Below are 57671 nucleotides of genomic sequence, written 5' to 3' on the forward strand. Positions count from 1 at the left end.
CTGGTCACAGAGTGACCGAGCCGAGCAGGCCCGTGACGTCGCTCACGCCATCGGCGCCTTCGGCGCCGCTACGGTGAAGGAAGCGGAGGTCGGCAGCGTCGCCCAGCTCTCGGCGATCGCACCCAACGTCAATCTGGATGCCGGCACGCCCTTCTCGGGCTCGCCCGCGGTGCTCTCCGCCTATATCCGCGGCATCGGCTCGGACGATTTCGCCTTCAACATCGATCCCGGCGTCGGCCTCTATCTCGACGGCGTCTATCTCGCTCGCACGGTGGGCGCGAACCAGGACCTGATGGACGTCGCTCGCGTCGAGGTGCTGAAGGGGCCCCAGGGCACGCTGTTCGGCCGCAACACGATCGGCGGCGCGATTTCGATCGTCACCCGCGACCCCGGCAAGGAATTCCGCGTCCAGGGCGACGTGACCACGGGCAGCTACAAGCGCCTGGCCGCGCGCGGTGCGGTCGATATTCCGATCACCAGCACGCTGGGCGCAATCCTCAGCTTCGGGGTGCAGTCGCGCGACGGCTATCTCGAGCGCATCCCCTATCCGGACCAGCGTACCAACAACACGCCTTCCTACACCGCCTTTTCGGCGGCCGGGTACGGCAACTCGACGCGCGAAGGCGGCAACGACAACTGGAACCTGCGCGGCAAGGCCAAATGGTCGAACGGCGGCCCGCTCAGCCTCACGCTGTCGGGCGATTACAGCCGCGACAAGGGCACCAGCGCCAACAAGCTGCTGGGCACGGCGGAAACGGTGCCCGGAAACTTCGCCGGGACCAGCAACCTGCCCGGCACCGGCTTCGATCCCACCGGCACCACCGGCTTCAACTTCGCCGGGCTCTACAATTTTTGCATCGGCGCGACCTCGGCGCAGATCGCCGCGCGGGGGGCACAGGCGCTGTGCGGCACCTCCGGCACCCAGTTCAACCCGCGCTTCCAGGTGCCGAGCTATGCCGGCGTCAATGTCGACGGCAACCCGGCGAATGACCGGCTGCCCTGGGACAGCCGCTATGTCCTCGCCGATCCGGACAAGAGCTATGCCACCGGCAACAGCTTTTCCGACCTCAAGAACTGGGGCTTCTCGGGCGTCATCGACTATGACCTGAGCGACACCATCGCGGTCAAGTCGATCACCGCCTATCGTCAGCTCGACTGGGCCGCCGGGCTCGACGCCGACGGCTCGCCGCTCAACTTCCTCCAGCTCAGCTTCACCATGCACCAGTGGCAGTTCAGCCAGGAAGTCCAGCTGCTCGGCAAGGCGCTCGACAACAAGCTGAACTACGTGCTCGGCGGCTATTATTTCAAGGAAGCGGGCAACCTCCACGATTACGTCACCTTCGCCGAGGGCCAGGTGCAGGTGGACGGCCCCAACCGACTGGAAACGGCCAATTATGCCGCGTTCGGCCAGATCGACTATCGCCCCACCGAATGGCTCGGCCTCACCATCGGCGGTCGCTACACCAACGAGAAGAAGCGCTTCGAGGGCGGCCAGCAGGAGCTGAACGGCTTCAACTACAAGCTGTTCGGCTGTTCGGACGCCAATGGCAACATCACGCCGAACGGGCCGTTCCCGCTCGCGCCGGTGACCTGCCAGACCGGTCTCGGCTATCCCGATCCCAGCAATCCGGTGCGCGTCTATGTGCCGGGGGTGAACCGCAAGAAGTTCAGCGACTTCTCGCCCAAGTTCGGCCTGCAGCTGCATCCGAACGACAACGTCATGGTCTATGGCAGCTGGTCGCGCGGCTACAAGACCGGCGGCTGGACCACGCGCCTCACCAACCCGCAGGGCAATGTCGCGCCCGACTTCAACGAGGAGACCGCGACCACGACCGAGATCGGCGTGAAGTCGACCTTGCTCGACCGCAAGCTCCAGCTCAACGCCGCCGCCTTCAACACCGAGTACAAGGGCATCCAGCTCAACATCCAGATCGGCACCTCGCCGACCATCGCCAATGCCGGCAATGCCCGGATCCGCGGTTTCGAGCTGGAGGCGATCGCGGCGCCGGTGCGCGGCCTCACCATCAATGCCTCGCTCGGCTATGTCGACGCCTATTACACCAGCGTCTCACCCGCCGCGGCGGCGGTGGGCGGCCCCAACCAGTTCCAGGCGGGCACCGTGGTCGGCGCATCGCTGCCCAAGACGCCGAACTGGAAGACCAACATCGCGCCGCGCTACGAGACGCGGATCGGCAATGGCGCATCGCTGATCTTCCTCGCCGACTGGAGCCATGCCAGCAGCGTGTGGAACGACACCCAGCGGACCTTCATCCTGCGGCGCGGCGCGATCGATCTGGTCAATGCCAGCATCGCCTATCAGGAGCCGCACGACCATTGGACGCTCACCGTCGGCGGCACCAACCTGACCGACAATCGCTATCTCAGCTCCGGCGGCTCGAACATCGCCGACGGCACCTTCTTCGGCACCTATAGCCGCCCGCGCGAATGGTATGCGCGCTTCGGCTTCAAATTCTAGAGGACGCAAGATCATGGACATCCAGGCAGCCGTCACCGAGGCGGCGGGCGGCACCTTCAGCATCGAGACGCTGCGGATCGATGCGCCGGGGCCCAGCCAGGTGCTGGTGCGGATCGTCGCCTGCGGCGTGTGCCACACCGACATGGTGATGCGCGACGGAGCGCTGCCGGTGCCGTTCCCCGCCGTGTTCGGACATGAGGGCGCCGGCGTGGTCGAGGCGGTGGGGCCGGGGGTGAGCGGCCTCGCCCCCGGCGACCATGTGCTGCTCAGCTTCGACAGCTGCGGCGCCTGCCGGGCCTGCCGCGATCACCAGCCCGGCTATTGCCCCGAATTCTTCCCGCGCAACTTCCTCGGCGCGCTGGGGCCGGACCAGGGCGGGCTGTGGCGCGGCGGGGATCGGATCGGCAGCAACATCTTCGGCCAGTCCGCCTTCGCCACCCATGCGCTCGCCCATCCGCGCAACATGGTCAAGGTGGATGCGGACCTGCCGCTGCATCTGCTCGCCCCGCTCGGCTGCGGGATCCAGACCGGGGCCGGCACGGTGCTCGAGACGCTGAAGGTGGCGGCGGGCCAGTCCATCGCCGTTTTCGGCGCCGGCGCGGTCGGGCTTGCCGCGGTGATGGCGGCGGCGATCGCGGGGGCGGGGCGGATCGCGCTGCTCGACCGCCACGTTCACCGCCTGGAACTCGGCCGCGAACTGGGCGCGACCGACGTCGCCACCAGCCTCGCTGCGCTGTCGGGGCCGTTCGACCATATCGTCGACACCACCGGCGTGCCGGCGTTGCTGGGTCCGGCGGTCGACCTGCTCGCTCCGCGCGGGACGCTGGCGCTGGTCGGCGCCTATCCTCCCGAGCCCAAGCTCGCCGTCGACGCGTCCGCGATCATGAGCGTCGGGCGCAGGATCATCGGCGTGGTGGAGGGCGGCATCGATCCGCAGCGCTTCATTCCCGAGCTGATCACCCATTATCGTGCCGGCTGGCTGCCGATGGAGAAGCTGGTGCGCACCTATCCTTTCGCCGCGATCGACCAAGCGGCGCACGATTCCGAATCCGGCGCCGTGATCAAGCCGGTATTGCTGATGGAGCAGGCCGCATGACCGACACCATGCCGCGGCCCGACGTCGCCGCCTTCCTCGCCTATATCGCGGAGCCTGCCGCCCCGCCAATTTCGGCGCTGCCGGTGGAGGCGGCGCGGCTGATGATGCGGGCTAATTGCGCGGTGGCCGATCTGCCGCCGCTCCCCATAGCCCGAGTACAGGACTGGACGGTGCCGGGACCTGCCGGACCGCTCGCCGCCCGCCTGTACGATCGCCGGCTCGATCGGATGTCCGGCCCGCTGGTGCTGTTCTTCCATGGCGGCGGCTTCGTGATCGGGGATCTCGGCACCCATCACAGCTTCTGCACCTGGCTGGCGGACACGCTGGACCTGCCGGTGCTGGCGATCGACTATCGCCTCGCCCCCGAACATCCCTTCCCGGCGGCGGTCGACGATGCCGAGGCGGCGGCGCGCTGGATCGCCGACGCGCCGGACGTGTTCGGCTTCCGGGTGGCCGGGCTGATTCCCTGCGGCGACAGCGCCGGGGGCAATCTGGCGATCGTCACCTCGCAGCAGCTGGCGCTACGTCCCGCCGCGGTTCCGGTCCAGGCCTGCTGGGCGCTCTACCCCTATGTCGGCGGCGGCAAGGACTGGCCGTCGCACCGCGCGTTCGGCACCGGTTATTTCCTCGCGGCGGACGACATGGCGTGGTTCGACGCCCAATATCGGGCGACTCCGGGCGATCCCCGCCATGACTGCCTCCATGGCCCGGTCCCACCGGTCCCGCTGCTCCTCCACACCGCCGGCCTGGATCCGCTGCGCGACGCGGCCCGCGCCTATGCCGATCGCGTCGAACGCGCCGGCGTGCCGGTCACCCGCTTGGAGGCGGCAGGCATGATCCACGGCTTCGTCCATTTCCGCCAGGCGCTGCCCTCGGCGCAGCAGGATTGCGCGGCCTTTGCCGAGGCGGCCCGAGCGATGCTGGCGCGCGCCGGCCTTGTCGGGCAAGGCGATGATGGAGGTTTCGCGCATTCGCCCGGTGCCCGACAAGATCGCACAAGTGGACGATTATCGTCCTGACAGTGCCCCGTCCCCAGTCACCGACTATGATCGCTGGCGGGGGGAATAACGGAGGATGTCGGACCTTTGTGCGGTGTGGCCGAGACCCCCGGCGCGCGCGCCGTCAGCAGCAGCGGCCTTTGCCGCGGCCATAGCGTTGGCGCTGGCAGGCGGCGAAGAAGGCAGCGCGCGATTGCGGCGGCTGGTCCGGATGGCAGGCCGCCATGTGTGCCAGATAGCGCTCATAGGAGGGCACGCCCGCAATCAGCCCGATCGCCTCGCGCATCCCCGTCCAGAAGCCCTTGTGCAGCAGGCGCATCGCTCAGCCCGCCGCTGCTAGCGGAAGTTCGTGCATCGTCGGCCGGTCCGCCCGCCTGGCGGCCAGGCATGCCCGCACCGCGAACACCAGGGTCGCCAGCACGACCGCCAGGAACAGTCCGCACAAAGCGGCGTCGACCAGGTCGTTGAACAGGATGCTGCGCATCTCCGCCACCGACTTGGCCGGCGCCAGCAAACCGCCGCGCGCCATCGCCTCGCGGACGCGGGCGGCATGGGCGAGGAAGCTCACCCGCGGATCGGCGGAGAACAGCTTGAGCCCCGCCGCCGAGACGGTGCAGGCGAGCAGCCAGGCGGTGGGGAGCAAGGTCACCCAGGCATAGCGGTCGCGCTTCATGCGGAAGAGGACCACCGTCGCCAGCAGCAGCGCGATCGCGGCGAGCATCTGGTTGGCGATGCCGAACAGCGGCCACAGCGTGTTCACCCCGCCCAGCGGATCGGTGACGCCCTGGTAGAGGAAATAGCCCCAGGCGCCGACGCAGAGCAAGGTGCCGACCAGGGCCGGCACCGCGCCGGTCGCGTTGCGGAAGCTGGGCACGGCAAGTCCGATCAGGTCCTGCAGCATGAATCGCCCGGCGCGCGTGCCGGCGTCGACCGCGGTGAGGATGAACAGCGCCTCGAACAGGATCGCGAAATGGTACCAGAAGGCCATCATCGCGCGGCCGCCGATCATCCGGCTGAAGATGTCCGCCATCGCCACCGCCAGGGTGGGGGCGCCGCCGGCGCGGCTGATGATCGTCGTCTCACCGACGTCGCGCGCGGTCGCGGCGATGGTCTCGGCGGCGATCGGGAAACCCATCGCGGTGACAGCGGCGGCGGCGGTCTCGGGCTGGGTGCCGACCACCGCGGCCGGGCTGTTCATCGCGAAATAGATGCCGGGATCGAGGATCGAGGCGGAGATCAGCGCCATGATCGCGACGAAGCTCTCCATCAGCATTGCGCCATAGCCGATGAAGCGCAGGTCGCCCTCGGAGGCGATCAGCTTGGGGGTGGTGCCGCTGGAAATCAGCGCGTGGAAGCCCGAGACAGCACCGCAGGCGATGGTGATGAACAGGAAGGGGAACAGCGTGCCCGACCAGACCGGCCCGCTGCCGTCGACGAACCGGGTGAGCGCCGGCATCCGGAGCGGAGGCGCGACGACGACGATGCCGATCGCGAGCGCCGCAATCGCGCCGATCTTGAGAAAGGTCGACAGATAGTCGCGCGGCGCGAGCAGCAGCCAGACCGGCAGCAGCGCCGCGATCGCGCCGTACACCACCAGGATCCCGCACAGCTGGACCGGCGTGTAGCTGAACCAGGCGGCAAGCGCGGGATTCGCCGCGACCTGCTGGCCGTAGACGATCGCCGCGAACAGCCCGACCAGCCCGATCAGCGAGGCCTCGCCGACGCGGCCCGGGCGCAGGAAGCGCATGTAGATGCCCATCACCACGGCGAGCGGTATGGTCGCGGCGACGGTGAAGGTCCCCCAGGGGCTGTGGGCCAGCGCGCGCACGACGATCAGCGCGAGCACGGCCAGGATGATCACCATGATCAGGAAGGTGCCGACCATCGCGATCGTGCCGGCCCAGGCGCCGAGCTCCATCCGCACCATCTCGCCCAGCGAGCGACCGTCGCGGCGCACCGACAGGAACAGGACGAGGAAGTCCTGTACCGCGCCGGCCAGCACCACGCCCGCGAGAATCCAGAGCATGCCGGGCAGATAGCCCATCTGCGCGGCGAGCACCGGGCCGACCAGCGGTCCGGCACCGGCAATCGCAGCGAAATGGTGGCCGAACAGCACGTTGCGGTTGGTCGGCACGAAATCGGTGCCGTCGGGGCGGCGCACCGCCGGGGTCGGCCGGCCGGGATCGATCTGCGCCACGCGGCTGGCGAGGAAGCGGGCATAGAAGCGATAGGCGATCAGATAGACCGAGATGGCGGCGACCAGCACCCACAGCGCGTTGATCGGCTCGCCCCGCGCGCTGGCGATCACCGCCAGCGCCGCGGTGCCCGCCAGCGTGACGAGGATCCAGAGCAGCGTTTGGAGAAGCTTGGGCATTTCCGTTTTCCTGACCAGCACCGATGGAGGCCGACTGCCCTACCAGCCTCCGAGCGGCCGCGTCACCCTTCGCGGACGATCTTGCCGGCGGAGACCGCGTCGATCAGTGCAGCCCGCGGTTGCGCAGCAGCGCGTCTGCGGTCGGCATCCGCCCGCGGAAGGCGGCATAGCTCTCGGCGGGATCGCGGCTGTTGCCGCGCGCCAGCACCTCGTGGCGGAGCCTTGCCGCCAGCGCGGGATCGTAGAGGTCGCCGGCCTCGCGGAACGCGTCGAACCCGTCCGCATCCATCACCTCGGCCCAGGTATAGGCGTAATAGCCGGCCGAATAGCCGCCGTCGAAGATGTGGCTGAACTGCGCGAGGCGATGGCGCATGCCGACGGCCTCGGGCACACCGAGCGCCTTCAGTTCCGCCGCTTCCCAGGCACGCGCGTCAAAATCCTCGGGCAGGCGGGGCAAGGCGTGCAGCCGCATGTCGAGAATCGCCGAGGCGAGCTGCTGGACGGTCTGATAGCCCTGGTTGAAGGTGCGGGCGTCGAGCAGCGCCTGCAGCATCGCCTCGGGCATCGGCGCGCCGGCGGCATTGCGGGCGTAGCGGCGCAGCGTCTCGGGCGCGATCGCCCAATGCTCATAGACCTGGCTGGGGAACTCGACGAAATCGCGCGGCACCGCGGTGCCGGACAGGCTGGGATAGCGCACCTGGCTGAGCAGCCCGTGCAGGCCGTGGCCGAATTCGTGGAACAGCGTCCGCGTCTCGTCGAGCGAGATCTGCACCGGCTGGCCGGGTGCCGGCGGCACGATATTCTGGTTGTTGACGACGATCGGCAGCTCGCCGAACAGGGTGTTCTGGTCGCGCAGGCTGTTCATCCAGGCGCCGGGCCGCTTGGTCGGGCGTGCGAACCAGTCGGCATAGAACAGGCCGATCGTGCGGCCGTCCGCCTCGCGCAATTCCCAGACGCGCACGCCCTCGGCATAGACGGGGATATCGGCGCGCACGTGCGCGGTGATACCGTACAGCCGGTGGGTGGTGTCGAAGAGCGCCGCCACCATGTTGTCGAGCAGCAGATACTGCTTCACCGCCACCTCATCGAGGTCGAAGCGGGCCTTGCGCACCTGCTCGGCATAATAGCGCCAGTCCCAGGGCTCGACCTTGGCGATGCCGTCCTTCGCGGCGAGGGCCGCGATGTCCGCCAGTTCTTCCTCGGCGCGGGCGAGCGCCGGGCGATAGACGCGCATCAGCAACTCGGTCGCGGCGGCGGGCGTCTTGGCCATCTGGTCCTGCAGCACGAAGTCGGCATGGCTTGTCGCGCCGAGCAGCGTGGCGCGCTCGATCCGCAGCGCGACCATCCGGGCGATGATGGCATTGGTATCGTTGGCGTTGCCCTGGTCGCCGCGCAGCACGAAGGCGCGCCAGATCTTCTCGCGCGCGGCGCGGTCCGGCGCGGCGGTGAGGAAGGGCTCGGCGGCGGAGCGGGTAGCGGCGAACAGGAAGCCGTCGGCATGGCCCGCACCCTGCGCCGCGGTGGCGGCGGCGCTGCGCTGGTCCTCGGGCAGTCCCTCGACCTCCGCGGCAGCCAGCAGCACGCTGCCCGCCTTCTGGTCGGCGAGCAGCTTCTGGCCGAACTGGACGCCCAGCGTCGCCAGTTCCTCGTTGATCGCGGCGACCCGGGCGCGCTGCGCGGGCGCGAGCGCAGCGCCGGCGCGCAGGAATCGTCGATGCGTCTCCGCCAGCAGCCGCGCCTGTTCGGGGGTCAGCGACAGGGTTGCGCGCGCTTGCCACAGCGCATCGACGCGGCCGAACAGCGCGGGATCGAGCAGCGTATCGTTCTGCAGCCGGATGAGCTTGGGCGTCACCGCTTCCTCGATGGCCTGGATCGCGTCGGTCGCGTCCGCCGAGGCGACGGTGAAGAAGGTGCTGGCGATCCGGCCGAGCAGCCGGCCGGCGCCCTCCATCGCCTCGATCGTGTTCGCGAAGCTGGGCGCGGCGGGATCGTCGGCGATGCGGCGATACTCGGCCTGCGCCTCGGCGAGCGCGGAGTCGAACGCCGGCGCATAGTCCTCGGCACGGATGCGATCATAGGGCGGCACGCCGTCGGGCGTGGTCCAGCGATCGAGGAGCGGATTGGCGGACGGAGCGAGGAGCGAGGATGCCAGCATGATGTGCTTTATCTAGGGGCAAGCGGCCGCGCTTTCATCCCTCGTTGACGCCCGATCTACTCGGACTATTGTCGCCGCGTCACAGGGAGAGGATGATGACCAAGGCTTTTTTGCGCACGATGCTGGCGGCCGCCTGCCTGGCGCCGCTCGGCATGCCCGCGTCGGCGCTGGCGCAGGCTGACGCGACGCCGGTGCCCGGCGCCAACCCGATCATCCGCGACAAGTTCACCGCCGATCCCGCGCCGCTGGTCGTCGGCGACCGGCTGTATCTCTATGTCGGGCATGACGAGGCACAGCGCGACGAGATGTTCAACATGCGAGAATGGCTGGTCTATTCGACCACCGACATGCGCCACTGGACCGATCACGGCGCGATCCTGAACGTCGCCGATTTCAAATGGGCGACGAAGGATGCCTGGGCCTCGCAGATGATCCGGAAGAACGGCAAGTTCTGGTTCTACGCCGCGGTCGAGCATGACGCGACCAACCCCGGCAAGGCGATCGCCGTCGCGGTCTCCGACAGCCCGACCGGGCCGTTCGTCGACGCCAAGGGATCGGCGCTGATTACCAACAGCATGACGCCCAAGGGCACCCACAGCTGGGAGGATATCGACCCTACCGTCTTCACCGACGACGACGGCACCACCTGGATCGCCTGGGGCAACCGGCAATGCTATATCGCCAAGCTCAAGCCCAACATGATCGAGATCGACGGCCCGATCACCGAGATCACCCCGCCGCATTTCGAGGAAGGGCCGTGGCTGCACAAGCGCGGCGCGCTCTATTACCTCACCTATGCGTCGCTCGACCGCTCGAAGCACCGCGACGAGAAGGTCTCTTATGCGACCGCGCCGTCGATCCAGGGTCCCTGGACCTATCGCGGCGAGCTGACCGGCTCGGGCAAGTACAGCTTCACCATCCATCCCGGCATCGTCCAGTTCAAGGGCGACTGGTACCTGTTCCTGCACAACGCCACGCTGGCGATCGGCGACCTGAGCGGGGCGATCGGGCGCCGCGCGGTGACGGTGGAGCGGCTCGAATATAACCCCGACGGCACGATGAAGCCCGTGGTGCAGACCGGGGCAGGGGTTACCGCACCTCGGATGCGGGACTGACCCCGCATGTGCGTCGCGGGGTCCCGGATGTAGCCGCCCGGGACCACGCGACAGCGGCTCAGTCGGCAGCAGCGGTCCGCGCGCGCGGTTTGCGCGCGGCCTTGGCAGGGGCTGCGTCGGCAGTGACGGTGCGTGCCGCACGCCCCTTGGCGCCCAGCCCGATCTTGTGCGCCATCGCGCGGCGCTGTTCCGAATAGGTCGGCGCCACCATCGGATAATCCGGCTTCAGATTATAGCGCTCCCGATACTCTTCGGGCGTAAGGCCGTGCGTGCTCAAATGCCGGCGCAGCGTGCGATACGGTTTCCCGTCGATCATCGAGATGATGTGGTCCTTCGACGCGAGCGACTTGCGGACCGACACGGCCGGCGTGAATTCTCCCGACGTTGCGTCGTCGCCGGCAACGTCGACACCGCTGGTCTGGCCCGAGAGCGCGATCACGTCCGCATGCATCTGTCGAAGGAAGGTAGAAACGTCTTCCATCGTCGCGCGGTTATTCGGATTGGAAAGCCAGGCGATGGTAAGATCGCTTGCCAGTTCAACGGGATCGGTGTTGATCTGCTCAGACATGCTGCGTCCCTCTCATTTTGTGCGGCTTGATGCCGTCGCTATATGTATAGCGGCGCGTAGAGTTCGTCTGCCAAAATATGTTGGAAGATACAAAAACTATATTCAATCTGCATCTGTTGGCCTGCGACATAGGGAGGGCCGCTACGTTCTACCCGCTATTCGGGCATATTTGAAATCGTTCCACGACAATTGGGCGGCCGTAGCGGCTCTACGCTCGGCTCGTCGACGTCACGATTGCGCTGCCAGCGCGCGACGCAGCGTCTCGCGGGCCCGCTCGATCTGATCGGGGGTCGGCTCCCCAAGAACGCCACGTACGGGCTCGGGAATATGCGCCGCGGGATCGCCGTGGAGCTGGAACACCAAATGATCGAACATCGCCCGCCATGCCAGTCGCTGGTCTTCGGGCAGCAGCCGCAGCGAGAAGAGCGCGTGGTACAGCGCGTCGTGCGGGTTGAGGATGGCGGGCTGGGGGTGGGTCCACCAGTAATTGGCGAACAGGTTTACGGGATCGAGCGAGTCGACCGCGTGCCACCACAGGAACGGGATGTAGATCGCGTCGCCGGGCTCCAGCACTGCCGCCTGCGCGTGGCGCGCGGCTTCGGCATAGCGCGGGAAGCGGGCGAGATCGGGCGCGGCGATGTCGACCAAGCTGGTCGGCGTGCCCGCCGGCGTGAATTCGAGCGGGCCCATATAGAGGTTCGAGACCTGGTCGGGCGGAAACAGCGTGAAGCGCCGCCGGCCGGCAACCACCACGCCGATATTCTCCATCAGGTCGTAATGCGCCGCGACGCGCAGCTGGTTGCCGAGCCACAGCCGTGGCACGATCGCGTCGCCGACCAGGTCGATCGCATTTTCCGCGATGAAGCCGGGCAGCAGGTCGGGCGCCAGGATCGACTGGATCGCCATCGCATAGCCGGTCGGACGTTCCAGCTCGCGGAGCAGCCGGTCGAGGAACGGATCGAGCGGCGAGAGGCCACGAACGAAGTTCATTCCCGTGAAGTCGTCCTTGTAGAAGAACCGACCGCCGATCGCAGGCTCGCCGACGATCGCGTTCACCGCGCGATCATGGCTGAAGCGCTTGCAATAGGCGACGGTCGCCTCGGCGCCGGCGCGCCCGGCGTGCACGGCCGGCCAGGCGGTGGCGAGGCCGCGCAGGACGACGGGTTCCCGCGCCGGCCGGATCTCTGCATCGAACCGTGCGCGGTCGATCGGCCCCCGTTCACGGATCGGGCGCGGCGCCGGGAGATCGGTCACGAAGCCCGCCGGAGCTGTGGCAGCGCGCAGCCGATCTGGCGGAGGTAGTCGTCGTGCAGCGGCATGGTATTGGCCGTCTCCTCAATCACTTGCGCGATGTGGTTGAGGCGCTCGCGCGTCTCCGCGTCGGATAGCAGATCGGCGACCGGATGATAGCCCGCCGGTGCGATCCCCTGGCCGGTCATCACCGCCAGCCAGCTCGGCGCCTGGAACAGCTCGCGCTGCTCGTGCAGAATGCGGCCGTTGCGGCGGAACAGTGCGATCCGCTCGGCGAGGCTCTCGGGCGGCGCAAGGTCGCGGCAGCGGCGCCAGAAGGCGGTGTCGTCGCGCTCGGTGGCCTTGTAGTGGAGGATCAGGAAGTCGCGGATGTCGGCATATTCCTGCGCGGTCTCGCGGTTGAAGCGGTCGATCTCGGGCGCATCGAAGCCGCGGCTGGGGAACAGCGCCATCAGCCGGCCGATGCCCGACTGGATCAGGTGGATGCTGGTCGACTCGAGTGGTTCGAGAAAGCCGCCGGCGAGCCCCAGCGCCACGACATTGCCGATCCAGGCACGGTCGCGATGCCCGGCGCGGAAGCGCAGCGCGCGGGGTTCCGCGAGCGCAGGCCCGTCGAGGTTCGCGAGCAGCGTCGCCGTCGCCTCGTCGTCGGAGAGATGCTCGCCGGCATAGACATAGCCGTTGCCGGTGCGGTGCTGGAGCGGGATCCGCCACTGCCAGCCCGCCGCCCGCGCCGTCGCCCGGGTGAGCGGCAGGCGCTCGCCCCCCGGCGCGCAGGGGACCGCGACGGCGCGGTCGCAGGGCAGCCAGTGCGTCCAGTCGCAAAAGCTGGCGCCCATGGTCTGCTCGATCAGGAGACCGCGAAAGCCCGAGCAATCGACGAACAGGTCACCCGCGACCTCGGCGCCCGATTCGAGCCGGACGGCGGCGACATGGCCGCTCTCGCCGTCGCGACGAACCTCGACGATCCGCCCCTCGGTGCGGTGCACGCCCAGCCCCTCGGCCAGCCGCCGGAGAAAGCCGGCATAGAGCCCGGCGTCGAACTGGAAGGCATAGCCGAGCCGGGCGAGCGGCGAATGGGGCTGGTCCGGCCGGGGATGCGCGAAGCGCCCGCGCCGGGCCGCGGCGATGCCGATCGAATAGGCGTCGAGCGGGGTGGTGTCGCCCAGCGTGCGCGCCTTGAGCCAGAAATGGTGGAACTCCACCCCCAGCATGTCGAGCCCGTAGACGCCGAAGGGGTGGACATAGCGGGTGCCGAGCCGCAGCCAGTCGACGAACTCGATGCCCAGCTTGTAGGTGGCGCGGGTCTCGCGGACGAACGCGGCTTCGTCGATGCCGAGCATCCGGTTGAACAGGTTGATGTGCGGAATCGTCGCCTCGCCGACCCCGACGGTGCCGATCGCATCCGATTCCACCAGCGCGATCTGCAAGCCCGGCAAGGTGCCGACCAGCTTGCCGAGCGCAGCCGCCGCCATCCAGCCGGCGGTGCCGCCGCCGACGATCACGATCCGTCGGAGGTGATCGTCCCTCACACCGGCGATCCCGGTGCGGCGAACGGCGCGTCCTGCGCGAAGGAGAAGACCGGCAGCGGCTCGGCAGGGGGCGGCGGGGCCTGCTGGGGGGCGATGCGCGCGAGGAACGCGGCATGGGTGGGCATCTTCTGCGCGGTCTCCCGATAGCCCTGGCGCATCTGCTCCAGCGCCTGCGCGACGAGGTTCTCGTCGAGCGCGTCGGCGGCGGGTTCGTGCTCGCGCGGTACGATGTGCTGCCCCAGGCACACCGCCACCCAGCTGGTGTTGGTGAACAGCTCATTGCCTTCGCGGAACAGCCGGCCCTTGCCCTGGAACAGCGCGATCCTGTTCGCCAGGCTTTCGGGGATGTCCATCGTCCGCACGCGGTTCCAGAACGGCGTGTCGGTGCGCGTCGTCGCCTTGTAGTGAAGGATGATGAAGTCGCGAATGTCCTCGTACAGGTCGCGCATCTGGCGGTTATATTCCTGCCGCTCGATCGGATCGAAGCGCTTGTCGGGGAACAGCGCGATCAGCCGGGCGATACCGCTCTGGATCAGATGGATGCTGGTCGATTCGAGCGGTTCGAGGAATCCGCTCGACAGGCCGAGCGCGACAACGTTGCGCGACCAGCTCTCGCGCCGCCGGCCGGTGGTGAAGCGCAGCCGCCGGGGGTCGGCGAGCGCCGGGCCTTCCAGCGACGCCATCAGCTGCTGCTCGGCGGTGTCGTCGTCGAGGAACTCGCTGCAATAGACATGGCCGTTGCCCATCCGGTGCTGGAGCGGAATGCGCCACTGCCAGCCCGCTTCCCGCGCGGTGGAGCGGGTGAAGGGATCGGGATCGCGGACATTGGCACAGGGCACCGCCACCGCGCGGTCGCAGGGCAGCCAGTGACGCCAGTCCTCATAGCCCGTCTGCAGCGCCTCCTCGATCAGCAGGCCGCGAAAGCCCGAGCAGTCGATGAACAGGTCGCCCGCCACGGTGCGGCCGTCCGCCAGCGTCACCGACTGGACGAAGCCGTCCTCGGGCCGCAGCGTCACGTCGCTGATCTTGCCCTCGATCCGGGTGATGCCGCGCGCTTCCGACACCCGGCGGAGCAGCTGGGCGTAGCGGCCGGCGTCGAAATGGAAGGCGTAGAACAGCTCGCGCACCGGAGTCTGCGCCGTGGCCGAGGGGCGGCCGAACTTGCCCATCGACGCCGCCATCGCGCTCATCGACCATTCGGCGATGTCCGGCATCGCCCGCCGCGCCCGCTCGCGCAGATAGAGCTGGTGGAAATGCACGCCCTGCAGATCCTGCGCATAATTGCCGAAGGGGTGGAAATAGCGCTCGCCCAGTCCGCCCCAGTCGACGAACTCGATCCCCAGCTTGAAGGTGCCGCCGGTCGCGGCGAGGAACTCGTTCTCGTCCAGCCCGATCATCTGGTTGAAGCGCAGGATCGGCGGGATCGTCGCCTCGCCGACACCGACCGTGCCGATCTCGTCGGATTCGATCAGGGTGATGCGGGTATAGCCGTTGTTGAGAAAGCGCGAAAACGCCGCGGCGGCCATCCAGCCGGCGGTGCCGCCGCCGACGATGACGACGTCGCGGATGTTATGCTCGTTCATGCAAATGCCTCGATTGCGCGGCGCGGAAGGCGGCGAGGGTAGGGAGGGGGCGGACCGCCTGGGCGATCCGGTCGCGATAGCGGGCCATGGCGTCGGCGGCGCGGGCGTGCGGCACGGCATCGGCCAGCGCGTCGATCCGGCGCGGCAGCACGCCCTGGCCGAACAGCACCGACAGCCACCCGTCGCGATCGAAGGTCTCTTCCTCGTAGAAGGGCAGGCGGCCGCGTTCGCGGAACAGGCGCAGCGTATGCGCGAGCGAGTCGGGCAGCTCGGCGCTGGCGACGTCGTGCCAGAATGGGCCGCTGCGCCGCGCCGTGACATAATGGAGCAGCACGAAATCGCGCACCCGCCGCGCTTCGGCGAGCGCCTGGCGGTTATACTCGGCCGCCTCGAGCGGATGCGGCGCACCGGCCGGGAGCATCGTGATGAGCCGGTCGATCGCGCTATGGGCGAGGTGGAGGTTGCTCCATTCGAGCGGCTCGATCGTCACGGCCGCATCGCCGATCGCGACGACATTGTGCCGCCAGGGTTCGAGCGCCGCGCCCGCCTCGAAGCGGATCGCGGCATCGTCGCGCTGGCTGTGCGCGGCGCTGTAGACCGCGCCCTGCTGGGTGGCGCTCGTCCAGCGCCAGCCCTGCGCGGTGGCGGTCACGCACGCCATCGGCGCCGGATCGTCGGCCGGCGCAGCATGCTCCAGCACCAGGCGATCGCAGGGAAGCCAGCGCTGCCAGCTTTCGCGCGCGCTCCCCGTCACGCCGTGCACGCGGGCGGCGGGGCCGCTGCAATCGCAGTACAGATCCGCGGTCACCCGGATGCCGTCGGTGAGCACCACCCCCGCGACGCTGCCATCGGCCGCGCGCTCAACCCCTGCCAACGCGCCGTCGAGCGTGCGCACGCCGACATGCCGGGCGAACGCCTGGAGCATGCCAAGATAGCGGCGCAGATCGAGCGCGAGGCCGAAGCCATGCGCGCCCAGAATCCCGTCCTCGGCCGGCAGCACGAAGCGTCCCTCGCGCGCCATTGCCGCGGCGGGCGAAAAGGCGTCGAATGGCGCCGCGACGTCGTCCCGTGCCGCGCGCGCCCAGAGATGGTGGAAGGACACACCGTCGACGGGCTCGCCGTGCGGTCCATGGGCGTGGACATAGTCGGGCAGGCCGTCCACCCAGTCGCTGTACAGCGTGCCGAGGCGATAGATGCTGCCGGTGCGCATGACGCCGTCGCCGAGGCCGATGCCGAGATCGGCATGGAAGCCGAGGATCGAGGGCAGGGTCGTCGCGATCCGATCGGCCAGCGCATCGGCCGGGGGGGCGAGCGGCAGGATCGACACCGAAAGCGTCGGGACCCGCCGCTTGAGCGCGGCGGCGGTCGACCAGCCGGTCAGCCCGCCGCCGACCACGAGGACCTGGCCGAGGCTCATGCCGCGGCCGCCATCGCGCAATAGCGATCGATATAGCGCAGATGCTCGGGCACGCGCGCGACGGTGGCGGCGATCTCCGCCTCCAGCGCGCGCATCCCCTGCAGCAGCGCCGCCGCATCGGCGGCGTCGGCACGCGGATCATAGCCCTCGGGCAGGATCCCCTGGCCGACATAGACCGCGATCCAGCTCGCATCGAGGAACACGCCCTCGCGATACTTCACCACCCGGCCGGCACGGCGGAACAGTTCGATCTTCTCGGCGAGGCTGTCCGGCACCGTCATGGTGCGGACATAGTTCCAGAAGTCGGTGTCGGTGCGTGTGGTGGCGTGGTAATGGAGGATCAGGAAGTCGCGGATGCGGTCATATTCCAGGTCGATCAGCCGGTTGAACTCGTCGCGCTCGATCGGCGCGTCCGCTGCTTCGGGAAACAGCTCGATCAGGGCGGTGATCGCCTGCTGGACCAGATAGATGCTGGTCGACTCGAGCGGTTCGAGAAAGCCGCTCGCCAGCCCGATCGCGACGCAGTTCTTCACCCAGCTGCGCCGCCGCCGCCCCGCGCGGAAGCGCAGCACGCGCGGATCGGCGAGCGCGGCGCCTTCCACTGCGCCGGTCAGCGCCTGCGTCGCCGCCGCGTCCGAGGTGAAGGCGCTGGCATAGACATAGCCGTTGCCGGTGCGGTGCTGCAGCGGGATGCGCCAGCGCCATCCTGCCGGCATCGCGATCGCGCTGGTATAGGGGGTGACCGAGGTCGCCGTGCGGCACGGCATCGCCACCGCGCGATCGGCGGGGAGCCAGTGGTTCCAGTCCTCGAACGGCTCCGCCAGCGCCTCGCCGAGCAGCAGCGAGCGGAAGCCCGAGCAGTCGACGAACAGGTCGCCCTCGATGCACTCGCCGTTGTCCAGCCGCACGGCGGTGATGTTCCCGCTCGCGCCGTCGCGCAGCACCTCCACCACCTTGCCCTCGGTACGCACCGCGCCCAGCCCCTCCGCGATGCTGCGCAGATAGGGCGCGAACAGCAGCGCATCGAACTGATAGGCATAGCCATAGGTGGAGGCGAGTTGCGACGGGTCGGCCGCGGGCAGGTCGAACCGGTTGGCGCGGGCCAGCATGCAGCCATAGGAGAAGCGCTCGAGCGGCGGCACGTCGACGCCCGCGAGTCGCAGCCGGGTCCAGTAATGGTGGAAGTCGACCTCGCCGGTGCCGCGACCGAAGGTGCCGAAGGGGTGGACATAGCTGTCGCCGATCTTTCCCCAGTCGCGAAATTCGATACCCAATTTGAACGTACCGCGTGTCCAGGCCATGAAATCGGCCTCGCGGATGCCGAGCTTTTCGATGAAGCCTCGGATGTGCGGCAGCGTCGCCTCGCCGACGCCGATTACCCCGATCGCCTCGGACTCGATGAGGTGCAGGCTGCAACGCGCTGGCAACAAACGCGCGATCGCCGCCGCGGTCATCCAGCCCGACGTCCCCCCACCGACGATCACGACGCGTAGACTCGGCTGCCCGGTCATCGCTGCATCCCCTCCCGCTTTTGCGCGATTACCGGCAATTTTCGCCGCGATGTCAAACGTTCCTTCGCGCCTTCCCCAGAGGGCAGGTGTCCGACTGTTGCATCCAGGTTACAGTGTTTGCGAAAACATTTCCAAAAATGGTAGCGGTAGCATTGCCAAGCGCTTGGCGATCTGTTGTACATACTGACAACATTGTCGTGGCCAACGAGCCACCAAAAATCGGAGGAGGGGATCATGCGGTCGTCATCGCGTGCGCGTCTGCGCAATATCAACAAAATCGGATCTTTCTTGCGGGGCGCCTCGGTCTCCGCGCTCTGCATCGCAGGGATGATGGGTGCCGCCCATGCCCAGACCGCGGCGGAGGAACCCCAGACCGGCGCGACGCAGGTCGATGAGGCGCAGCAGGACCAGATCGTCGTCACCGGCATCCGCGCCAGCCTCGCCACTGCCCAGTCGATCAAGCGCAACTCCGATACGGTGGTCGATGCGATCACTTCGCAGGACATCGGCTCGCTGCCGGACCGCTCGGTCACCGAAGCGCTGCAGCGCGTGCCGGGTGTCTCGATCAATCGCTTCGCCGGGTCGAACGACCCCGATCACTTCTCGGTCGAAGGCTCGGGCGTCGCGGTGCGCGGCCTTACCTTCGTGCGCTCGGAGTTCAACGGCCGCACCGCCTTCGCCGCGGGTGTCGGCGGGCAGGCGCTCAACTTCGCCGACGTGCCGTCCGAACTGCTCGGCTCGGTGATCGTCGCCAAGAACACAACCGCCGACATGATCGAGGGCGGTCTTGCCGGTACGGTCAACCTCAACACCCGCAAGCCGTTCGATCGCACCGGCCTGCATGCCGCGATGAGCCTCGAGGCGAATTACGGCGACATGCGCAAGAAGTGGACGCCGACGATCTCGGGGCTGATCTCGAATACCTGGGATACCGGCATCGGCCGCTTCGGCCTGCTCGCCAGCGGCGCCTTCTCGCAGATCAAGAGCCGCTCCGACGGCATCCAGGTCGCCAACTATCAGACGCGTGACAACACGCTGGTCAATGCGGCCAACACCGACGGCACGCTCGTCTGCCGCAACCCGCTGCCCTCGTCGACCGATACGACGACGCTGCCGGCAGCCAATGCCCCCTGCGGCACCGCCGGCGGTGCGGGTGCGGACGGCTTCGCCGATTTCGCCCGGTCGCGCGTGGCGCCAGCGGGCGGCCAGTTCCGCACCCAGGAGTTCAACCGCAAGCGCGACGGCATGTCGCTGGCCGCGCAGTTCGAATCGATCGATCACCGCACGACGCTGACCGCCGAATATGTCCGCTCGCACACGACGCAGGAGTGGAGCGAGTACACGTTCGAGACCGCGCCGGATCTCGCCGAATACACCACCTATCCGAAGGGTTGCCTGCAGAACTCGAACGGCCCGAACACCATCCCGGCCGACGGCAGCGCTGGCGCGGCAACCTCGCGTGCCGAGTGTCCGGTGGGCCAGTTCCAGGACTTCCAGTACGATGCCAACGGGCTGTTCCAGTCGGGCTATATCGTCAACACCAGCAATGGCTGGCGCGGTGATCCGAGCACGTCGCCCTATGTGCCGATCGGCGGTCTGCAGCAGTCGCTGGCGCGGCGCCAGTCTCGTGAAGAGACGCTCAACCAGGATTGGAGCCTGCGCCTCAAGACCGATCTGACCGATCGCCTGACGGTGACGCTCGACGGCCAGGTCGCGAAGTCGCGTCGCCAGCATCTCGATTTCTCGGTGTTCGGCTCGAGCTTCGCCGACCAGGAGCTCGACATCTCGGGCAAGATCCCGTCGGTCACCCCGCACAAGCCGCAATATCTCGGCTATAACTGGTCGACGCCGGACAGCGCGCTCGCGAATGCCACCGATGCGCAATATTTCAACGATCCGCGCTTCCAGTTCTGGCGTGCGGCGATGGACCATTTCGAGGACAGCACCGGCACGCAATATGCGTTCCAGGGTGACGTGGAATACAAGTTCGACGAGGACTCGTTCCTTCGCCGCGTAAAGTTCGGCGCGCGCTACCAGGATCGCGACCAGACCGTCCGCTACTCCACCTACAACTGGGGCATGCTGAGCGAGACCTGGTCGGGCTCGCGGCCGGTCAATTTCGCCGACACGCCGGCGAGCATGATGACTCGCTACAACTTCCCGAACTTCTTCCGCGGCCAGACCGGGGGCCCGCCGGGCGCCTTCTATTATGGCGGCGACATGATCCGCGGCTATGACCAGGCGGTGAAGGACTTCCAGGCCGTCCAGGCGATCGCCACCGGCCTCGGCGCATCGCCGACATGGGTCCCCGCCTCCGGACGCGCGCGTGCCATTGCCGGCACGCCGTATCTGCCCTCGGAAATCCAGCCGGTCAGCCAGCTGGACACGGCGGCCTATGGCATGGCGAGCTTCGGTTCGGACACGCTGTTCGGAAGCGTGCGCTTCTCGGGCAATGTCGGTTTGCGCTGGGTCCGCACCAACGTCCGTTCGGAAGGCCGGATCGGCGTGCCGAGCCAGGCGGAGCTCAACATCCTCGAGCCCTTCGCCGATCGCTGTGCGCTGGAGGTGCCGCCCAACGCACCGCCGGGCACCCTGCCGCAGCCGCAGGGCGGCGTCTGCACGCTCGGGCCGACGGGCTATGCGCAGCTGCAGCAGTTCGCCGGCGCGGGGTTCGACAGTTTCGACGCCGCGAAGACCAGCTACAGCTATCTCCTGCCCAGCGTGAACCTCAAGTTCGGGCTGTCGGACAAGCTGCTGGTCCGCCTGGCCGGCTCGAAGGTGCTGACGCGGCCGGACAACGCCAATATCCGCAACTTCCTGACCATCGGCCTGGGCACCAGCGGCGAGCTGACGGCGACAACGGGCAATCCCTATCTGCGCCCGGCGACCGCCTGGCAGTTCGACGCGAGCCTCGAATGGTATTTCGCCAGCGTCGGCTCGCTGACGCTCAACGGCTTCTACAAGGCGATCGACGGCTTCTTCTACCAGAAGGTCACCAACCGCTCGCTGACCAGCAACGGCGTGACCAAGGACGTGTTCGTCCGCGGGCCTGCCAATTACGAAGGCACCGGCAAGATCAAGGGCTTCGAGCTTGCCTATCAGCAGACCTATGACTTCCTGCCCGGTCCGCTGAAGGGGCTCGGTATCTCGGCCAACTATACGTTCATCGACAGCTCGGGTCTGCCCAACAGCTTCCTGAACGGCGGCTCACCGTCGAACGTCTCCACGGTGACGCCGTCGGGCAGCCTGCCGCTCGAGCAGCTGTCCAAGCACAATGTCAACGCGGCGGTGTTCTACGAACTGGGCGGCATCTCGGTGCGCGCGGCCTATAACTGGCGCTCGCGTTTCCTGCTGACCGCATCGGACGTGATCTTCCCCTATTTCTCGATCTTCAACGAGCCGGTGGGGACGCTCGACGCTTCGCTGTTCGTCAACCTGACCAAAAACGTGAAGCTGGGCGTCCAGGGGGTGAACCTGACCAATACGATCACCAAGACGACCCAGGCCTATACGGGCGATCCGAAGGACCTGGCGCCACGCTCCTACTTCATGAACGACCGTCGCTTCTCGTTCATCCTGCGCGGGAGCTTCTGACGAAGAGGAGGGGCTCGGTGACCGCCGGGCCCCTTTCGCTTGCCCGAGGGACGGGCATCAGCGGTGGGTCGTGTCCGCCGGCTGATCGCGCCAGATCCAGCGCAATATCTCGGGCAGCAGCGCGCCGCCCTCGGCATCCGAATGCCCGCCCGGGGTCCAGGCATGGCGCACATCGTAGCGGGGGCCGGGCCGCTTCTCGGCATCGGCTTGCGCATTGGCCCATTCGAGGCTCTTCACCATCTGCCGGTTGGCGAGGAACCAGTTGCCATGCGCATTGTCGAGATCCTCGCGGCCGTCCTGCAGGAAGATGCGCAAGGGGCGGATCGGGCTCTTGCGGATCAGTCCGGGATAGAGGTCGCCGCCATAGGTTCGCGGCTGGCCGTCGGGGCCTAGGGTGAGGCCGATCGACGTATAGCTGCCGATGCAGCTGATCACGTTGCCGAACGCCTCGGGGTGCCGCCAGGCCAGCGTCCACGAGGCAATCGCACCGCTGGAGGTGCCGCCGACCGCACGCCGCTTCGGATCGGCCGAGAAACGCCAGCGCCGGGCCACCGCGGGGAGCAGTTCGTCCAGCGTCATCCGGGCATAGGCGTCGGACAGCGCGTCATATTCCTCGACCCGATGGTCCGGGTTCTGCATGCCGAGCGTGTCGGGATAGTGCGCCGATCGGTTGCCCGGGGTGACGAACACGCCGAGCGTCTGCGGAATGGCGCCCTGCGCGATCAGCGCGTCGAGTACCGCCGGCACCTTGAGCGAGCCTTTGGGGTTGGTCGCGCGCTGGCCGTCCTGGAACAGCAGCAGGTTGGGCGGCCGCGCGGGATCGTAGCCGGCGGGGATATAGACCCAGTAGCGCCGCACCGTGCCGGGATAGATGCGGGACTGGAGCTCGAACGGCCCCTCCAGCCGGCCATGGAGCGGGGCGGCGGCGGTATCCTGCGGCGGCCTGGCGATGGCGGCGGGTGCCGTCATTCCGGCCAGAGCGCCCGCGAGGAGGAGGGTCGAGCGGATCATCCTTGGTCTCCTGCGATGTGCGCTGCCGCAGCCGCCCGTACGGCGAGCCAGCGATCGCGTTCTTCCTGCGCGTCGGCGAGCGCACGGTGCGCGGGGCGCGCGCGATCCCGCATGTCGGCATGGACCAGCAGGTCCTCGATCGTGGCGTCGAGCTGCGCGGGCGGCACGTGCGGTTCGAGCACCGCCCGGGCCGCCTCGCGCCGCGCGGTGTCGGTATCGCGCAGCCGCAGGCTGTGGCGCGGCAGCCCGGCGGCGCGCAGCAGCGTGCTCAGCCACTTGCCGTCCCAGCTGGGCGCGCTGGCCAGCAAATCGTGGTCGGTCAGCACCTCGACCATCCGCTGCGCCACCGCGTCATGCGCTTCCCCTTCTGCGAGCAAGGTCGCGCGGGGGATGTGGTGGATGGCCTCGGCGGCGGGATCCCAGTCGTCCCAGTCGGGGGCGGGGCGGAGGAGATGGGCTTCCGAGCGGCCGTCCTCGAACACCCACGCCACTTCGATCGGGTAGCTGCGCTTGCCCAGCGACGAGGCCTCGAAGTCCAGAAACACCAGCATGCCGCCGATAACGACAGCGAAGGGACTGGACTGCAAGGCCTTTTCGCAGCTCACCGCAGCCGGATCGTCAGCTCGACCTCGTCGTTGAAGGGCATCGACATATAGCCGCCCGCGACCTTGCTCACGCGCTCGAGATAGTCCGGGCAATGATCGACATTGTCGGCGACCAGGATCGCGCCGGGGCGCAGCCGCGGTTCGAGCAGGTCGAGAATGTCGGCATAGAGCGCCTTGGCGCCGTCGAGCAGCACCAGGTCGATCGTCTCGGGCAGATCCGCCGCCAGCGTCTGGAGCGCATCGCCTTCGCGGAAATCGACCAGGTCGGACAGGCCGGCTTCCGCGAGATTGGCCCTGGCGCGGGCAATCTTCGAGGGTTCGAATTCGGTCGCGATCAGCCGCCCGCCGCCATTGTCGCGCAATGCCGCGGCGAGGTGGAGCGTCGAGATGCCGAAGGAGGTGCCGAACTCGACGATGGCGCGCGCGCTCGTGGCGCGGCCCAGCATGTAGAGCAAGGTGCCGACCGCCGGCGAGACGGGCAGGGCAAAGTCGCCGAGCCGGGCGTAGAGCTCGGCATAGTCGGTCTTGCTGCGCAGCAGGCGGCGCTGCTCCTCGCCGCTGATCCCGGCAAAGGCAGGGGCGAGCATGGGCGGGTTTGCCTCGGCCTCGTCAAACAGGCGCGCGATCAGGGGCGCCACGGGGGCGCTGGTAAGCGTATTCGTCATGGGGGTGCTCCGGTGACCGGCGGGAACTTGCCGGCACCGCCAAAATACGACTAATCCGTCAGCTTCACCTATTCGCATTGGCAAGGAGCCCCATGGCCGCCGCCCGAACCCCGCCGATTCACGCGCGGAAACGCCCCAAACAGCAGCGCGCGACCCAACTGATCGAGGCGGTGCTCGAAGCCGCTGTTCAGGTTTTGATGGCCGAAGGCGCGCAGCGTTTCACCACCGCGCGAGTCGCCGAGCGGGCGGGGGTGAGCGTCGGCTCGCTCTACCAATATTTCCCGAACAAGGCAGCGATCCTGTTCCGGCTGCAGGCGGACGAATGGCGCCGCACCACCGCGCTCCTCTCTGGCATCCTGGAGCAGCGCGAGGTTCCGCCGCCGGCGCGGTTGCGCCAGCTGGTCCATGCCTTTGTCCGTTCCGAATGCGAGGAGGCGGCGATCCGCCTGGCGCTGGCCGACGCCGCGCCGCTCTATCGCGATGCGCCCGAAGCGATGGCCGCCAAGGACGCGGCGGCGCGGGTCTATCGCGCCTTTGTCGAGGAAGCGCTGCCCGACCTGCCCGAAGCCGATCGCCATCTCGCGGGCGACCTGATCAAGATGACGCTGAGCCAGGTCGGCGCCAGCTTCTCCGCCACGCCGCGCAGCGAGGCGGAGATCGTCGCCTGGTCCGATGCGATGGCGAACATGTTCCTCGCATATTTCAGCGCACTCCGCGGCAAAACCGGTTAGGGTGGCGGGAATGAGCGATCCGCACGACCTCGACCGATTCGTCGCCGCGCAGGAGGGGAGCTACGAGACCGCCCTCGCCGAAATCCGCCGCGGCGCCAAGCGCAGCCACTGGATGTGGTACGTCTTCCCGCAGATCGCCGGGCTCGGCCGGAGCGCGATGGCGCAGCGCTATGCCATCGGCTCGCTGGCCGAGGCGCGCGCCTATCTCGAGCACCCGGTGCTGGGCGCCCGGCTGCGCGACAGCGTATCGGCGCTCCAGGACCTGACCAGCGGCACCGCCGAGGGCGTGTTCGGCGAGACCGACGCGATAAAGCTGCGCTCGTCGCTGACGCTGTTCGAAGCCGCCGGCGCGGGCCCGCTGTTCGCCGCCGCGCTCGACCGCTGGTTCGGCGGCACGCGGGATCCGGCGACGCTGGCGATCCTCGAACGGGACGCCAGCTAGCCGTTCAGCAGCGGCAGCAGGATCGTCTCGATCGCCTGGGCGACGCCGTCGGCATCGTTGCCGCCGGTCACGTGCATCGCGGCCTTGCGGACCTCCTCCGGGCCCTGGCCCATCGCGATCGACAGCCCGGCCCGACGGAACATCGGCAGGTCGTTATACTGGTCGCCGATCACCGCGACGTCGCTGAGCGGCACGTCCAGTGTCGCCGCCAGCGCGGCGATGCCGTCGCCCTTGTTCGCGGTCGGGGCCGTCACGTCGAGATAATAGGGTTGCGAGCGTGCGACCTCCGCGCCGTCGCCCAGCGCCGCCGCGACATCTGCCTCCAGCGCCGCCAGCATCTCGTGATCGGACGACACCGCGACGATCTTGTCGATCGCCTCGAGCAGCGGCGTAAAGTCGGTGCAGACGACCGGATCCTGCGCGGAGGTGACGCACTCGCGCGGGGTATAATAGTCGTCGAGCCGATCGGCGTGCCATTGCCCCTTGGCGAATACCCAGCGGATCACGTCCGGCCGTGCGATCAAGTCCAGCGTGCGCGCGGCGACCTCTCGGTCGAGATGCGTCGCCGAGAGTATCGTGCCGTCGGGCCGCACGATGGTCCCGCCGTTGAACGCGCCGAAGGGGGTGGTGAGGCCCAGCCGCTCGGCGATCCACAACAGGCCGCTCGGCGGGCGGGCGCTGATGATCGAGACGGGCACGCCCGCCGCGACCAGCCGCTGCACCGCCGCCACGACGGGTTCGCCGAGGCTCTTGTCGGGGCGGACCAGCGTGCCGTCGACGTCGGAAAGGAAAAGCCTGAGGTTCATGCGATCTCGTGCCAGCTGCGGCCGTCGCGCTCCAGCAGCGCGTCGGCGGAGGCGGGGCCGATGGTGCCGGCGGGATAGTCGTCGGGTTCGCCGCTGCGCCAGGCGTCGAGCAAAAGCTGCACCGCGCGCCAGCCGCCCTCGATCTGGTCGGCGCGCTGGAACAGGCTCTGGTCGCCGAGCAGCACGTCGTAAAGCAAGGTCTCATAGCCGGTGCGGTGGCCGAGATCGAACGCGTCGGCATAGGCGAAGGTGAGGCTGGCCGGCACCATCTTCACCAGCGGTCCGGGCTCCTTCACTGCCATTTCCATGGTCAGCGCCTCGTTCGGCTGGATCTGGAGGATCAGCCGGTTGGGCGGCAGCTCGGTGTTCGGCGTGTTGCGGAACAGCGTGGGCGGCACCTCGCGGAAATGGATGACGATCTCGGTATCGCGTGCGGTCAGCGCCTTGCCGGTGCGCAGGTAGAAGGGCACGCCGTGCCAGCGCCACGTCTCCACCGCGACCTTGAGCGCGACATAGGTTTCGGTGCGGCTGTCCGGTGCAACGTCCGGCGTGTCGCGATAGGCCGGCACCTCCTTGCCGCCGGCCTCGCCCGCCAGATAGCGGCCGCGCACCGCATCCTCGGGCGGGATCGGCGTGACGGCGGCGACCACCTTGGCCTTCTCGCTGCGCACCGCCTCGGCATCGAAGCTGTTGGGCGGCTCCATCGCGACGAGCGCGAGCAGCTGGAACAGGTGGTTGGGCACCATGTCGCGCAGCGCGCCGGTCTCGTCGTAGAATTTGCCGCGGCTGCCGACCGACACCGTCTCGGCCGAGGTGATCTCGACATGGTCGACATAGCGATTGTTCCACACCGCCTCGGTCAGCGCGTTGCCGAAGCGCGCGACGGTGATGTTCTGCACCGTCTCCTTGCCGAGGAAATGGTCGATCCGGTAGATCTGGGTCTCGTCGGCATGGGAGAGCAGCTGGGCGTTAAGCGCCTGGGCCGAAGCGAGATCGGTGCCGAACGGCTTCTCGACGACGAGCCGACGGAAACCGTCGCCTTCGTCGAGCAGCCCGCTGGTGCCGAGCTTCTCGCCGATCGGTCCGAAGAAGCTCGGCGCGGTGGCGAGGTAGAACACGGCGTTGCCCCGCAGCCCTTCCTGCAACGTTGCGTACAGCGCGTCGTCGCCGAAATCGCCGCGGAGGTACGTGATGCGCTCCCGCCAGCGGCCCCAGGCCTCTTCGTCGCCCTCGATGAACGCGCCGAGCTTCTCGCGCAGCGCGTCGTCATCGCCTTCGCCGTGGCTGATGCCGAGCAGCGTCGTGTCGCCGTCGAGCAGCCCGTCGCGCTCCAGATGGACCAGCGCCGGCATCAAGAGGCGTGCGGCGAGATCGCCCATCGCCCCGAAGATGACCAGCGTCGCAGCGGGTGCCGCCGGCGCGTCGCTCATTGCGGCATCTCGACATGGCCGCCGAAGCCGAAGCGCATCGCCGATAGCAGCTTTTCCCCGAAAGTGTGGTCGACGCGGCTGCGATAGCGCGCGAACAGCGCGGCGGAGAGGACGTAGACCGGCACCGCCTCCTCCATCGCCGCATCGATCGTCCACTGGCCCTCGCCGGAATCCGCGACCTGCCCGCTGAATGCCTCGAGCATCTGGTCCTTCGCGAGCGCCGAGGCGGAAAGGTCGAGCAGCCAGGACGAGATCACCGATCCGCGCCGCCAGACTTCGGCGATGTCGGTCAGGTTGAGGTCGAAGCGTTCGTCCTCGGCCAGACGTTCCGACGACTTGCTCTTCAGCACGTCGAAGCCCTCGGCATAGGCCTGCATCAGGCCATATTCGATGCCATTGTGCACCATCTTCACGAAGTGGCCCGAACCGGCAGCGCCGCAATGGATATAGCCCTTCTCGGCGCGTGGATCGCAGCCTTCGCGGTCGATCCGCTCCGGTGTCCGCGGGACGGTGTCGATGCCGGGAGACAGCGAATCGAAGATCGGATCGAGCAGGTCGACCGCCGCCTTCTCGCCGCCGATCATCATGCAGAAGCCGCGCCGCAAGCCCCAGACGCCGCCCGAGGTGCCGACATCGACATAATGGACCCCGCGTTCGGATGCGGCCTTCGCGCGACGGATGTCGTCCTTGTAGAAGCTGTTGCCGCCGTCGATGATGATGTCGCCCGGTTCGGCGGCCGCCATCAGCGCTTCTACCGTGGTCTCGGTCGGCTCGCCGGCGGGAAGCATCACCCAGAAGATGCGCGGTGCGACCATCTTGGCGACCACGTCTTCCAGCGAGCTGGCGGCGGTGGCGCCGACCTTGGCGATCGCTTCCACGGCTTCGGTGCTGCGATCATAGCCCACGATCTCATGGCCATGCTCCATCAGCCGGCGCGCGATCCCCGCACCCATGCGGCCGAGGCCGATCATCGCAAGACGCATCCGCGCTGTTCCTTTCCTGATGTTCAGAGGGCCGCGAGCACGGCCGATTGCAAAGCTTGTATCCCGCTGCCGCCGCGCTTCAAATGGACGCGCAGCACGCGGCGCCCCCGCTCGGCGAGCACGTCGGTATCGCCGCGCGCCTGGGCGATCTGGACGGTGCCGAAGCTTGCCTTGCGGCCGGGCACGGCGAGGTCCGGTTCCGGATCGCGGGTGATGGTGAGGAACACGCCGCCCGCAGGGCCGCCCTTGTACGCCTGGCCGGTCGAATGCAGGAAGCGCGGGCCGAAGCCGGCCACGGTCGCCACGCGCTTCGCATCGCGCACCGCGACCCGCATTGCGGTCAGCGCCGCGGTGTCGGCGTCGTTGCGCTCGATATAGGCGAGGAAGCCGGCATAGTCGCCGGGAACCAGCGCGCCGAAATGGTCGGCGAGCAGGCTGGCGGGGCTGCCGGAGAGTGACTGGCCCTTGCTCGCATAGAGCGCGAAATCCGCATTCTCGGCGATCGGCTGTTCGGGATCGAGCGCGCCCGAGGCCTCATAGGCATCGACCAGCGTTCGCGTCGCGATCTTGGCGTCCTCGACATCGGGCTGGTCGAACGGGTCGATCCCGATCACCGCGCCGGCGATTGCCGTTGCGACTTCCCAGCGGAAGAATTCCTGCCCGATCAGCAGCGGGGTATCGAGGTTGATCCGCACCACCGGATGGCCTGCGGCGGCGAGCGCATCGAGCTTTGCGGAGTCCGCACCGCCGCCCGCGCCTGCCAGTGCGAACTGCACGAAGACGCGGTCGTTGCCGTACGCCTCGGGCGCGCCGAGCGGCTCCAGGTCGACGGGAACGATGCCCTTGCCCTGCTTGCCGGTGGATTCGGCCAGCAGCTGCTCGAGCCACGCGCCGAGCGGGGCGAGCGGCGGTTCGGCGAGAATGGTCAGCTTGTCGCGACCGGCCCTGACCGCCTCGCCGATCAGTACGCCGAGGCGGACACCTGGGTTGGCGGCCGGCGGCACGTCGGCACCGCAGGAGAATACCATCGGCTGGGTGGTCTCGAAGAAGCTTGGCACGTCGAGGCCCATCGCCGCGGCGGGGACCATGCCGAACACCGACAGCACCGAATAGCGGCCGCCGATCGCGGGGTCCCCGGGGAAGGTGGCGCGGAAGCCGTCGTCGCGCGCCGTCGCTTCCAGCTTCGAACCCGGATCGGTGACCGCGACGAAATGCTCGCCCTTGTGGCCGCTTGCCTCGAAGAAATAGGCGCGCAGCAGCTCGGGTTCGAGCGTCGAACCGGACTTGGACGAGACGATGAACAGCGCCTCGGCGGGATCGATCTGCGCCTGCACGGCAGCGATCTGGCCGGGATCGGTGGTATCGAGCACGTGCAGCCTTGGGCTGCCCGAGGCATTGCCGAGGATCTGCGCCAGCACTTCCGGCCCGAGGCTCGACCCGCCCATGCCGAGCAGCACCACGTCGCGGAAATGCTTGGCCTGCTCCGCCAGCTGCCGGAGCGCGGCCCTGTCGACCTGCTCGCCGCGCGCGGCGGGGAGCCAGCCGAGCCATTTGGCTTCATCGCCGTCGGTCCAGAGCGTCGCGTCGTCTGCCCACAGCCGGCGCGACCAGGCCTCGGCGCGCGCGGTTTCCAGCCGTTCCTCGACCGCCTTTTCCAGCGTCTCCGGAAGTTGCACCTCGAAGCCGTTCAGTCGCTTGCCGAGATGGGCGGTGCGCTTGGCCGCCACGGCGCCGAGCAGCGCGTCGGCGGCATCGCCGAACTGCTGCACGCCGTCGAGCACCAGCGCGCGGGTGATGTCGTCGAGGCCGAGGCCCAGCCGGTCGGCTTCCGCCAGCACCTGGCGCGCTTCGTCCAGCCCTTCGGTCAGCGTCTCGGCCGCGGTGCCATGGTCGCGGAACGCGTCCATCGTCTTGGGCGGCATGGTGTTGACCGTGTCCGGCCCGATCAGCGTGTCGATGTAGAGGGTGTCCGGATAGGCGGGGTCCTTCACTCCAGTCGACGCCCAGAGCAGCCGCTGCGGCATCGCCCCCTTGGCGGCGAGTGCCTGCCAGCGTGGGCTGGCGATCATCTCCAGATACCAGGCATAGGCGCGCTTGGCATTGGCGATCGCGACCTTGCCGCGCAGTGCCTTGAGCGCGTCGCTCTCAGGATCGCCTTCCGCCACCCGTGCGTCGATCTTCTTGTCGATCTGGATATCGATCCGGCTCACGAAGAAACTGGCAACGCTCGCAATCCGGTCGATCGGCTGCCCTGCAGCTAGCCGCGCCTCCAATCCTGCGAGATAGGCTTCGGCGACTGCCTGGTAGCTTTCCTGCGAGAACAGCAGCGTGACGTTGATGTTGATCCCGTCCTCGATCAACTGGCGGATCGCGGGGGCACCGGCCTCAGTGCCGGGCACCTTCACCATCAGGTTCGGCTCGTCGACATGCTCCCAGAGCCGCCGGGCCTCCTCGATCGTCGTCTCGGTGCCGTTGGCGAGATAGGGCGAGACCTCGAGGCTGACATAGCCGTCGCGGCCGCCCAGCCGGTCATAGACCGGGCGCAGATCGGCCGCCGCCGCCTTAATGTCGGCGATCGCCTGGCTTTCGTACACGTCGGCCACGCTGGCGTCGCCGGCGCCGAGGAAGGCGTTGAAGCCCTCGTCATAGATGTCGCCATGCCCCATCGCCTTCTCGAAGATCGACGGGTTGGAGGTGACGCCGGTCAGGCCGTCCTGCTCGATCAGCTTGCGCAGGCCGCCGTCGCGCAGGAAGCTGCGGTCGACGAAATCGAGCCACGCGGCCTGGCCGGCTGCGTGGAGCTGCTTGAGCTTGCTGTCGGTGCTCATTTGGCCTGCTCCAGCACGTCGCGCGCGACCTTCACCACATTGTCGACGGTGAAACCGTATTTCTCCTGCAGCTTGGCGAGCGGGGCGGAGGCGCCGAAGGTCGACATGGTGATCATGGCACCGCTGCTGGTCACATAGCGGTCCCAGCCCATCGACCCGGCCTGCTCGACCGCAACGCGCGCCATCACGTTGGGCGGCAGCACCGATTCGCGATAGGCGCGGTCCTGCTTCTCGAACAGGTACCAGCTGGGCAGCGAGACGACGCGCGAGCGCACGCCCTCGGCGGTCAACCGCTCATGCGCCTCGACCACCATCGGCAGCTCGGAGCCTGTGCCGATCAGGATCACCTCCGGCACGCCGCCCTCGGCATCGGCAAGCACATAGCCGCCGCGCGCCACACCCTCGGCCGAGGCATATTTGCTGCGGTCCAGCGTCGGGATCGCCTGGCGCGAGAGGATCAGCGCGGTCGGCTCCTGGCTGTGCTCGAGCGCCACCTTCCAGGCGACCGCGACTTCGTTGGCATCGCCCGGGCGGATCGTGTCGAGGCCGGGGATCGCGCGCAGCGTGGCGAGATGCTCGATCGGCTGGTGGGTCGGCCCGTCCTCGCCGACACCGATCGAATCGTGGGTGAACACGAAGACCACCGGCAGCTCCATGATCGCCGCGAGGCGGATCGGCGCGCGCATGTAATCGGCGAAGACTAGGAAGGTGGCGGTGTAGGGGCGGAGATAGCTGAGTGCCATGCCGTTGGCGATCGAGCCCATCGCATGTTCGCGCACGCCGAAATGCAGGTTCTTGCCGCCATAATTATCGGCCTCGAAGGAATCCGCACCCTTGATGTCGGTCTTCGTCGAGGGCGAAAGGTCGGCCGCACCGCCGAGCAGCGCGGGGAGGTGCGGCGCGACCGCGTTGATCACCTTGCCGCTGCTGTCGCGCGAGGCGAGGCCCTTGGCGTCCGCATCGAAGCTCGGCAGCGCCTGCTGCCAGCCATTGTGGAGCTTGCCGCGGCGGAGCTCGTCGATCTCGGCGGCTTCCCGCGGGAAGGCCTCGCGGTAGCGCGCGAACAGCTGCTCCCATGCTTCCCGCGCCGCCTTGCCACGATCCGCGACCGCTGCGCCGAAGCGCTCGGCGACGCCCTCGGGCACCAGGAACTGCGCGTCCTCGGGCCAGCCATAGGCCTTCTTCGTCGCGCGGACATTGTCCTCGCCCAGCGCCTCGCCATGCGCCTTCTCGCTGCCAGCGCGGGGCGAGCCCCAGCCGATCACCGAATGGACGACGATGAAGGTCGGCGCGTCGCTGGTCGCGCGGAAGGTGGCGATCGCCTCTGCCAGCGCCGCGGTATCGTTGGCATCCTCGACATGGAGGACGTTCCAGCCATAGGCCTGGAAGCGCTGGCCGACATCCTCGTCGAAGGCGAGATCGGTGCTGCCCTCGATCGAGATATGGTTGCTGTCGTAGATCCAGCAGAGGTTGGAAAGCTTGAGGTGACCGGCGATCGACGCCGCTTCGCCCGAGACGCCTTCCATCATGTCGCCGTCGCCGCACAGGACATAGACGTCATGGTCGAACAGGTCGAAGCCGTCGCGATTGTAGCGGGCGGCGACCGCGCGCTCGGCGATCGCCATACCGACCGAATTGCCGCAACCCTGGCCGAGCGGACCGGTGGTGGTCTCGACGCCGGTGGTCATCCGATATTCGGGATGGCCGGGGGTCTTGGAGGAAAGCTGGCGGAACTGCTTGATGTCGTCGAGGCTCACTGCGGGCTTGCCGGTGGGCTGACCGTCGGCATCGATCTCGCGCACACCGGCCAGGTGCAGCACCGCATAGAGCAGCATCGAGGCATGGCCGACCGACAGCACGAAACGGTCGCGATTGGGCCAGTCGGGTGCTGCGGGATCGTAGCGGAGGAACTGGCTCCACAGCGTGTGCACCACCGGCGCCAGCGCCATCGGCGTGCCGGGATGGCCGCTGTTCGCCTTCTGCACCGCGTCCATGCTGAGCGTGCGGATGGTATCGATCGCCAGGCGATCGGGCGAGCCGTCTTCGTGGATCTTCTGGTCGAGGTCGGACATGGATCAGGCAACTCCGTTCGTCGCGGTGCAACGGGTGGGTTCGCAAATGGCTGCAATTTTATTCCTCTATCGGCCGCTCCTGACGGCTCACTCCGTCGGATCGGGCGACGTAGAGCGCGTCGATCTCGGTGAGGAACAGGCCGTGGCCGAGCGCGCCGGGGATTTCGGAAAGGGCGCGGGCGAGCGCTGGTAGATGGTCGAGATTGGGGAAGCGCGCGTCGAGGATGCGATGGCCCCAGTCGGTCACCCAGGGCGCAGCGTCGCGCAGGCGCAGCTCGGCCGTGCCGCCGAGGCGCGCTATCTCGGCGGCGACCAGCCCCCGCGCGGCCGGCAGGATCTCGATCGGCACCGCACGGCCGCCGAGCCGCGCGACCTGCTTCGAGCCATCGGCGATGGCGATGTTGCGACGGGCGAGCGCGGCGACGATCTTCTCGAGCAGCATCGCGCCACCCCCGCCCTTTATCGCGCGCAACTGCGCATCGATCTCGTCGACCCCGTCGATGCAGAGGTCGATCTCGGCAAGCATGTCCGGCGCCAGCAGCCGGATGCCGGCCGCGCGGGCCGCGGCTTCGGTGGTGCGCGAAGTGGCAACCCCCATGATGTCGAGCCCGGCCGCCACGCGGGGAGCGAGCAGCTCCACGACGTGCGCCGCGGTGCTGCCGGTGCCGAGCCCGACGACCATGCCGTCCCGCACCTCCTCGATCGCGGTAGCGGCGGCGGCGCGCTTCAGGCGTTCGGCATCAGCGAGAGAAACCATGATGGCCGAACGGTACAGCGCGCCCGGCGTTCCAGCTGCTATACGTGCGTGTAGGCCCGCCTGTTTACTGCGGCGGCGGCCTCTCCTAGGTCTCGATCGGCCGGGACAACGCCTGGGAGGAGAGGTCGCATGACAAGCACGGTGCCGCAGCGCGTCTATCTTTGTGGGTTGCTCAGCGATGCGCGGATCTGGTCGCCGGTGGCCGAGGTGCTGCCGGGCAGGGTCTTCGCCTTTCCGGGCTTCGATGCCCTGTCCGACATGGCCGCGCAGGTGCTGGTAGAGACCGAAGGCCCGCTGGTGCTGGTCGGGCACTCGATGGGGGGGCGGGTCGCGCTCGAGGCGGTGCGCCAGGCGCCGGAACGGGTTGCGGGACTCGTGCTGGCCAATACCGGGGTGCATCCGCCCGCGGAAGGCGAGGCGGCGGGGCGGCAGCGGATGATCGAGATCGCCCGCACGCACGGCATGGCCGCACTTGCCGAAGGGTGGCTGCCGCCGATGATGGGCGCGGCGCCGGAGCGGATCGCGGCGCTGATGCCGGCGCTGCGCGCCATGGTCGAGGCCTATCCGCTCGATGCCTATCTCGGACAGATCGCGGCGCTGCTCGGGCGTGCCGACGCCGGTCCGGTGCTGGCGGGCTATGCCGGCCCGGTGCTGCTGCTTTCCGCCGACCATGACCGCTGGTCGCCGCCCGCGCAGCACGCCGCGATGCATGCGCTCGCCCCGCACGCCACGATCCGCATCCTGCCCGGGGCGGGGCACATGCTGCCCGTCGAGGCGCCCGAGGCGGTGGTGGGCGAGCTGCGGCAATGGCTTGAAGCGAACGCCCTCGCAGGTTGAGGCTGGTCATCCGCGCACACGCCTTTATGGTAGCGCTACCGGTGTTGCAGGCTGCCCGACGGTGGCCGCGAAAACCGAACCTGCGAAAGCGGATGCGAGGGGGTGCTATGAAGATTTCGAAGATCGTCGCGACGACGGTGCTGATGGGCGCGAGCGCAGCGCCCGCGCTCGCCCAGGCGCCCGCGCGGTTCAGCGACTTCCGCTATGCGGGCCATGCGATGGAGTCGGTCAAGCCCGGCCCCGGCGAATATCGCAACCCGATCCTCTCCGGCTACTACCCGGACCCCTCGGTCACCCGCGTCGGCGACGACTATTATCTCGTCCTCTCGTCCTTCGCCCATTATCCCGGGCTGCCGATCTTCCATTCGAAGGACCTGGTCCACTGGACCCAGATCGCCAATGCGATCGACCGGCCGGGCCAGCTCGATTTCACCGGCATGCGCACCTCGCAGGCGGTGTTCGCGCCGGACATCTCGTACCACGCCGGCACCTTCTACATCGTCAACACCTGCGTGAGCTGCAAAGGCAATTTCGTGATCACCGCCAAGGACCCCCGCGGGCCCTGGTCGGACCCGATCTGGCTGCCGTTCGAGGGCATCGATCCCTCGATCACCTGGGAGGGCGACAAGGCCTATATCGTCAACAACCGCGCCCCCGACGAGCCGCCCCGCTACGAGGGCCACCGCGCGATCTGGATCCAGGAATATGACTGGCGCGCGGGCAAGATGGTCGGTCCCAGCGCCCAGCTGATCAACGGCGGGGTCGACATCACCAAGAAGCCGGTGTGGATCGAGGGGCCGCATATCTTCAGGAAAGACGGCTGGTACTATCTCACCGCCGCCGAGGGCGGGACCAGCGTCAACCATTCGCAGGTGGTGTTCCGGTCGAAGGACCTGCTCGGCCCCTATGTGCCGTTCGCGGGCAACCCGATCCTGACCCAGCGCGACCTCGACCCCAACCGCCCGAACCCGGTGACCTCCACCGGCCACGCCACGCTGGTGCAGACGCAGAAGGGCGACTGGTGGGCGACCTTCCTCGGGGTGCGCCCCTATGCCGACGACTTCTACAATACCGGCCGCGAGACCTTTCTGCTGCCCGTCACCTGGACGGACGGCTGGCCGATGATCCTGCCGCACGGCAAGCCGGTCCCGATGGTGGCCAGGGCACCCAACCTGCCCGCACAGGCCGCGCCCGGGCTGCCGACCAGCGGCGACTTCAGCTATGTCGACCGCTTCGCCGGCAACAAGCTGTCGATGCAATGGATCGGCATCCGCACGCCCAAGACGCCCTTTTACAAGGTCGAGCGCGGCGAGCTGGTGATCACCAGACCCGCGCCGCTCGGCGATCTCAACCAGGTGCCCGGCTTCGTCGGACGCCGCCAGCAGCATGCCAACGCCACCGTCAGCGTGACGGTGCGCTATGCCCCCACCAAGCCCGGCGAACGCGCGGGCCTCGCGGCGGTGCAGAGCGACCTCCACTATCTCTTCTACGGCCTGACCAACAACGGCGGCACGCGGACGCTGGCGCTCTACACCCGCGCCAAGGGCGACGAGCAGCTGGTCGCCTCGACCCCGCTGCCCGGCACCGCGCCGGTCACGCTGACGCTGCGGATCACCGGCGGCACCATGGCATTCGACTATGCCAGCGGCGCGAGCAAGGGCACGCTCAAGCGCGATCTCGACGCGCGCTTCCTCAGCACGCACGAAGCCACCGGGTTCGTCGGCACGCTCATCGGGCCGATGGCGCAGTGATTCGGCGGCTCCTCCTCGCGACTGTCGCCGCGGCACTGCTGCCGGCTGCCGCTTCCGCCCAGGTCTGGCGCTCGGACCAGGGCGACGGGACCTATCGCAACCCGCCGCTCAATGCCGACTATCCCGATCCGGACATCATCCGGGTGGGCAAGGACTTCTATTTCGCCAGCACCACCTTCGCCAATGTGCCGGGCCTCACCATCCTCCATTCGCGCGACCTGGTGAACTGGGACATCCTCAGCCACGTCATTCCGAAGCTGACCGGCGCCGCCGAGTTCGACCTCAAGGACGGCGGCTCGTACCGCGCCGGGGTCTATGCGCCCAGCCTGCGCTACCATGCCGGCATCTATTATCTGGCGGTCACGCCGATCCGGCAGAACACGCGCATCTACCGCGCGCGGGATCCGCGCGGCCCCTGGACCTATGCCGAGCTCGACCGCGCCGCCTTCGATCCGGCGCTGTTCTTCGACGAGGACGGGCAGGTCTATCTGGCCACCTCGATCGGCACCAACGGCACGATCACGCTCCACACGCTCGACAAGACCGCCTCGAAGATCACCGCCAGCCGGGTGATCTACTACAACAAGGGCGCGGAAGGGTCGAAGCTGCTCAAGCGGAACGGCTGGTATTATCTGTTCAACGCCATCCCCAACAAGCTGGCGCTCACCGTCTCCCGCGCCCGCAGCCTCGACGGACCGTGGGAGACGAAGCCACAGATCGACGACACGACCGGCGGCCATCAGGGCGCGCTGGTCGATCTGGCGGACGGCCGGGACGTCGGCTTCGTCATGCGCGATTCCGGCCCGATCGGCCGGGTCACCAACATCAGCCCGGTCTTCTGGCAGGACGGCTGGCCGGTCTGGGGCACGCCCGAGCAGCCCGGCCGCGTGCCCGATCGCGCGCGCAAGCCGATCCAGGGTGGCCGCTTCACCGAGCCGCCCGCCTCGGACGATTTCACCGCCGCGACGCTCGGCCGCCAGTGGCAGTGGAACCACAATCCGCTCGATTCCTACTGGTCGCTCACCGCCCGGCGCGGTTGGCTGCGGCTGCGCGCGGTCCAGGCCGACCAGTTCTGGTGGGCGCGCAACACGCTGGTGCAGAAGGGGCAGGCGCCGCGCTCGCGCGGGGAGGTCGTGGTCGACCCCGCCGGCATCCGGCCGGGCGACGTGTGCGGCTTCGGCACCTTCGGCAAGTACAGCGCGGAGATCGCCTTGGTCGGCCAGCCCGACGGCAGCCGCGCGCTGTCGATGCGGGTGACCGAGTCCACCACTGCCGGGCCGAAGACCGAGATCCGCGTCGCCGCGATCCCGACCAGGGCACTGCGGCTGTGGCTGCGCACCGAGATGGACTTCACCGCGGCGACCGCATTGCTCTCGTACAGCGAGGACGGCCGAAGCTTCACCCCGCTCGGCGGCACCGTGCCTTTGGTCTATGACTGGCGGACCGGCACCTTCCAGGGGGTGCAGTTCGCGCTGTCCTGCTTCAACCCGGGCGCGTCAGGCGGGGCGCTCGACGTGGATCGGTTCACCCTCTCGCGCTTCTGATCGCCCTCAGCCGCGGGGTACCAGTCGGACCTCGGTCGGTCCCGCGCCGAGCGACAGTGCGGTGGCACCCCGCTCCGGCGTGCCGCCTTCGACGCGGTAGCCGCGCCCGGCGGTGGTCTTTTCCAGCCGCACCAGCGCCTGCGGCGCCATCGCGCTGCGCGGGTCGAGGGTGAGCGTGATCACGCCGGTAGCGGGCACATAGCGCGCCTGCGCAATCTTGCCCACCTCCAGCGTGATCCACAGCCCGGCGGGGGCGACGAAAAGCCGGCTGCGCGCGCCGTCTTTGGGCGCAATCGTCACTGCGTTGGTGGTCACGCGCACATTGCCGCCATAGCCGAGCCAGCCGAACACCGGGTCCTTCACCAGATAGGTCGCAGCGCCATAGGCATGGGCGAAATAGCCCGAGCCATAGTCGCCGGTGTACGGGTCCCATGCCATGCGGTCGGGCCAGCTGTGGAATGCCGCGGAGCCGAAGCCGTCGCGATCGATATTGGTGATACCGCCCATCAGCCCGCCATAGGCGACGCGCAGCAGGTGCAGGTCGGCGGGGTTGGCGCGGAAGGCTTCGAACAGCGGCAGCGCGTTGTTGGTCGAGCCATAATGGTGGATCTGGCGCTCGATCCGCGGATATTTGCCGCCATAGAGGAAGTCCCAATAGCGCCGGGCATTGCCGTTATAGCCCCAGTGCGGGATCAGCGGGTCGTAGCCGAGGATCACTTCCACCGTCTCGGCGGCCTGCTTCGGATGGCCGAAATAGCGCATCCAGGAATACACCTCGGGCTGGCCGGTCGAATCCCACGCCATCTCGCTGCCGAACGGATAGGCGAGGCTCGCCCAGTGATCGGCGCGGCTCTTCATCAGCGCCTCGATCTGCGCGGCGCCGTCGGCGATCCCCTCGCGCTTGAGATCCTCGAGGATGTCGACGAAGACCTCGCCCTCCATCTGGCCGAACTGGGTGTAATAGGGCGCATCGCGCATCATCGCGACGATCGTCATCCGGGCATGGTCGAGATACCAGCGCCAGTCGTGATGGGTGACCAGCCCCGGATGGTTGCGCGCCAGCCGGTACAGCGTCCAATAGCCCAGCGCGACATGCGGGTAGTTGAACGAGCGGCCGAGATCCTCGGCGTCCTTCTTCGACCAGCTCGTCCAGGTCTTCCAGTTCGCAGCCGCGTCGTAATAGCCGGGAAAGGCGGCAGGGTCGTAGTAGAACAGGCTCTTCTTGACCCCGCCGATATGCTCGCCGCCGGCGACCTGGAGCTTGCCGAAGATCGTCTTGTCGACCAGCGTCTCCAGCTTCTCGACCTCGGCCGGGTCGGGATTGTCGAGCTGCTTCATGATCGCGGCGATAAAGCCGCCGGCGCCGCCCTCGTCGCTCATGCCGGCGATCCAGACACGCGGTTCCTGGGTGAGGATCTTGCCCGCTTCATGGTCGTAGCTGAGGATCGCGGGGCCCCGGCCGAACGGATCCTTGGGATCGTCGAACCATTGCTTGGTTGTCGCGAAGCGGCCGAGATCGGCCATGGTCTGCTCGAGCGGCTTGGTGACGAAATACTGCACCGTCTGGACGCTGCCATCGGCATAGGTGATGGTGACGCGCGCGCGGCCCCAGCCGGTCCCCCGCACGGCATAGCGCCGCCAGCCGTTCACGACGCCTGCCGCGGTGACCGTCATCGCCCCGGCGGGGGAGACGTCCAGCTTGGCCACGGGCTGGGCATATTTCAGGAAGAGCGATGCTTCGAGGTCGTTCGGCACGACATAGCCCGGCACGCCCAGCGCTACCGGCCGGCCCTGCGCGACGAGCGCGGACTGGATGCCGCGGATCGACGGCGCCTGCACCAGCCGCACGCCGATCGTGCGGCTTTCGCCGGGGGCGAGGGTGAAGCTGGTCGGCGGATTCCACTGTTCGCCCGCCGTGCGCCATTCCTGCTCGACAAAGCCCTTGGAGGCGACCGTCCAGTCGTAAAAGCCTTCCGAGACCTGGCTGCGCGGACTCTTGTCGGTGAAGATCGCGCCGGGCTCGCTCGGGTTCTTGAGCGGCGCATAATTCTCCAGCGGCGTGCGGCCGTCTGGGAGCACCAAGAGCGCCGGGCCCTTGCCGTTCAGCCGGGTGACCTGGAGATAGCCGGCATCGCGGCCGATATAGGGATCGACGAAGCTCGCCTGCGCATGCGCGGTTTCCAGCGTGCGGTCGCGCAGGATGTTGTCGAACACCATCGGCATGCCCAGCCCGCCGATCTCTACCGGCGCGGCGGAGGTGTTGACGATGCGGAAGCGCAGCACCGGCACCCCCGCCGCATCCACCCAACGCCGCTCGATGCGCAGCGGCAGCCCTTCGCCCATGCTCGCGGTGATGTCCGCCGCGGCGAACACGCCGGGGGCGAGGGGGAGGGGCTTGATCGGCTTGCGGGCGCGCGCCGAGGCGAAGTCCTGCCATGCCCCGCCCGCGGTGCGCAGACGGAGGTTGAGATCGCCGACATGATTGAAGCCGTCGCCCTGCCGCTCCGCTTCACGGCCGCCGGGCACGAAGTCGAACCCCGGTTCGGCGGCCGGCGATAGCCGCGCCAGCGTGCCGGTGTCGCTACGCAGTTCGAGCAGGAAGGCCCCCACCCGCACCGGCGTGGTCCGGATCGGCGGATAGACGGGTTTCGCCGCCTTCTCCTGCGCGAGCAGCGGGGCGGCGAAGGGCAGGCTGCTCACCCCGGCGAGCGCGGCGGCGGCGAGGAACAGGCGGGGGGCACGCATCGGGGACCTCATTTCTCGGGACGCAGCAGCGGCAGTTGTTCGCGCCAGGCGGGCGTGTCGAAACCGATATCGGCGGGGGGCGCCTCGCCGAGCAGGTGCTGGACGAAATAGTCGCGGAACTTGCGCCAGAAGAAGGGCTGGTAGACCGCATGGGTGGTGTTGGGCAGCACCACCATGTCGACGTCGCGGCCCGCCCAGATCAATGCGGTCGCGAGCTGGAAGCTTTCGGTCACCGGGACATTGTCGTCGATGTCGCCGTGCATCAGCAGCAGGTGGCTGCCGAGATTGGGCGCGGCGACCATGTTCGAGTTGCGCGCCCAGTCATTGGGGCTCGCGGCGCCCATGGTGGTTTCGGGCCACCAGGCCTTGTCGAGCCGGAGGTCGTGGTTGCCCGAGGAAGCGACCCCGACCTTGAAGAAACCGGGCCGGCGGATCACGAAGCGCGCGGCGTCATAGCCGCCCGCCGACCCACCGAACACGCCGACACGCGACAGGTCGAACTCGGGATAGCGCTCGGCCATCTGGCGGATCAGCGCGATATGGTCGTCGAGCCCGACCTCGCCCAGATTTTGATAGGCGCGCATGCGGAAGGCGCGGCCGCGACGCGAGGTGCCGCGCCCGTCGATCATCACCACGATCGCGCCGAGCTGCGCGACGCTGGAGCCGGCGGCGCCCACGGTTGCGGTCCAGCTGACCGGCACCTGGCTGGTCGTCGGCCCCGTATAGACATTGTCGATCACCGGATAGCGGCGGTTCTCATCGAAGCGCGCGGGGCGGTAGATCATGCCGTAGATCGGCGTCCTGCCGTCCGCCGCGACGCCCTGGAACGGCTCGGGCATGCGATAGCCGCTGGCGAGCAGCGCGGTCGGATCAGCATGGCCGAGCTCGGCGAGGATGCGGCCGTCGGTCGCGCTGCGCAGCACGGTGCGGCTGGGCATCGTGGGCGTCGACAGCACATCGAGGAAGGTCTTGCCGTCTGGGGCGACCTGCACGTCGTGCTGCACCGGCTCGGGCGTCAGCAGCAGCGGCTGCTCGCCGTGGATGCCGACCCGGTAGAGCGCGGTGTAATAGGGATTGCGATCGTGCTCGCGGCCGACCCCGCGCACCAGGATGGCGCCCGCTCCCGCATCGACATGGTCGACCCCGATCACTTCCCACTCGCCGCGGGTGAGCGGGATGCCGCCGTCGGGCGCATCGGGGCGCACCAGATAGAGCTGCGCCCAGCCGCTGCGTTCGGAGACGACGAGCTCGCCGCCCAGCTCGGGCGCGGGCTGGAGCGAACTCGACACCACTGAGACGCTGGGCGTCAGCGCCTCGCGCGCGACCACCGTTGCGGCGCCGGTCTCCGGATCGGCCTTGTAGACGACGAGCTGCTTGTAGCCGCGCTCGGTCCATTGCGCGCGGACCTGGCCGTTCACCCAGGCCATGTCCGGATCATAGGGATAGAGCAGCGATTCGCTCGGGATGGCGAGCGGCACCAGCCGCGCCTTGCGGCGGCGCAGCGCCTGCTCGACATCGATCACCAGCCGCGTCGCCTGGGGAAGCTTCTCGGCGCCGGCGAGCGGGTAGATATAGCGGAAGGTGCGCGGGTAGAGGCTGCCCGGCGGCGTCGCCTGGACGATCCCCAGCCGGATCACGTCGCGCGTGTCGAGCCGCCAGGTGAGGATTCGCTTGCTGTCCGGCGACCAGCGGACCGAGACCGGCATCGTCGGATCCTCGGTCCCCTGCGCCAGGATGTCGGCGAGCACCGGGATCCCACGGCCATAGGGCTGGTCGCGGGTGCCGTCCTCGGTCAGCGCGACTTCGCGGCCGCTCGCCACCTCGACGGCGTAGAGGTTGGAGTTGCGCGAGACGATGCGGAAGCGGCCATCGGGCGAGAGCGCCTCCTCGCCGTCCGCTGCGCCCTTCGCGGCGGGGGTGAGGGTGCCGTCGGCGGCCCAGGTCCAGCGCTTGTCGAACGCGCTGAACTGCAGTGCGCCGCCCTCGAGCTTCGGGTCCTCGATCGGCAGCGCGGCCGGCTTGATCGGCTTGTCGAGCGCCTTGGCCAGCGCCGCCGCGAGCGCCGCTTCAGGGGCGATCGCGCGCGACTGGCCGGTGGCGAGGTCGTAATAGGCGACAATCCGCGCGCCCTCGGGACCATGGCGATAGACGATCCCTGCGCTGTCGGTGGTGAAGCCCGCGCGCAGGCTGCGGTCGACGATCAGCTTGGCGAGCCCGTCGCCCAGATAGCGATCGGCCGCGGCATAGCGGGCCTCGATCGGCGCATCGGTCTGCGCCGCCGCCATGCCAGGCGCGAGCAGCGCCCATGCTGCCAAGGCGCTGTTCCTGCCGAGCCGAGCTGGTAAGAGCATTCGCTATTCCCCCTTGCGCGTGGGTAGACCATGCCGCAGCAATCCGGTCAAGAATGTTATACGGTATATGATGCCGTGCAGCTAAGCGCTTGACCCGCCGACACGGCCTCCGTAGATCGTATACGATTACTGAGGGGAGAGAGCGATGCGGCGTACGCGACGGGAAATGCTGACAAGCGCCGGAAGCGCCTTGCTCGTGGCGGGCGCAGGCGCGGCGCCGGCATTCGCGCGTGCAGCGGATGCGACCGCGCTGCCGCAGAAGCTGGACCCGCTGCCGCTCACCGCGATCAAGCTCGCGCCTTCGGACTATGCCACGGCGGTCCAGGTCAACCAGCGCTATCTGCTCCGGCTCGATCCCGATCGCCTGCTCCACAATTTCCGCCTCTATGCCGGGCTGCAGCCCAAGGGCGCACTCTATGGCGGGTGGGAGAGCGACACGATCGCCGGCCATACGCTCGGCCATTATCTCTCGGCGCTGGTGCTCAGCTGGCAGCAGACCGGCGATGGCGAACTCCGCCACCGCGCCGACTATATCGTCGCCGAGCTGGCCGAGGCGCAGGCCAAGCGCGGCACCGGCTATGTCGGCGCGCTCGGGCGCAAGCGCGACGGCAAGATCAGCGACGGCGAAGTGATCTTCCAGGAGATCATGCGCGGCGAGATCAAGTCGGGCGGGTTCGATCTCAACGGCTCCTGGTCGCCGCTCTACACCGTGCACAAGCTGTTCGCCGGGCTGCTCGACGTCCATGCCGGCTGGAACAATGCCCAGGCGCTGCAGGTCACGCTCGGGCTGGCCGGCTATTTCGAGCGGGTGTTCGTCGCGCTCAACGACGCGCAGATGCAGCAGATGCTGGGCTGCGAATATGGCGGGCTCAACGAGAGCTTCGCCGAGCTCTATGCCCGCACCCGCGACGCGCGCTGGATGGTGGTGGCGAAGCGGCTCTACGACGATCGCGTGCTCGATCCGCTCAAGGCCGGCGAGGACAAGCTCGCCAATTTCCACGCCAACACCCAGGTGCCCAAGCTGATCGGGCTGGCGCGGATCCACGAGCTGACCGGCGATGCCAGCGACGCCCGGGCCGCGCGCTTCTTCTGGGAGCGGGTGACGCAGCACCACAGCTACGTCATCGGCGGCAATGCCGACCGCGAATATTTCGCCGCACCCGACAGCATCGCCCAGCACATCACCGAGCAGACCTGCGAGCATTGCAACACCTACAACATGCTCAAGCTGACCAGCCATCTCTATGCCTGGCAGCCGGACGGCGCGCTGTTCGACTTCTACGAGCGCGCGCACCTCAACCATGTGATGGCGCAGCAGGACCCCAGGACCGGCGGCTTCACCTACATGACCCCGCTGATGAGCGGCACCAAGCGCGAGTTCGCCGGCCCCGAGGCCGAGGAATTTTGGTGCTGCGTCGGCTCGGGGATGGAGAGTCACGCCAAGCATGGCGAGGCGGCGTTCTGGCAAGGCGAGGGTGCGTTCCTGGTCAATCTCTACATTCCCGCGACGATCGACTGGAAGGCGAAGGGCGCGCAGTTCGTGCTCGACACCGCCTATCCGTTCGAGGGCACCGCGACGCTGAAGCTCGCAAGGCTGGCGCGGGCAGGGCGCTTCATGGTGGCGCTGCGCGTGCCCGGCTGGGCGGCGGGCAAGGCGATCGTGACGGTGAACGGCGCGCCGGCCGGTGCCCGGTTCGAGCGCGGCTATGCTTTGGTGTCGCGGAGCTGGAAGGCGGGCGACGCGTTGGCGATCACGCTGCCGATGGACCTCCGCTTCGAAGCCACGCCGGGCGACGACAGCGTCGTCGCGGTGGTGCGCGGGCCGATGGTGCTGGCGGGGGACCTTGGTGCGGCGGAGACGCCGTGGACGGGCGCCGATCCCGCGCTGGTCGGGCAGGACCTGCTCGCCAGCTTCGCGCCGACCGCCGAGCCGGCCATCTTCCAGACGCGCGGCGTGGTGCGCCCGGGCGACCTGCGCTTCGTGCCCTTCTACCGCCAATATGAGCGCCGCAGCGCGGTCTATTTCAAGCGCTTCAGCGAGGCGCAGTGGAAGGACGAAGAGGCCGCCTTCCTCGCCGAACAGGCTCGGCTCAAGGACGTCGCCGCCCGCTCGGTCGACGTGATGCATCTGGGCGAGATGCAGCCCGAGCGCGACCATGACCTGCGCACCGAGGGCGCGTCCTATCCGGTCGCCTATCGCGGGCGGCAGGGGCGCGATGCGCGCACCGGCAGCTGGTTCGACTTCACGATGAAGGTGAAGGACGGCCCGCTGCTGCTCCAGGCGACCTATTGGGGCGGCGAGCGCGACCGTGACTTCGACATCCTCGTCGATGGCCAGAAGATCGCCACCCAGCATCTCGGCGAGACGGATGCGCCGGGCAAGTTCTTCGACGTGACCTACAAGCTTCCCGAGGCACTGACCAAGGGCAAGAAGAGCGTCCGCGTCCGCTTCGTGCCGCACGATCGCAACACCGCCGGCCCCGTGTTCGGCGTCGTGCTGCTCACCGCCAAGCCGTGAGCAGCGTCGCACTGACGCTGGACGACGTCCTTGCACTCGCCCGCCGGGTGCTGCGCGCCGCGGGCCTGGCCGAGGACCATGCGGATGCCGTGGCCGAGACGATGGTCGCGGGCGAGCGCGACGGCTGCGCCTCGCACGGCATCTACCGGCTGCTCGTCGCCGCCAACACCATCGCCAAGGGCAAGGTGGTGCGCGATGCGGTGCCGCTGCTGTCCGAGCCGGCACGCGCGCTCGCGCGGGTCGACGGCAAGGGCGGGTTCGCGCAGCTGGCGTTCGAGGTCGGCAAGCCGGTGCTCATAGCCAAGGCGCGCGCCTGCGGCATCGCGGCGCTGGCGCTCAACAATGTCGTCCATTTCGCTGCGCTCTGGCCCGAGGTGGAGGCGCTGGCGGAAGAGGGACTGGTCGCGCTGGCCTTCACCCCCAGCCATGCCTGGGTGGCACCCGCCGGGGGCATACGCCCGGTGTTCGGCACCAACCCGATCGCGTTCGGCTGGCCGCGCCCGGCGCCTGCGCCGCCCTTCGTCTTCGACTTCGCCACCAGCATGGTCGCGCGCGGCGAGATCGAGCTGCACCGCCGCGCCGGCAAGGCCGTGCCCGAGGACTGGGGCATCGACGCCGAGGGGCGCCCGACCAGCGATCCGGCCGCGATCCTCGACGGCGCGATGCGCACCTTCGGCGGCCACAAGGGATCGGCGCTCGCCGCGATGGTCGAATTGGTCGCCGGGCCGCTGATCGGCGACATGACCAGCGCGGAATCGATCGCGGCGGACGGCGGGGCAGGGGCCTCGCCGCTCGGCGGCGAGCTGATCGTCGCGATCGATCCGGCCGGCTTCCTCGGCGATGCGGTGCTCGAGCATCTCGCGCGCGCCGAGGCGATGTTCGAGAGCATCGAGGCGCAGGGCGCGCGGCTGCCCTCGTCGCGCCGCTATGCCGCCCGCACCCGCAGCCTTGCCGAGGGGGTGCGCATCCCCGACAAGCTCTATGCCGACATTCTAGCGCTGGAAGCGAGCCTTACGTCATGAAGCCCATCCTCCTCCTCACCGCCGCCCTGCTCGCCACCGCCGCGGTACCCGCGCCCAAGCCGGTGAGCGCCGACGCCCGGCTCAAGGCACTGATCGACAGCGAGTATAAGTGGCGGGTCGAGCAGCAGGGCCCCGGCGAGGACAATCCCGCGGCCAAGGGCGGTCTGCCCGATGTCGGCCCCGCCGCCCAGGCCGCACGGCTGGCGCGCTGGACCGCGACCGCGCAGGCGCTCGCCGCGATCGATCCGGCGAAGCTGAGCGCCAAGGGGCGGATCGACTATCTCGTCTACAAGGGCCAGATCGACGCGCTGCTCGCCGCCCAGCGCTTCCGCGACTATGAGAAGCCGCTCAATTCGGACAGCAGCTTCTGGAGCGACATCGCCGGATCGGCGCGCGACGCGTTCGTCCGCGAGGACCAGTACCGCGCGTACATCAAGACCCTGCGCGACATGCCGCGCTATTTCGACCAGAACATCGTCAATATGCGCGCGGGCCTGGCGCGCGGTTTCACGCCCCCCAAGGTGACGCTGACCGGCCGCGACATCGGCGTGGCGCAGGTGGTCGAGGCGCCGCTCGAGGACAACCTGTTCTACACGCCGTTCAAGAAGTTCCCCGGCGCTATCCCCGCGACAGTGCAGGCCGAATTGCGACGCGAGGGCGCGGCGGCGATCCGCGAGGCGGTGGTGCCCGCACACCAGAAGCTGCTGACCTTCCTGCGCACCGAGTACATCCCCGGCGCCCGCACCGAGCTTGCGGCAACCACGCTGCCCGACGGCCAGGCCTATTACCGCTCGAAGATCCGCGAATATGTGACCCGCGACATGACCGCCGAGCAGGTCCACGCCGTCGGCCTGCGCGAGGTGGCGAAGATCCGCGCCGAGATGCTGACGGTGAAGGCCGAGGCCAAGTTCGACGGCGACCTGCCGGCCTTCCTCAACTTCCTCCGCACCGATCCGCAATTCTACGCCAAGACCCCGCGCGAATTGCTCTACCACGCCGCCTGGGCGGCCAAGCAGTTTGACGGCAAAGCCGGGCAATATTTCGGCCGTCTGCCGCGCCGCCGCTTCGCGATCATTCCGGTGCCCGACGACCTTGCCCCCTTCTACACCGGCGGGCGCGGGGGCCCTGGCGTCTATCTGGTCAACACCTATGACCTCAAGTCGCGGCCCTTCTACCAGCTCACCGCGCTGACCCTGCACGAAAGCGCGCCGGGCCATGCCTTCCAGATGCCGCTCGCCAGCGAGAACAAGGCGCTGCCGCCCTTCCGCCGCGACACCTATCTCTCTGCCTATGGCGAGGGCTGGGCGCTCTATTCGGAGAAGCTCGGCGTCGAGATGGGGATGTACGAGACGCCCTACGATCAGTTCGGCATGCTCAGCTACCAGATGTGGCGCGCGGCGCGGCTGGTGGTCGATACCGGCATCCACGCGATGGGCTGGACCCGCGAACAGGCCCAGGCCTTCCTGCGCGACAACACCGCGCTCAGCAACCATGAGATCGAGACCGAAGTCGATCGCTACATCGCCTGGCCGGGGCAGGCGCTGAGCTATTACATGGGCGAGCTGGCCTTCCTCGACGCCCGCGCCCGCGCCGAAAAGGCGCTCGGCCCGAAGTTCAACATCCGCGCCTGGCACGATGCGATGCTGCAGCTCGGATCGGTGCCGCTGACCGTGATCGACCAGCGCACCGACCAGTTCATCCAGGAAGGCGGCAAGGGGCCGTACCCGGACGAGGAGCGGTAACGCTCCGCGACGCCTGAAAACGGTGACCCCAATGGATCCCGGCTTCCGCCGGGATGACGGGCATTGGATGCCGGTGCGGGCCTCGCGCGTCTCAGGGCTTGAACAGCGCCAGCGGCCCGCGCCCGGCGCTGCTCCAGGTCGACCAGTTGGGGAAGACGTAAGGCAGGTCGGCATCGGCGACGCCGTGCCAGCGGGCGATCGCGCCGAGATATTCCTCCTGCGCCACGCCGGGCACGAAACGCCCCTCCTTGGTGATGTCGTCCGCGCCGCCCAGCACCGGGTCGGGATAGCTGCCGAGCACCGCGCCGGGGGCGACGTCGCCGCCCATCACCAGATGGTTGCTGCCCCAGGCATGGTCGGTGCCGTTCTGGCCATTGCCGAGATAGGTGCGGCCGAAGTCGCTCATCGTGAAGCTGGTGACGTTGCCCGCCAGCCCCAGCGAGCCCATCGCCTTGTGGAAGCCGGCCATGGCGTTGGCGAGGTCGCCGAGCAGGTTGGCATGGAATCCGGTTGCATTGGTGCCGCCGCCCACCTGGCCGGCATGGGTGTCGTAGCCGCCCTGGCTGACGAGGAAATTCTGCCGGGTATGGCCCAGCGTGCCGCGCGCCGCGATCATCCGCGCGACGACCATCAGCTGCCGGGCGACATCGCTGGTCAGCGCCGCGCCGGTCGTCGGATTGACGAAATAGGCATCGGTGGGCGCGGTGCCGACCAGGATGCTGTTGGCCGTCGCGGCCTGCTCATAGTTGCGCGTCAGCGTCTGGGCGACACCGTCAAGGATCGCGCTGCCGTCGCCGTTGCTGCCGAGCGCGGTGATGGCGCTGTTCTTGGCGCTGCTGCCGGCGGTGAAGCCGCTGCGGGCGGGCAGGCCGCCGGTGCTCGGCAGGATCAGCGGGGTGGTCTGGCGGCCGAGCACCGCCACGGTAGATCCCGCCAGCGACATCACCGGCGGCAGCGAGCCCGCTGGCATCTTGTCGGCGATGCGGCCGAGGAAGCCGTCGCGGCTAGTCTCTTTCGCACGCAGGCCCTGCCAATGGTCCTGCTCGTCGGCGTGGCTCATCAGATTGGCGGGGCGCAGATCGGTGCGCGACTGGTAGGTCGCCTTGGTCAGCGGCGCGAACAGCGTGCCGGCGTTGAGCACCAGCCCCAGCGCGCCTTCGTCCCACACCGGGCGCAGCGCCGCCATGGCGGGGTGGAGCGCATAGGCGCTGTTGGTCAGCGGAGTCAGCGCTGTGCGCTGAATGCCGACGCTGCCCCGCGAGGCCAGATAGGTGGCGTGCCGGGCATCGGTGGGGATCACCATGTTCCAGCCGTCATTGCCGCCGAACAGGAAGATGCCGACCATGGCGCGGTAGCTGCCGGTGGGTGCGGCGATGGCGGCGGTGCGGCCGAACTGGCCCAGTGCGGCGAGCGCGCCGGTGCCGGCGGTGAGGCGAACGAAATCGCGACGGGAAAGCGTCATCGGTAAATTCCTCAGCGATCGACCAGGAACATCGGGCTGGTCGCCGCGATGTAGAGCATGATCTGTGCCCGCTTGCGGGCCTGCAGCTTGGGATCGACGTTGGTGATCGCCGTCCCCGCCGCCTTCAGCGCGTCGCGCTGGGTCTTGCTCAGACCCTTGGCGAACAGCAGCAGGTCGATGCGGTCGACCATCGCGTCGACATTGTCGCCGATCGCTTCCCAATCCGCCCAGACCGGGGCGGTGCCGGACGTGCCGGAGATGGTTGCCGCCGCGGCATATTCACCGCGACCGGCATCGCCATTTACCGTCCAGTCATAGACCAGATTGTGCAGCCGCAGCTGGTTGGCGCTGGTCAGCAGCTTGGAGGCGGGGCTGCGCAGCGTCGCGCTGCCGGGCAATGGGAAATCGTCCGGGTAGAAGTTGAACACCGAGGGCGCGCGCATCACCGGCTGGCCGAAGGTGGCGTCGCGAACCTGGAAGACATAGCCGTCGGTGGTGAAGCCGATCGCGCGGGCGAGGCTGGTCATCGCCAGCACCGGCTCCTTGAGCTTGCCCGGCGTAGAGAGCTGTGGCCCGCGCGCTTCGGCATCGGTGAGGATCGCGCGGACCACCGCCTTGAGGTCGCCGCGCACGCCGCTGCCATTGTTGGCGAACACCGCCGCGACCCGGCCGATATAGGCAGGCGAGGGGTTGGGCGTGACGAGATGGGTGATCAGGTGCCGCGCGACGAAAGGCGGGGTGGAGGCATGGTTGAATGCGGCGTCGACCACCGCCGTCACGCTCGCCTGCTGCGTGGCACCCGCGGGCACAACCGTGCCGAGGAAGCGTTTCTCCGCGCTGTCATAGCGGGCCGGCGCCGGGATCATCGGCTGGGCATAGGCGACCGCCTGGCCGTCGTTCGCCGCGGCGCTGCCGACCCGGGCATAGGTCCAGCCGGTGAGTGCGCGGGCGATGTCGCGGATGTCGTCGGCAGTATAGTTGGGGATCGGGCCGCCGCTCGCGTCGCGCTGGATGGTGCCGTCCATGCCGAGCTGGTCCGGGCCCATGGTGAACAGCTGGAGGAACTCGCGGGCGTAATTCTCGGAGGGCGTGCCTTTCCGGCTGTCCGCCATGTCGAGATAGTCGCCCATATAGGCGTTGAGCGTCACCCCGAGCAGCAGGTCGCGATAATTGCCGAAGGCGTTGGAAAGGAACAGCTGGTTGAACGCGGCGATACCTGCGGTCGAGCGCACCCCCGCTTCCGACGCGACGATCATCTGCGACAGCGCGAACGCGACGCGCTGGCGCAGCTGGTCGGGCGCGGTGATCGCATCGGCATAGAAGCGCATCGCCACCGGCGTGCGGGTGAAGCGCTGGGTCGAGCAGGCGGTGTCGCCCGAGGCGCAGGAATCGGCGCGGACGTCGACGGCAAGATCGCTATAGGTGCTTCCCGTGGCGTCGAATTGCTCGTCCAGCCAGCCGTTCACGCCGAGGGCGCGGATGCGGTCGACCAGCGCGACCGTCGGGCCGAAGCTCGCCTGCTGGGCGAGCCGGACCGAATCGTCGAGCGCCGTCGCGGCGACGGGTGCCGGTGCAGGGCTGGGAGGGGCGGACACCAGCCCGCCGGTGGATCCGCCACCGCCGCCGCCATCGCAAGCGGCCAGCATGGCCATCGCCATAGCGGCACCTGCCGCCAAGGCTCGTTTCGTTACGCTTGACACGCCCCCCGCTCCTTCGATCGCGATCTGGGAATGTCTTGGTTATTAAGGGGATAAGGTTAATCGACGGCTCGCGGTTATGGTTAACCGGAGGTTAGCGGCGGCAGGCGGCAACCATCGCCGCGGCGCTCGCGGCGTCGAGCGCCTCGGCGTGCGCGGCGCAGATCTGCGCATCGCGATCGAGCGCGAGGCTGAACGGCAGCCCGGCGCTGCGCCGCGCGACTTCGGCGGCGAGACGGCGCTGCGTGGCGCGATCGGGCTGCCAGCGTTGCGGGGGCGGCACCCGCTCCAGCATCGTGCGGGTCGCGCGGCTGTCGTCGAACGGGACGACGAGGACGCGATAGGGTTGCGCTCCGCGACCGATCGCGTCGAGCCGGGCCAGTTCGCCGTGGCAGGGTGCGCACCAGGAGGCGACGAACAGCAGAATGCTTTCGGCTGGTCCTGCGGGAGACGGTGCAGCACCGAATAGAAGCGGCAAGCACGCGATCCTGCCAAGTTGCTGGATCAATATACGCATCTTGCTCGACAATCCCGCCATATCATGATTGGAAGGCACTTCCTTTGGGGGAGGGGTAGCATAATGGCTTCGCTGATTCTCGCGCTTTTGCTGGCCGGCGGGCAGCAGGCGGCAAGCGCCGCACCCACGCTGCAGCAACTGTTCGACCAGGCGACCAAGGCAGGCGCCGAAGGCCAGTGCGCGGACGCCGTGAAGACGTTCGAGGAAATCGAGAAAAACGCCAAGGCGATGGCCAACCCCACCGTCCGCGCGGCGGTGGACGTGCGCAAGGGCTATTGCCTGGCGCAGCTCGAACGTGGCGATGAAGGCGAAGCGGCGATCCGCCGGGGCTTGCCGGTACTCGCCACGAAGGGCGCGGGTTTCGCCGAGGAGGTCCGCCAGGCGCACCTCGCGCTCGGCCAGGTGGCGATGCTGCGCTTCGACTATGCCGGTGCCGCCGCCGAATACCGGCTGGCGCTGGATTCTTCCGCCGGCGCCGAGCGAATCAAGCCGCTGATGGCGCTCAGCCAGGTGACGATGTTCGACCAGGACGGCGAGGCGCTGCGCTACGCGACCGAAGCGCGGAGCATCGCGCTGGCCGATGCGAGCTTCGACAAGAAGGCGCGGGCGGCGGTGCAGACCCAATATGCCCGCGCGCTGCTCAATGCCGGCCGTGTCCCCGAGGCCTATGCCGAACTCAAGGACAGCCTGCGCAAGCAGGGCGGCCTGACGATGAAGGTCGGCGTTTCCGACCTGGCGACGCGTTCGGACCTGGCGATCGCTGCCTGGCTCAATCATGATGCGGAGTCGGCCCGCAACTACCTCGCCTATACCGGTGCCGGACGCTTCGAGAAGTCGCCCTTCGAGCGTGCCCGCGACATGACGCTGCCCGCCTGCGGCCCGGAAACCGGGCTCAAGCCCGACGACATGGCGATCATCCAGTTCTCGCTCGCCGAGGACGGGCATGTCGCCGGCGTGCTGCCGATCTATGCGCCGGCCGGTCGCACCGCCGCGATCGCCTTTGCCCGCGAAGTGAGCGGCTGGTCCTGGGCGCCCGAAGAAGCCCGCGCCATTCCGCTGCTGTTCCGCCTGACCACCCGCATCGAGATGCGCTGCACCAATGCCGGCGAGCGTCCCGACCTCAGCCAGCCGCTCGCCGCCGCCGCCGAGGCGTGGCTGGAGAGCAAAGGCGTCGCGGATGCCGGCTGGAAGGCGCTGCCCGATGCCAAGGCGGCACCGCTCGAACGCGCCGCGCTCGCCGCTGCGCGTTCGAAGGACGACCGCCCCGGCATGATCGCGGCCGCGCTCGCGCTGGTCGAAAACAGCGTGGTGCCCGAAGCCGAGCGGAAGACGTTCGCGGTCGAGGCAGCCGCATGGGGCGAAGCGCTCGGCGCGCCGCCCGCGGCACGCGCCTATCTGGAACTGCAGAAAAGTGACCTGGCTGCCGGTCATCGCGGGCGCACGTCGGCGCGACGCGCCCTGCTGGCACGGCCCGAATTCCAGAACGATCCCCTGGCGGCGGCGACGCTGCGCCTGCTGATCTCCATGCCCGGCTTCCGCACGTCCGCGCCGTCCGATGCCGACGCGCTGCTGGCAGCGGTGGTCGCGGCGCCAGGCTTGCCCGAACGCCACCCGCTCAAGGTGGCGGCGCTGCTCCAGCGCGCGAACCTCGCGGCGAAGAACGGCGATCTCGCCGCTGCCCAGCGCGCCTTCGAGCAGACCGGCCTCACCAGCCGCCAATGTGCGCTGCTGGGACTCAAGCCCGCCGTCCGCAGCACCGGCGACCTCAGCAATGCCTTCCCCGATACGGCCCAGCGCCTGGGCTTCGAAGGCTGGGTCCGCACCGAGTTCGACGTCGCCACCGACGGCAAGACGATCGCGCCGCGGGTGGTGAGTTCCTACCCCGCCTTCGTGTTCGACGACGCCGCGACCAACATGGCGAAGGGCCTGCGCTACACCAGCAGCTACCGGCCGGAAGACGGCGTTGCCTGCTCCGCGCAGGATGCGCCGATCAGCTTCCGGCTAGGCCACATGCCGAAGTGACCCGCGCGGCACCGCCGCGTCAGATCGCGCCGGTGCCGCCGTTCGCGCCGAAGATGCTGCCATCGGTGTAGCTGAGCTCGTTCGAGGCGAGCGCCACGTAGAGCGGCGCCAGCTCCGCCGGCTGGCCCGCGCGGCCGAGCGGCGTGTCCTGCCCGAACTCGCCCAATTTGCCCGGCAGCTGGCCGCCCGCGACCTGCAGCGGCGTCCAGATCGGTCCGGGTGCCACGGCGTTCACGCGGATGCCCTTCTTGGCGACCTGCTTGGCCAGCCCCTTGGTGAAGATCGCGATGCCGCCCTTGGTGGTGGCGTAATCGAGCAGTTCCTTGCCCGGATCGACCGAGTTGACCGAAGCGGTGTTGATGATCGCCGAACCCGGCTTCATCAGCGGCAGCGCGGTCTTGGTGATCCAGAACATCGCGTAGAGATTGGTCTTCAGCGTCCGGTCGAACTGCTCGAAGCTGATCTCGTCGATCGACGCCTTCGATTGCTGATAGGCGGCGTTATTGACCAGGATGTCGAGCCCGCCCAACTGGCGGTGCGCGCGGCTCACCAGATCGACGCAGAAGCCCTGGTCGGTCAGGTCGCCCGGCAGCAGCACCACCTTGCGGCCCTCGGCTCGGAGCAGCTTGGCGACGTCCTGCGCGTCCGGCTCCTCGGTCGGGAAATAGTTGATTGCGACATCGGCCCCTTCGCGCGCGAAGGCGATGGCGGCGGCGCGGCCGATGCCCGAATCCCCGCCGGTCACCAGTGCCTTGCGGCCGGTCAACTTGCCCGAGCCGCGATAGCTGCGCTCGCCGCAATCGGGCACGGGATTCATCTCGCGCTGGAGCGCCGGCCATTTCTGCCGCTGCTCGGGAAAGGGCTTGTCGGTATATTTGGTCTGCGGATCGGGGGCCGGTCCACCGTTCGCGGCTTGCGCGAAGGCGGGGCCGGCGGCAGTAGCGGCACCGGCGGCGGCGGCACCCTTCAGAAGATCGCGGCGGCTGGGTATGTCGGTCATGGCGCTGCTCCCTGTTGCATCGGGTTCAGCGCGCGAGATCGGCGAAGGTTCAGCGTTGACGGCAAGAAACCGAAAGGCTTCAATAGGATATGACTATCTCCGCATTCCCGCTGACGCGCCGCGCGCTGGTCGGCGCCACCGTGGCGCTCGGTGCCTGCCCGACGGCGCTGCTCGCCCGCACGACCGGCGGCCTGATCGCCGGCACCTATGTCAACGAGGGCGGACCCGGGCTGGTGCCGCTGACGCACGGCGCGCAGGGCTGGCGGCTCGGCACGCCGGTCGCGACGATCCGTAATGCGTCCTTCGGCATCCGCTCGGCGACGACAGGCATGCGCTATCTGCTCGACGAGCAGACCCAGGGCGCGGTGGGCGTCTATACGGCCGGTCTCGCCAAGCTGGGCACCGCCTCGACGCTGGGCGCAGACCCGTGCCATGCCGCGCTTTCGGCCGATAGCCGACACCTCGCGGTCGCCAACTACTCGTCCGGTTCGGTCGCGCTGTTCGAGCTCGATCGCACCGGCCGCTTGGTCGGCGAGGCGCGCCGCATCCAGCACGCGGGCAGCGGCCCCAATCGCGAACGCCAGGCCGGCCCGCACGCGCATTGGGTGGGCTTCTCCGGCGGCAACCAGCTCCATTCGGTCGATCTTGGCGCCGACGCGGTGTTCCTGCACCGACTGGGCGCGGGCGGCGCGGTCGACACCAGCATCGCCTATCGCACCGAAGCGGGCGCTGGGCCGCGCCATCTCGCCCGCCATCCCAAGCTGCCGATCGCCTATCTGGTCACCGAGCTCGCCAACACGGTGACGGTGCTGCGCGCGCTGCCCGATGGCCGCTTCACCGCGCTGGCGACGCTCCCGACGCTGCCCAAGGGCTTCACCGGCGCTTCCGCTGCCGCGCATATCGCGGTGAATGCCGCCGGCACGCGGCTCTACATCTCCAACCGCGGGCACGACAGCATCGCGGTGTTCGCGATCGAGCGCGACGGCGGGCTGACCCCGCTCCAGCATGCCGGCTGCGGCGGGCATTGGCCGCGGCTGTTCTTGCTCCGCGAAGGCGCGCGCGAGATGCTCGTCGCCAACGAGCGCTCGGGCAACATCGCCCGGCTGGCGATCGGCGCGGACGGCAAGCTCGGCGCCGCCGCCAAGGGCGTGGCGCTACCGGGCGTGGTGTTTCTCTCCGCCTGAGCTCGGGCTGGCGAGGCGCACCGTCGCGGTGCCCTCGGCCCAGACCGGCAGGTACAGCCCCTGTCCAGAGGCCTGGAGCGTGCCGGTGCGGGTGCGCTCCAGCTTGGCGTCGATCCGCAGCACGCCCTCGCGCCGGCTGGAGATCGCGCGGCTGACCTTGCCGAGCAGCTCGCCATAATCGCGCTCGAAATTCTGGCTGAGCGCGGCGGCGATGAAGCCGCTCATCCCCGGCGCGTTCATCAGCTGGAGGATGAGGTCGCCGCCGGTCATGTCGGTGGTGCCGCTGACGCCGAGATTCTGGAAGTCGACCTTGCGCGAGTTGGGCAGGTTGACCGGCGTGGCGGTGAGCCACACCGTGCCCCGCGTCCGGCCGATATTGCCTGCCACGTCCTCGGCCGAGAACAGCAGGCCCACCGCCATCTGCCCGCCCTTGGTGCCGTAGATCGTCGCCTTCTCGAACCGGGCCCGCACCGGGCCCACGCCGGGCACGTCGAACGGCCGGGCCTGGCGCTTGACCAGCGCCTTCATCAGCACCGGCTCCAGCTCGCGATAATCGGCGATCACCGGCAGGAACAGCGAGACCTTGCCGGTTTCGCCCTGCAGCGGCTGCAGCGGCGGCAGCGGGGTGGGGGCCGGATCGGCGGGCTTCGGGCCGACAAAGGTCTCGGTGATCGCTTCCATGCCCAGCCGCAGCTCCAGCCGCTTGCCGGTGATGGCATAGCCGCCATAGTGCAATTGCTTGGGCGTCACCCGCATCCACACCGGCGGGTTCTCGCGGTTGAGCGACAGGGTGGTGAAGGCGGAACGCCACGCCTCGTCGATCTTCTGGCGGACGCCGAGCTTCTGCAGCTCGCCCGGCAGCTCGCGCTCCAGCTTGGCGATCACCGGCGCCAGCTTCCGGTCGGCCTTGTCGGTGAACTCGATGCGCTGGCCGAGAATGTCGACATGGGGGACATCGGCCCAGTCATAGTCGATGTCGATCTTGCCGCGCGGATTCCAGTCGGGCCCGAGCGACAGCGTGACGACGGCGTGCGCCATCGCATCGGCCGTCGCGGTCTCGCGCTTGAGCACCCCGCCGATATCCTCGGCGCGCACCACCGCGTGGAGCGGCATCGCCAGCCGGATCACCTGGCCCTGGCCACCGATTGTCATCCGCCCGCGCGTGACCTCGCCGACGATGCGGCACTTGATCGTCGGCGTCTTCACCTTGGCGATGCCGAGGTCGAGCTTCTTGGGGCGTACGCAGGGCTGGTCGGGCTTGTCGATCGCCCAGAGCTGG

Annotated in this window: 40 protein-coding genes (1 of these 40 running past the window's edge); 15 read left to right on the forward strand and 25 right to left on the reverse strand. The window is 68.6% G+C overall.

Translation table 11 applies throughout. The annotated features are described in order from the left end of the window. The 3 genes from CA234_RS17245 to CA234_RS17255 form a co-directional block, all read left to right on the forward strand. The coding region (locus tag CA234_RS17245; protein ID WP_126002327.1) for a TonB-dependent receptor at positions 1–2476 on the forward strand (2476 nt) is incomplete at its 5' end. A 13-nt stretch (positions 2477–2489) separates the two neighbouring features. Then, positions 2490–3572, forward strand: a complete 1083-nt coding sequence (locus CA234_RS17250; RefSeq protein WP_125978111.1) for an NAD(P)-dependent alcohol dehydrogenase — start codon at positions 2490–2492, stop codon at positions 3570–3572. Then, the gene (locus tag CA234_RS17255) at positions 3569–4591 is read left to right on the forward strand and encodes an alpha/beta hydrolase (RefSeq protein WP_125978109.1); all 1023 of its coding nucleotides are present in this window, start codon (positions 3569–3571) and stop codon (positions 4589–4591) included. The genes CA234_RS17250 and CA234_RS17255 overlap by 4 nt, the downstream gene beginning before the upstream one ends. 103 nt (positions 4592–4694) lie before the next feature. Here CA234_RS17255 and CA234_RS17260 read toward each other — a convergent pair whose 3' ends face one another. From CA234_RS17260 to CA234_RS17270, 3 genes are all read right to left on the reverse strand, one after another. After that, on the reverse strand, positions 4695–4889 hold the full coding sequence (locus tag CA234_RS17260) for a YbdD/YjiX family protein (protein ID WP_125978107.1): 195 nt from the start codon (positions 4887–4889) through the stop codon (positions 4695–4697). 3 nt (positions 4890–4892) lie between these two features. Then, complete coding sequence (locus CA234_RS17265) at positions 4893–6944, reverse strand: carbon starvation CstA family protein (RefSeq protein ID WP_125978105.1); 2052 nt, start codon at positions 6942–6944, stop codon at positions 4893–4895. A gap of 103 nt (positions 6945–7047) precedes the next feature. Beyond that, positions 7048–9099 (reverse strand): M3 family metallopeptidase, encoded by a 2052-nt coding sequence (locus CA234_RS17270; protein WP_125978103.1) that lies wholly within the window; start codon positions 9097–9099, stop codon positions 7048–7050. A 95-nt stretch (positions 9100–9194) separates the two neighbouring features. Here CA234_RS17270 and CA234_RS17275 point away from each other — a divergent pair, with 95 nt between their 5' ends. Then, positions 9195–10214 (forward strand): glycoside hydrolase family 43 protein, encoded by a 1020-nt coding sequence (locus CA234_RS17275; protein WP_241213560.1) that lies wholly within the window; start codon positions 9195–9197, stop codon positions 10212–10214. Positions 10215–10272: 58 nt separating this feature from the next. On the opposite strand, the gene CA234_RS17280 is transcribed toward CA234_RS17275, so the two are convergent. The 6 genes from CA234_RS17280 to CA234_RS17305 all read right to left on the reverse strand — a co-directional run bounded on the left by CA234_RS17280 (position 10273) and on the right by CA234_RS17305 (position 18076). After that, entirely contained in the window at positions 10273–10782 is a 510-nt protein-coding gene (locus tag CA234_RS17280; RefSeq protein WP_125976380.1) for a MucR family transcriptional regulator, read from the reverse strand. 228 nt (positions 10783–11010) lie between these two features. Further along, entirely contained in the window at positions 11011–12036 is a 1026-nt protein-coding gene (locus tag CA234_RS17285) for a cupin-like domain-containing protein (protein ID WP_126002328.1), read from the reverse strand. Further along, a complete protein-coding gene (locus tag CA234_RS17290; RefSeq protein ID WP_126002329.1) occupies positions 12033–13565 on the reverse strand; it encodes a tryptophan halogenase family protein in 1533 nt (510 codons plus the stop codon). The genes CA234_RS17285 and CA234_RS17290 overlap by 4 nt, the downstream gene beginning before the upstream one ends. Further along, positions 13562–15148, reverse strand: coding sequence for a tryptophan halogenase family protein (locus tag CA234_RS17295; RefSeq protein WP_126002330.1), 1587 nt, complete (start codon positions 15146–15148; stop codon positions 13562–13564). Before CA234_RS17295 ends, CA234_RS17290 begins: the two co-directional genes overlap by 4 nt. Continuing rightward, positions 15135–16565: a tryptophan 7-halogenase gene (locus tag CA234_RS17300; RefSeq protein ID WP_126002331.1), complete on the reverse strand. Its 1431-nt coding sequence runs from the start codon at positions 16563–16565 to the stop codon at positions 15135–15137. The genes CA234_RS17295 and CA234_RS17300 overlap by 14 nt, the downstream gene beginning before the upstream one ends. Next, complete coding sequence (locus CA234_RS17305; RefSeq protein ID WP_126002332.1) at positions 16562–18076, reverse strand: tryptophan halogenase family protein; 1515 nt, start codon at positions 18074–18076, stop codon at positions 16562–16564. Before CA234_RS17305 ends, CA234_RS17300 begins: the two co-directional genes overlap by 4 nt. A 288-nt stretch (positions 18077–18364) precedes the next feature. Here CA234_RS17305 and CA234_RS17310 point away from each other — a divergent pair, with 288 nt between their 5' ends. Next, on the forward strand, positions 18365–21670 hold the full coding sequence (locus tag CA234_RS17310; protein WP_346962742.1) for a TonB-dependent receptor: 3306 nt from the start codon (positions 18365–18367) through the stop codon (positions 21668–21670). 57 nt (positions 21671–21727) lie between these two features. Here the strand turns inward: CA234_RS17310 and CA234_RS17315 are convergent, their stop codons facing one another. Genes CA234_RS17315 through CA234_RS17325 form a run of 3 tightly spaced genes read right to left on the reverse strand, consistent with a single transcriptional unit; the run spans position 21728 to position 23951 of the window. Beyond that, entirely contained in the window at positions 21728–22681 is a 954-nt protein-coding gene (locus CA234_RS17315) for an alpha/beta hydrolase-fold protein (protein ID WP_125976389.1), read from the reverse strand. Next, a complete protein-coding gene (locus CA234_RS17320; RefSeq protein ID WP_125976391.1) occupies positions 22678–23232 on the reverse strand; it encodes a transcriptional regulator in 555 nt (184 codons plus the stop codon). The genes CA234_RS17315 and CA234_RS17320 overlap by 4 nt, the downstream gene beginning before the upstream one ends. A 50-nt stretch (positions 23233–23282) precedes the next feature. Beyond that, the gene (locus tag CA234_RS17325; RefSeq protein WP_125976393.1) at positions 23283–23951 is read right to left on the reverse strand and encodes a class I SAM-dependent methyltransferase; all 669 of its coding nucleotides are present in this window, start codon (positions 23949–23951) and stop codon (positions 23283–23285) included. 92 nt (positions 23952–24043) lie between these two features. Between CA234_RS17325 and CA234_RS17330 the strand changes: the two genes are divergently transcribed. Next, the gene (locus CA234_RS17330; protein ID WP_126002333.1) at positions 24044–24682 is read left to right on the forward strand and encodes a TetR family transcriptional regulator; all 639 of its coding nucleotides are present in this window, start codon (positions 24044–24046) and stop codon (positions 24680–24682) included. 10 nt (positions 24683–24692) lie between these two features. After that, the gene (locus CA234_RS17335; protein ID WP_126002334.1) at positions 24693–25124 is read left to right on the forward strand and encodes a DUF1810 domain-containing protein; all 432 of its coding nucleotides are present in this window, start codon (positions 24693–24695) and stop codon (positions 25122–25124) included. Here CA234_RS17335 and CA234_RS17340 read toward each other — a convergent pair. From CA234_RS17340 to rpiA, 6 genes are read right to left on the reverse strand one after another with little or no spacing between them, the layout of a single operon-like run. Next, complete coding sequence (locus CA234_RS17340; protein ID WP_126002335.1) at positions 25121–25930, reverse strand: Cof-type HAD-IIB family hydrolase; 810 nt, start codon at positions 25928–25930, stop codon at positions 25121–25123. The two genes, CA234_RS17335 and CA234_RS17340, sit on opposite strands and share 4 nt — an antisense overlap. Continuing rightward, the gene (gene zwf, locus CA234_RS17345) at positions 25927–27360 is read right to left on the reverse strand and encodes a glucose-6-phosphate dehydrogenase (RefSeq protein ID WP_125976401.1); all 1434 of its coding nucleotides are present in this window, start codon (positions 27358–27360) and stop codon (positions 25927–25929) included. The genes CA234_RS17340 and zwf overlap by 4 nt, the downstream gene beginning before the upstream one ends. Then, a complete protein-coding gene (gene gnd, locus CA234_RS17350; RefSeq protein WP_125976403.1) occupies positions 27357–28343 on the reverse strand; it encodes a phosphogluconate dehydrogenase (NAD(+)-dependent, decarboxylating) in 987 nt (328 codons plus the stop codon). Before gnd ends, zwf begins: the two co-directional genes overlap by 4 nt. Before the next feature lie 23 nt (positions 28344–28366). Then, complete coding sequence (locus tag CA234_RS17355) at positions 28367–31171, reverse strand: bifunctional transaldolase/phosoglucose isomerase (protein WP_126002336.1); 2805 nt, start codon at positions 31169–31171, stop codon at positions 28367–28369. Continuing rightward, positions 31168–33243 carry a transketolase gene (tkt, locus tag CA234_RS17360; protein ID WP_126002337.1) on the reverse strand — a complete coding sequence of 692 codons (2076 nt, stop codon included), beginning with the start codon at positions 33241–33243 and terminating at the stop codon, positions 31168–31170. Before tkt ends, CA234_RS17355 begins: the two co-directional genes overlap by 4 nt. Positions 33244–33301: 58 nt before the next feature. Next, positions 33302–34000 carry a ribose-5-phosphate isomerase RpiA gene (rpiA, locus tag CA234_RS17365; RefSeq protein WP_125976408.1) on the reverse strand — a complete coding sequence of 233 codons (699 nt, stop codon included), beginning with the start codon at positions 33998–34000 and terminating at the stop codon, positions 33302–33304. 129 nt (positions 34001–34129) lie between these two features. On the opposite strand from rpiA, the gene CA234_RS17370 reads away from it, so the two are divergent. The 3 genes from CA234_RS17370 (at position 34130) to CA234_RS17380 (ending at position 38132) form a co-directional block, all read left to right on the forward strand. Next, on the forward strand, positions 34130–34837 hold the full coding sequence (locus CA234_RS17370) for an alpha/beta hydrolase (RefSeq protein WP_125976410.1): 708 nt from the start codon (positions 34130–34132) through the stop codon (positions 34835–34837). A 107-nt stretch (positions 34838–34944) separates the two neighbouring features. After that, entirely contained in the window at positions 34945–36588 is a 1644-nt protein-coding gene (locus tag CA234_RS17375; protein ID WP_125976412.1) for a glycoside hydrolase family 43 protein, read from the forward strand. Then, the gene (locus CA234_RS17380) at positions 36585–38132 is read left to right on the forward strand and encodes a glycoside hydrolase 43 family protein (protein WP_241213561.1); all 1548 of its coding nucleotides are present in this window, start codon (positions 36585–36587) and stop codon (positions 38130–38132) included. The genes CA234_RS17375 and CA234_RS17380 overlap by 4 nt, the downstream gene beginning before the upstream one ends. A gap of 6 nt (positions 38133–38138) precedes the next feature. Here CA234_RS17380 and CA234_RS17385 read toward each other — a convergent pair whose 3' ends face one another. Together CA234_RS17385 and CA234_RS17390 are read right to left on the reverse strand one after the other, a co-directional pair. Next, positions 38139–40877, reverse strand: coding sequence for a DUF5695 domain-containing protein (locus tag CA234_RS17385; RefSeq protein ID WP_206431230.1), 2739 nt, complete (start codon positions 40875–40877; stop codon positions 38139–38141). 8 nt (positions 40878–40885) lie between these two features. Beyond that, positions 40886–43228: a DPP IV N-terminal domain-containing protein gene (locus tag CA234_RS17390; protein ID WP_126002339.1), complete on the reverse strand. Its 2343-nt coding sequence runs from the start codon at positions 43226–43228 to the stop codon at positions 40886–40888. A gap of 145 nt (positions 43229–43373) precedes the next feature. Here CA234_RS17390 and CA234_RS17395 point away from each other — a divergent pair, with 145 nt between their 5' ends. From CA234_RS17395 to CA234_RS17405, 3 genes are read left to right on the forward strand one after another with little or no spacing between them, the layout of a single operon-like run. Further along, positions 43374–45746, forward strand: coding sequence for a glycoside hydrolase family 127 protein (locus CA234_RS17395; protein ID WP_206431231.1), 2373 nt, complete (start codon positions 43374–43376; stop codon positions 45744–45746). After that, complete coding sequence (locus CA234_RS17400) at positions 45743–46768, forward strand: Ldh family oxidoreductase (protein WP_164521857.1); 1026 nt, start codon at positions 45743–45745, stop codon at positions 46766–46768. The genes CA234_RS17395 and CA234_RS17400 overlap by 4 nt, the downstream gene beginning before the upstream one ends. Further along, on the forward strand, positions 46765–48510 hold the full coding sequence (locus CA234_RS17405; protein ID WP_126002340.1) for a DUF885 family protein: 1746 nt from the start codon (positions 46765–46767) through the stop codon (positions 48508–48510). Before CA234_RS17400 ends, CA234_RS17405 begins: the two co-directional genes overlap by 4 nt. A gap of 91 nt (positions 48511–48601) precedes the next feature. On the opposite strand, the gene CA234_RS17410 is transcribed toward CA234_RS17405, so the two are convergent. The 3 genes from CA234_RS17410 to CA234_RS17420 form a co-directional block, all read right to left on the reverse strand. Continuing rightward, a complete protein-coding gene (locus tag CA234_RS17410; RefSeq protein WP_125976422.1) occupies positions 48602–49972 on the reverse strand; it encodes a DUF1501 domain-containing protein in 1371 nt (456 codons plus the stop codon). Between the two features lie 11 nt (positions 49973–49983). Continuing rightward, positions 49984–51618, reverse strand: a complete 1635-nt coding sequence (locus tag CA234_RS17415; protein ID WP_206431232.1) for a DUF1800 family protein — start codon at positions 51616–51618, stop codon at positions 49984–49986. 145 nt (positions 51619–51763) lie between these two features. Then, complete coding sequence (locus tag CA234_RS17420) at positions 51764–52147, reverse strand: hypothetical protein (protein ID WP_126002342.1); 384 nt, start codon at positions 52145–52147, stop codon at positions 51764–51766. A 102-nt stretch (positions 52148–52249) separates the two neighbouring features. On the opposite strand from CA234_RS17420, the gene CA234_RS17425 reads away from it, so the two are divergent. Further along, the gene (locus CA234_RS17425; protein WP_126002343.1) at positions 52250–54208 is read left to right on the forward strand and encodes an energy transducer TonB; all 1959 of its coding nucleotides are present in this window, start codon (positions 52250–52252) and stop codon (positions 54206–54208) included. Positions 54209–54227: 19 nt separating this feature from the next. On the opposite strand, the gene CA234_RS17430 is transcribed toward CA234_RS17425, so the two are convergent. Further along, complete coding sequence (locus CA234_RS17430) at positions 54228–55208, reverse strand: SDR family oxidoreductase (protein WP_126002344.1); 981 nt, start codon at positions 55206–55208, stop codon at positions 54228–54230. 89 nt (positions 55209–55297) lie between these two features. Here CA234_RS17430 and CA234_RS17435 point away from each other — a divergent pair, with 89 nt between their 5' ends. Beyond that, positions 55298–56392 carry a lactonase family protein gene (locus tag CA234_RS17435; RefSeq protein ID WP_126002345.1) on the forward strand — a complete coding sequence of 365 codons (1095 nt, stop codon included), beginning with the start codon at positions 55298–55300 and terminating at the stop codon, positions 56390–56392. On the opposite strand, the gene CA234_RS17440 is transcribed toward CA234_RS17435, so the two are convergent. Then, on the reverse strand, positions 56363–57671 hold the 3' portion of the coding sequence (locus CA234_RS17440; protein ID WP_126002346.1) for a DUF4403 family protein. Its footprint extends 188 nt past the window's final position; only the last 1309 of its 1497 coding nucleotides appear in the window; its start codon lies beyond the right edge, outside the window; the stop codon is at positions 56363–56365. The two genes, CA234_RS17435 and CA234_RS17440, sit on opposite strands and share 30 nt — an antisense overlap.

The sequence above is a fragment of the Sphingomonas sp. ABOLE genome (genome assembly GCF_003950455.1).
Lineage (GTDB): Bacteria > Pseudomonadota > Alphaproteobacteria > Sphingomonadales > Sphingomonadaceae > Sphingomonas > Sphingomonas trueperi.

What these genes read in the sequence shown, in the direction of transcription:
- CA234_RS17255 (WP_125978109.1), top strand. Translation starts at nt 3,569, where the DNA reads ATGACCGACACCATGCCGCGGCCCGACGTCGCCGCCTTCCTCGCCTAT.
- gnd (WP_125976403.1), bottom strand. Translation starts at nt 28,343, where the DNA reads ATGCGTCTTGCGATGATCGGCCTCGGCCGCATGGGTGCGGGGATCGCG.
- CA234_RS17275 (WP_241213560.1), top strand. Translation starts at nt 9,195, where the DNA reads ATGACCAAGGCTTTTTTGCGCACGATGCTGGCGGCCGCCTGCCTGGCG.
- CA234_RS17270 (WP_125978103.1), bottom strand. Translation starts at nt 9,099, where the DNA reads ATGCTGGCATCCTCGCTCCTCGCTCCGTCCGCCAATCCGCTCCTCGAT.
- rpiA (WP_125976408.1), bottom strand. Translation starts at nt 34,000, where the DNA reads ATGGTTTCTCTCGCTGATGCCGAACGCCTGAAGCGCGCCGCCGCCGCT.
- CA234_RS17250 (WP_125978111.1), top strand. Translation starts at nt 2,490, where the DNA reads ATGGACATCCAGGCAGCCGTCACCGAGGCGGCGGGCGGCACCTTCAGC.
- CA234_RS17295 (WP_126002330.1), bottom strand. Translation starts at nt 15,148, where the DNA reads ATGAACGAGCATAACATCCGCGACGTCGTCATCGTCGGCGGCGGCACC.
- CA234_RS17265 (WP_125978105.1), bottom strand. Translation starts at nt 6,944, where the DNA reads ATGCCCAAGCTTCTCCAAACGCTGCTCTGGATCCTCGTCACGCTGGCG.
- CA234_RS17355 (WP_126002336.1), bottom strand. Translation starts at nt 31,171, where the DNA reads ATGAGCACCGACAGCAAGCTCAAGCAGCTCCACGCAGCCGGCCAGGCC.
- CA234_RS17325 (WP_125976393.1), bottom strand. Translation starts at nt 23,951, where the DNA reads ATGACGAATACGCTTACCAGCGCCCCCGTGGCGCCCCTGATCGCGCGC.
- zwf (WP_125976401.1), bottom strand. Translation starts at nt 27,360, where the DNA reads ATGAGCGACGCGCCGGCGGCACCCGCTGCGACGCTGGTCATCTTCGGG.
- CA234_RS17410 (WP_125976422.1), bottom strand. Translation starts at nt 49,972, where the DNA reads ATGACGCTTTCCCGTCGCGATTTCGTTCGCCTCACCGCCGGCACCGGC.
- CA234_RS17370 (WP_125976410.1), top strand. Translation starts at nt 34,130, where the DNA reads ATGACAAGCACGGTGCCGCAGCGCGTCTATCTTTGTGGGTTGCTCAGC.
- CA234_RS17375 (WP_125976412.1), top strand. Translation starts at nt 34,945, where the DNA reads ATGAAGATTTCGAAGATCGTCGCGACGACGGTGCTGATGGGCGCGAGC.
- CA234_RS17335 (WP_126002334.1), top strand. Translation starts at nt 24,693, where the DNA reads ATGAGCGATCCGCACGACCTCGACCGATTCGTCGCCGCGCAGGAGGGG.
- CA234_RS17385 (WP_206431230.1), bottom strand. Translation starts at nt 40,877, where the DNA reads ATGCGTGCCCCCCGCCTGTTCCTCGCCGCCGCCGCGCTCGCCGGGGTG.
- CA234_RS17405 (WP_126002340.1), top strand. Translation starts at nt 46,765, where the DNA reads ATGAAGCCCATCCTCCTCCTCACCGCCGCCCTGCTCGCCACCGCCGCG.
- CA234_RS17390 (WP_126002339.1), bottom strand. Translation starts at nt 43,228, where the DNA reads ATGCTCTTACCAGCTCGGCTCGGCAGGAACAGCGCCTTGGCAGCATGG.
- CA234_RS17260 (WP_125978107.1), bottom strand. Translation starts at nt 4,889, where the DNA reads ATGCGCCTGCTGCACAAGGGCTTCTGGACGGGGATGCGCGAGGCGATC.
- CA234_RS17340 (WP_126002335.1), bottom strand. Translation starts at nt 25,930, where the DNA reads ATGAACCTCAGGCTTTTCCTTTCCGACGTCGACGGCACGCTGGTCCGC.
- CA234_RS17300 (WP_126002331.1), bottom strand. Translation starts at nt 16,565, where the DNA reads ATGAGCCTCGGCCAGGTCCTCGTGGTCGGCGGCGGGCTGACCGGCTGG.
- CA234_RS17320 (WP_125976391.1), bottom strand. Translation starts at nt 23,232, where the DNA reads ATGCTGGTGTTTCTGGACTTCGAGGCCTCGTCGCTGGGCAAGCGCAGC.
- CA234_RS17415 (WP_206431232.1), bottom strand. Translation starts at nt 51,618, where the DNA reads ATGCTGGCCGCTTGCGATGGCGGCGGCGGTGGCGGATCCACCGGCGGG.
- CA234_RS17315 (WP_125976389.1), bottom strand. Translation starts at nt 22,681, where the DNA reads ATGATCCGCTCGACCCTCCTCCTCGCGGGCGCTCTGGCCGGAATGACG.
- CA234_RS17425 (WP_126002343.1), top strand. Translation starts at nt 52,250, where the DNA reads ATGGCTTCGCTGATTCTCGCGCTTTTGCTGGCCGGCGGGCAGCAGGCG.
- CA234_RS17435 (WP_126002345.1), top strand. Translation starts at nt 55,298, where the DNA reads ATGACTATCTCCGCATTCCCGCTGACGCGCCGCGCGCTGGTCGGCGCC.
- CA234_RS17305 (WP_126002332.1), bottom strand. Translation starts at nt 18,076, where the DNA reads ATGACCGGGCAGCCGAGTCTACGCGTCGTGATCGTCGGTGGGGGGACG.
- CA234_RS17430 (WP_126002344.1), bottom strand. Translation starts at nt 55,208, where the DNA reads ATGACCGACATACCCAGCCGCCGCGATCTTCTGAAGGGTGCCGCCGCC.
- tkt (WP_126002337.1), bottom strand. Translation starts at nt 33,243, where the DNA reads ATGTCCGACCTCGACCAGAAGATCCACGAAGACGGCTCGCCCGATCGC.
- CA234_RS17395 (WP_206431231.1), top strand. Translation starts at nt 43,374, where the DNA reads ATGCGGCGTACGCGACGGGAAATGCTGACAAGCGCCGGAAGCGCCTTG.
- CA234_RS17330 (WP_126002333.1), top strand. Translation starts at nt 24,044, where the DNA reads ATGGCCGCCGCCCGAACCCCGCCGATTCACGCGCGGAAACGCCCCAAA.
- CA234_RS17280 (WP_125976380.1), bottom strand. Translation starts at nt 10,782, where the DNA reads ATGTCTGAGCAGATCAACACCGATCCCGTTGAACTGGCAAGCGATCTT.